This window comes from Acinetobacter sp. A1 (genome assembly GCF_012371315.1).
GTDB lineage: Bacteria > Pseudomonadota > Gammaproteobacteria > Pseudomonadales > Moraxellaceae > Acinetobacter.
On record NZ_JAAZQY010000018.1, the window covers coordinates 12,650 to 54,306 of the forward strand.

The following is a 41,657-nucleotide window of genomic DNA, read 5'->3' on the forward strand; positions in this document are numbered from 1 at the left end:
AGAAGACATATCATGATCCATACCTTTCATAGAAGACATATCGTGATTCATGCCTTTCATAGAAGACATATCATGATTCATATCTTTCATAGAAGACATATCATGATCCATACCTTTCATAGAAGACATATCGTGATTCATGCCTTTCATAGAAGACATATCATGATCCATACCTTTCATAGAAGACATATCGTGATTCATATCTTTCATAGATGACATATCATGATTCATTCCCATATCTTCCATAGTCAATAAAGAACGAGGACGAGGCTTAGGCATCTCAATTTGTTTGACTGCTGGGCTGCTTTCTTCATGTAATGTTCCCACTGAAAAACCGGTACGATCAATAGATTCAGCTTCAATTTGGTAATGTGCTTGTTTTGGTTCCACAATGACATCATAGGTTTCAGCAGTACCAATACGGAACTCATCTACAGGAACGGGCTTTACAGGTTGACCATCAGCACTGACTACAGTCATTTTTAGGTTTGGAATGCGTACATCAAAGAATGACATAGCGGAAGCATTAATAAAACGAAGGCGAACTTTTTCTCCAGCTTTAAAATTACCGGTCCAGTTTTGCTGAGGTGTTTTGCCATTCATTAAAAATGTATAACCAGTCACATCGGACATATCTGTTTTCAACATCCGCATCTGATTCCACATAGAGCGGTCTTGCCAAGTTGCCTTTAATCCATCACGTTTAACTTGTTTTAATACATCGAATACTGTTTCGCGACGGTTCTGATAGTAATCTGCTTCTTTTTTAAGATTTTTCATAATTTGATCACTTGTTGAATTATGAAAATCAGAAAGCAAAACAACGTAATCTTTATCGGTTTTTTCAGCAGCTGTTAGTGGAGTTTTATCTTTAGGATAAATAACAAAAGCACCATATAAACCGTCTTGTTCTTGTCCTTTACTATGTGAATGATACCAATAAGTACCATTTTGGCGGACTTTAAACTTATATTCATAAGTTGTATTAGGGGCAATGCCATGAAATTTGTTAAATCCAGGTACACCATCCATAATTCCAGGTAATAATAAGCCATGCCAATGGATTGAAGAGTCCTGATTTTTTAACTTATTGTGAACACGGATAACGGCCTCATCACCTTCTTCAAATTCAAGAAGTGGTGCAACGAATTTACCATTTACAGTAATTCTCTCAACTGGTTTTCCTGTGATATTTACAGTTTGTTCAGCGATTGTTAAATCATATTCTTTAACTGCCGCCATTACCCAAGTTGATGAAAATAAACCAACTCCAATTAAGAGTACATGACTTAACTTATTTGACATTCTATCTCACCTTTAGAAAGGTCAAGATTGAAGTAATAAAGCAAATATTTAGTATAAACTTTAATACTTCTTTCTCGCTATTTATAAAATTATTTATTGCTACTAGGCATATTCATCTTTGAATGATCCATTTTAGAATGGTCCATATTCATCATAGCATGATCCATTTTTGACATGTCAGATGAGTTAGGAGACTGATGTTGACTATGATCTTGCTGAGTCTTGTCATCTTTTTCCATTTTACAAGGTTTTGTACAAGGTTCCTGTGCTTTTACCGTTTTAGTGGCACTTGAGGTTGATACATCTTTTGCCCAAGATTGAGTACCAGCAATTAAAGTTCCAGCACACATTAAAATTGTTAGACTACGACGCACTACAGTTTTCATAAGTTTCTCTAAAAGTTAATTTCTTGCTACTACAATAAAGTGAAGCACTGAACATCTAAGTGACTTGAAAATGACATTTTTGTAATCTATCTCGATCAGATGTTTTATAACGTTATTATAGTTTTAATGAATGACTTAGGATTCGGAAATGAGAATACTATTAGTTGAAGATGAACAAAAAACTGGTGATTATCTCAAGCAAGGTTTATCCGAAGCTGGCTATATTACGGACTGGGTTACAGATGGGTTAACGGGTAAACATCAAGCTCTTTCTGAAGAGTATGACTTAATTATTTTAGACGTGATGTTACCTGGACTAAATGGTTGGAATATTATCAATGATATTCGTAGCAGCGGTAAAACAATGCCCATTCTTTTTCTTACCGCCCGAGATCAAATCGAAGATCGAGTAAAAGGATTAGAGCTAGGCGCTGATGATTATTTAGTTAAGCCTTTTGCTTTTGCAGAGCTTCTAGCTCGAATAAAAACGCTCCTTAGACGAGGGCAACAAAGAGAAGATAATAATATTATTAAGATTGCTGATTTAGAACTTGATTTGAGAAAACGTCGGGTAACACGAGCAGGTCAACGCATTGCTCTGACGGCTAAAGAATTTGCGCTTATGGAGCTTTTTATGCGTAGAAGAGGTGAAATTCTACCAAGAGCACTTATTGCATCTCAAATTTGGGATATGAACTTTGATAGTGATACAAATGTAGTTGAAGTCGCTATTAAACGATTAAGAAATAAAGTAGATAGTAATTTTACCCCTAAGTTAATTCAGAATATTCGAGGAATGGGGTATGTATTAGAGGTAGAAGATGAATAATAAATTATTCAAATCTATCAGTTTTCGTATTGGTATTATTTTCTCATTATCGACTATATGCATTCTCATTATGATGGGGTTTTTCATCCATAAATTAGTGATGCATCATTTTGAAACGCAAGATCGTACCCAATTAGAAGGTAAAATCCAGCTTATTCAGAATCTTCTCCAACAGCATCCTAAAAATTCTCCAGAACTTGATCTATATTTGAAAGATGCTTTAGTTGGACACCATGATCTTATGGTCCAAATAGAACGACCGGCAGGTCAGATTTTATTTAGTTCAACACCTTCAATCATTAATACTCAACAGTTAATCAAGTCAGCAAATAACCCTTGGATTAAATGGAAAATTAAGAATAAGACCTATCGTGGCATGATCTACAACACGGATATAAACAAAAATACTGAAATACAATCTGTACGCATTATTGTGGGGATCGATACATCTGAACATCTACATTTTTTAAATGATTTTAAGCGTCAACTTTTTTACATTGGTTTAGCCGGTACGATTTGTTTAATGTTTTTAGGCTGGTTTGCAACCTGGAGAGGTTTAAGACCCGTGCAAAAAATGGCTAAGGTCGCAGAAGGCATTTCTGCCCAACATCTTTCAGAACGTTTAGAAGTTGAGCACACACCAACAGAACTAAAATCATTAGCAATTGCCTTCAATGATATGCTCGACAGACTAGAATCAGCTTTAGAAAGGCTTTCCGATTTTTCATCTGATTTAGCGCATGAAATTAGAACACCGATTAATAACTTAATGACTCAAACTCAAGTATGTCTTGCCCGTAAACGAGATACCAGTACCTATCAAGAAGTACTATTTTCTAATTTAGAAGAATTAGAACGTTTGGCTCGAATGGTATCCGATATGCTTTTCTTGGCAAAAGCAGAACATGGCCTAAAATTACAGAACTTACAGAATATTGACCTGGTTAAAGAAGTTACAGCCTTATTTGATTTCTATGATGCGCTAGCTGCCGAAAAAAATATGACGCTTCAACAAACAGGATCTGGAAATGTCAAAGGTGATCCTGCTATGTTACGTCGAGCACTCAGCAATCTATTATCTAATGCAGTTAAATATGGAAATAAGAATTCTACAATACGCATAAAACTTCAACAGAATTTAGATAACACAATATTTTCAATTGAAAATGAAGGCCCTGAAATCTCTCCTGAACAACTATCCAGGTTATTTGATCGATTTTATCGAACAGATGCATCTAGACAAAGAACAGAAGAAGGAACCGGCTTAGGGCTCGCGATAACAAAATCTATTCTTGATATGCTTGGGGCGACCATCCAGGCTGAATCCCTCAATGGTCGAATCATTTTTACCATTGTTTTTCAAAGTGAATCCATGCAAGGGAAATCATTTTAACTCATTTTTTGAACATCTTCCATTTACCCGAGTTGACCTTACATAAAGCTCAAACTGAGAGCCAGAGCTACGCCAGCACCTATCATGGCAATTGTGTAGCCAAATATGATAGCTCGGCCAAACTGTGCCCCCCCTGTCATCCATGCAATTGTCGCTTTGCTTAACATGTTGCTCAGTGTGGCCAGCCCTAGCGCGACAGCAGCCACATTTGTTGTTAAGCCTTCAGTACTATGCAGGCGGGCAAGTGAGACTAAAATAGCATCTACGTCTGCTAGCCCAGAAATAGTCGATAATACGAAGATGCCGCTGGTGCCCAACCATTGTTTTGCTGCCGGGACCAAGACTGCCATGACAGCCAGGAAAGCAGCGAAGCTGAATGCTGTCCCAAGATCAAAAGGAGCCATTGCTTCTATTGTTCGATCGTTGTTTTCAGCGCTGGTAATTTGGCGTTGTCTCCACAATGCCATACCCAGCAGAAGGATTCCCGCAATCATCATTGCACCACCAAAAGTGCTTAGCAATGCTGGCTCAATGACGCCTATCAGCACAACCATACGAAAAAACATGATGCCACAGGCAGCCAATGTTCCAGAAATAGCAGCACTGACCATGACGGGGTGCTGGCGTGTATAGCGTGCCAGTGCGACAGTTGCAGCTGTAGAAGATGCCAAACCACCCAATAGACCTGTCCAGAATATGCCTCTTTCTGAACCGGTAAGCCGCATGGCAAAATGACCTGCCAGAGAGAGTCCGGCAATCAGGATCACTGCCCACCATAACTGGTAAGGATTTAATGCAGCAAAAGGTCCCAGACCCGTATTGGGTAAGTAGGGTAATATAACGACAGAAAGTACCAGCAACTGCAGGGATGCGGTTAATTCACGATGCTCTATCAAGCGTAGCCAACCGTGTAAGGTTGGCTTGAGATCCAAAAATACAGCGACGATTACAGCCGCGGTTAATGCTAAAGTAACATTACCATGGGATGCATATGCACCTAAAACTAATGTCAACAGCATCGCGATCGTCGTGGTAGCGCTTAGATTACCGGAAAGTTTTGCGGTACGCGCGTAGGACACTGTTAATAATAAGGAAAGCCCTAATACGGCCGCGACCAGCGGCCAAGGCCCGAAGTTTGGTTGTAAATGACCGAGCACTCCTCCGAGCAATCCTGTCAATGTGAAGGTACGTAGGCCTGCTACTCGGCTGCCCTCGGGCAATTCACGATCGTGCCATCCTCGTTCTAAACCAATGAGCAGGCCGATGGCAAGTGCTGCAATCAGGCCTGATACATCTGGTGGAAGAAAAGAACTCTCTATCATAACTTTTTATTTCGCAGGCGAAGGGCATTCGTGATGACTGAAGCTGAACTCAAACTCATAGCCAAGGCGGCAATCATCGGTGACAACAACCAACCGGTAAATGGATATAGTACGCCAGCCGCGATAGGGACACCCAAAGCATTGTAAAGGAAAGCAAACATGAGGTTCTGTTTCATGTTGCCGACAGTAGCTTCCGAAAGTGAACGGGCAACCGCGATACCGCGTAAATCTCCCTTGACCAGCGTAACTTGGGCACTATTCATTGCAACATCAGTCCCGGTTCCCATAGCGATACCGACATCAGCTTTAGCCAAGGCTGGTGCATCATTGATGCCATCACCGGCCATAGCCACGATGCGACCTTCCTTCTGCAATTTGCTGACCAGTTCTAGTTTATCTGCGGGTTTGACTTCGCCATGTACCTCATCAATGCCTAGACGTGCTGCGACTGAACGGGCAGTGGTGAGACCATCTCCTGTTGCCATCACGATACGTAGACCCGCTTCCTTCAGGGTGGCAAGTGCTTCAGGGGTACTTTTTTTGATGGGATCGGATACTGCAAGCAGACCGGCCAATTCACCATTGATGGCTAGATGCATCACACTTGCACCTTCCGAACGCAGCTCTTCGGCTTGCGGAATCAGAGATTGTACCGAGATACCTAATTGCTCCATCAGTGCTGTGTTGCCCAAAGCTAACTGACGATCGCCCACTTGACCTCGAACACCAATCCCTGAGCCTGATTCAAAATTATCTGGTGTTTCAAGAGACAGGCCACGTTCGTGTGCTGCGTTTACAATCGCTTCGGCTAGCGGGTGTTCACTGCCTTGATCAAGACTGGCGGCTAAACGTAATACTTCAGATTCGTCAAAACCTGATGCGGCAACTACACGATCGAATACAGGGCGTCCTTCAGTTAACGTACCTGTTTTATCGATGATTAGTGTGTCAATCTTGCGTAGATTCTCAATGGCTGCTGCATCACGGAACAGCACACCATGAGTAGCACCTTTACCCGTCGCAACCATGATAGACATTGGAGTTGCCAAGCCTAGTGCACAAGGACAGGCAATAATGAGTACTGCCACAGCATTGATTAATGCATAAACCCAGCTTGATTCTTCTGGGCCGAATAGTCCCCATACAAAGAAGGTAAGCAAGGCAATGATCACTACAGCCATGACGAACCAACCTGCTACCTGATCAGCCATACGTTGCATTGGTGCTCTCGATCGTTGAGCTTGCGCCACCATCTGTACGATCTGGGATAACATGGTACTTGAACCAATTTTCTCTGAACGCATGATCAATGAACCATTGGTATTCAGGGTAGCTCCAATGACTTTATCGCCGATACGTTTAGTGATAGGTAAAGGTTCACCTGTCAGCATCGATTCATCCACTGAACTACTTCCTTCAGTGATTACACCATCCACAGGCACTTTTTCACCTGGGCGAATTCTGAGTAAATCTCCTACATGGACATGCGTTAGAGGAACATCTTCTTCAGTTCCATCAGGCAGGATTCGGCGAGCTGTTTTAGGAGCGAGCCCAAGGAGTGACTTAATTGCAGCAGAAGTTTGCGAACGTGCTTTTAACTCCAATATTTGTCCCAGTAGGGTCAATGAAATGATGACCGCTGAAGCTTCAAAGTAAACAGCGACACGACCCATGGAAATAAATGAGTCTGGGAAGATTTGCGGTGCAATGGTTGCGACCACACTATAAATAAATGCAGCTCCAGTGCCCAAACCAATCAGCGTCCACATGTTCGGGCTGCGATTCACAACCGATTGCCAACCCCGGGAAAAAAATGGCCAACCTGCCCAAAGTACAATTGGGAGTGACAACACCAGTTCAATCCAGCTCTGAACAGCCATATTGAACAGGTTCATTTGATGACCAAACATCGCCAAAAAAGTCACGATGATGGTCAATGGCAGTGTCCACCAGAAGCGTCGGCGGAAATCACGTAACTCCGGATTCTCATCTTCCTCTAATTCAGGAATGAGTGGCTCCAGTGTCATTCCGCATTTAGGACAGTTTCCAGGATGATCTTGCCTGATTTCTGGATGCATTGGGCATGTATAGATGGTCGTACCTGTTGTGCTTGCCGCATTAACGTGTTGAACAGTCTGATGATGCTGTGTATGTGCATCGGCAGTCGTCGTTGCGGGTTTAGCGATATATTGCACCGGGCTGCTATGAAACTTTGATTGACATTTATCACTGCAAAAAAAGTAAGTTTTCCCCTTAAATTCCTCATGGTATTTCGATTCTTCAGTGACGGTCATACCACAGACTGGGTCTTTCAGTACGTCTGTTGTAGCCTGTGCCATATGGTCCTGGTTATGATTTTTTTGATCTGACATAAATAATTCTCCTATGGTAAAGTGGTTTTATGGCCGAATTTTGGAATAAATCTTGGAGTCTGTTGAGCATAGCTGTCATAGACAGTACCAAACTGTTTACTCATCTCAGCCTCTTCCGTGATTGCTAGGCGCCCATACATAATCAGTAAGATCGGAAACATAATCAGTGTCAGTAAAGTTGGCCATTGCAATAAAAAACCCAGCAAGATCATTACAAAAGCTACGTATTGCGGGTGGCGTATGCGCGCATAGGGTCCGCTTACTGCCAATTGGTGATGACGTTGTGCGTGGTACAACACCTGCCATGCTTTTGATAGTAAATAGAAACCATAGCCCAAAAAAATATAACTCGCGATGTGCAGAATGCCAAAATGTGGATCACCCTTTTCACCCAGTAGCGTTGACCATAAGTGACCTGAGTTATGCGACAGCAAATCAAGTTCAGGAAAGCGAGTTTGTAGCCAGCCTGACAACAGGTAAATGGTTAAAGGGAAACCATACATCTCGACAAACAATGCAATGATGAAAGCAGAGAAAGCGCTAAAAGTACGCCAGTCTCGTGCTGTGGCGGGTTTAAAAAAACTGAAGGCAAACATAATGAAAATTGCCGAATTTATGATGACGAGCCACCACAGACCATAGGCCGATTCCGCATGATTCATGAGGGGTCTCCTGGTTCGCGTGATTTTTTATTATCTGATGTGTCTGGATTTTTCTGTTGATGATGGTGATGTCCATGACCACCATGCATAAAAATATGCATGAGTGGGCATGCTAAAAGGAGTAAAAAGGGTAAAACACCAACGACATGGGCCAAATGCTCGGTTAAGAGAAAATAGGCTGCCACACCACCAATCACGAATAGGCCGATGGCATAACGTGTAGACCAAAAGTTAGGTACTGAATTATGTTCTTGAGGTTGATGGTTCATGGTGCTTCCCTCTCTAATTCATGGGTAATTATTTAGTTGTGGAGGGAGGCATACAGTCCATCATCATCTGCATCATGGATTGCATCATGTCCATACGTTTTTCCATCATTTGCTGACGGTCAGCCATATTTGCATTCATGCTTTGGCCGCTCATCTGTTTCATCATGCTCATACCTCCTTGCATGAGTTTCATGTGCTCAGCCATAAGTTTTTGACGTTCTTGAGGGTTTTTTGCAGCCATCATCTTTGCATGCATGGCTTGCATTGCTTTCATGTGCTGGTCCATTGCAGCCATTTTATCTGTAGCAGTGGTGCTGGTAACTGTTTGCTTAATTGTTACTGCAGATGGTGCTGTTTTTTCAGGGTGGTGATCTTTGTGTTCATCGGATTGCTGTGCAAATGTATTCAATGACGCGGCTGCGATACATAAGCCCAAAAAAATGTTTTTGAATTTCATCATAATTTTTTCCTTTAAATAATTTGGAAGTAAAAGCTATGTTTTAGTACTGAACAGAGTCTAGGAATTTGACTACTAAACTGATGAAATATTTGGTTATTCTCTGTCTCTCTTAAAAATTTTAGCACTATTAATTAATTATTTTTTGAAAATGACAAAAATGTAATTTTGAGATCTTCTCGAAATATATAGTCTATGCTGAGATGACAAAAATTTTATTTAATATTAATCTTTTAAAACTATTAAAGTTGTTATGATTTTATGTGCTTAAAAAAATAAAAATGAAATGATTAGATGACTCCAAGGCTAGTTAGAGACACATTCTTAATGTAATTTACACTGTTATTCCTTTAAAGAAAAAATACAGTTGATCAAAATAGTTTTTTATAGAAAAAAGGGTGGATAATTTAATTATTAAACTTATTGGTATATTTATTAGATAGAAGGGGCTTTGTTGCACAAAGATTTCATAACTATATGATTTTAGAAGTTTTGATTATTTTTTGATCCAAAATTAAATTTATTTAAATCAGATGCTTACATATTTATGCAACAAAGCCGATAGAAGGTAAAGAAGATTATTTTTAATATTAGGGTTTATAATCCAAATTTCAGAGTAAGGAATCTACTACTTATATAATAGAGATTCCATCTCCAAAACAGTACTACTGTATGAATGAGTTGTATTCAATGCAGGGAAGAATGTAGATCCTTAATACTAACGGAAAATTATTTTACTGAATTTTCATGTAAAGACTCATTTAATTGATCAATCACTGTCGTCCATTCACCATCAGAGTGTAGTTTTTCTTCTAAAAAATGACGTTGAGCATCAGTCCAAAAAATTGCTTGTGTTAAAAAAACATCTCCAGCTAGCTGATGGCTCTCTATGAATTTTGCAATTGCTTCTTCAGTAGAAGCTAAACCAAGCTGTTCAAATAATTTGGTCATTCTTGGACGTGTTTGAGTCATGTGCTTAGCCCACAAATTTATATTAGATCAAATTAAACATAACATGTTTATATTTAAAATAAAATATAAAAAATTAAATAGCTACTATTTTCTTAGACAAAATGATTACTACATTTCATAAATCAACCACCTACATAATTTGTTTGTTAAATGATCATTATTTTTCAATAAGATTATTTTAATAGTTAAAGATTTTAAATTTTAAAAATGACAAAAATGTAATTTTGAAGTCATCGCTCTGTTTCTGTCTCTCACTAATAATTGAAATATAAGAGGAGATGATGTGGTCTCATTAAATATAGATTTTATAAAGTCATCTCTAATGAACTAACGAATCAAGAGGAAACGTAAATGAAATTATTTCAAAATAAAATGACTGCTCTACGTAATGTTGTAGTAGCTGCAACGATGATTGTGGCTACTACAACTACGTTCGCTCATGTGAGTTTAGTGAGTGCGATTCCTGCGGAAAATGCATCTATCCTTAGTCAACCAAAGAGCTTGACCCTTAACTTTGGTGCAGAGGTTATGTTGATGAATATTAAGTTACTGGATGCTCAGCGAAGAGATGTTCCTTTAAAATATGAAGTTACTCATGACTTAAAGAAATCCTTTGATGTCGCTCTTCCGAAACTGAAAAAAGGTAAATATACCGTTGTCTGGACAACAATGGGGAAAGATGGCCACAACATGAATGGTGAATATAGTTTCACTATCAAATCAACTAAATAAGAATTGATTACCTTTCAACATGTCAGTGAGGTGCTGGCATGTTGTTCTAGAATGGACAAAAATAATGATTTCTGAATATTGGATGTGGGCCACTTGGTTAACTAAGGTTATTTTATATTTAAGTTTAGCTTTTGTCGTTGGTGGAGCCTTTTGCTATTTTTTACTGAGACAATATCTTGAACTAAAAGAATCGATTCTTAAATATATTACAATTGGCGCTGGATTAGGCCTAATTTCCAGTACCTTGGGATTTTTTATTCTGATTGGTAGTTTTGCCAATACTGGTATTACAGGGATGGTGGACCCCACGTATATTAATATATTGGTTAATACTCCGACGGGGTATATATACGTTCTTCGTTCTATTAGTTTTGCTCTTTTACTTCTTCTCATGGTGGTTAAAGTTAACAGGAACAAAGGTCAGTTTTCTATAATTGAAAGTTCAATATTTTGTATTTTACTTATCCCGATTATTTTTAGTTTTTCCCAGCTCGGACATGTCGCTAATTTAACCTTACTTGCTCAAATTTTATTATCAATCCATATTCTAGTTATGTCGTTATGGATGGGGTCTTTATATCCGTTATGGAAAACCAGCCGGGAAATAAGTGGTTTACCTTTAAAAGATCGCATGCATGTATTTGGACGTATTGCTGCTTTCATTGTTGGGATATTAATCGCCTGTGGCGCTAGTGTAGCTCTTCTTTTAATTAAAGATTTTAATACCTTACTCAATACTCCATATGGTCATGCTTTGATTATTAAAATATTGTTTGTTATAAGCATTTTGCTTTTAGCAGCCTTTAATAAATGGTATTTTACTCCGCGTCTGCAACATCCTCAATTTGCTAAACACCTTAGTCATGCCATTTTATTTGAGATGTTATTAGGCCTATCAATTCTATTAACAACCGGCTATATAACAACAGTAGTGGGTATTGAATAAGAGAATTTCAAAATAAGGTTATTGAGGAAATTTAACATTAGTACTTTTATCTTTTGTAGCTGAGCAATAAAGTTTCTACTAGACTGCCAGCTTACGACAATCAGAACAGTAAACTCGCATCATAAGGCATTTATACATTAAAGGTAGTCACCGGTTTTTAGCTTCAATCCATAAGAGTCTCATCTATTCAGTTCACTACTATTGATTGAAATAACTATCTTATAAATTTCAAAGTGATCGTAGATGACAAAAATGTCATTTTTAAGTCACGTTAATGTTGGTTAAGTACTTTTACTATAGTCATTAGAACGCTATGCTTTAGAATACTCTGATGAAAACTATGGATGTAAACAGACCAAGTTACAGCAAGTAACTGATTCAGAGAAAGGCTGGTTGTATGGTGAAAGTTTAGAGTTACTGTTCTAATGGTTTAAACAAATATTTTGTTAAAAAGGAGCAACATATGAAATTTCACATCGCTAATATGACTTGTGGTGGTTGTGCACGAGGCATTACTACTGCAATTAAAGAGCTCGACTCGAATGCATCACTCGATATTGATTTACAAAACCGTATCGTTGAAATCAACACAACGGTTAGTCAGGATAAAGTCATTGCCACTCTCGGTGATCGTGGATTTACAGCTGAGCCTGCTTAATCTCTGTTAGAGTAAAGTGGTAATCCCTTATCACTTTACTTACTCTTGTTTTTCTCATCGTACAGATAAAATCTGTACTTGCTTGCAATAAAAGTGCTGCCTGAATTCCCAATTATCTTGGTTCGAGCTGATCTTCGCATATAGAACTCAGCATATCTAAATGATAGAGATCGTATATGAGTACCGAAATGACTGATACGCCACACTACAGTGAAACATTAGAGATTGAGGGGATGACATGTGCTTCTTGTGTAGGCCGTGTGGAAAAAGCCTTAAAATCTATTGAGGGTGTTGAGTCGGCTCATGTAAATCTGGCTACCGAAAAAGCAGTCATTTATGCGCATCAACCACTTGATCGCGCTACTCTAATTAAAGCCGTAGAAAAAGCAGGCTACGAAGTGGAAGCGCTGCAACCAATAGAGCTTACGATTGAGGGTATGTCATGTGCTTCTTGTGTAGGTCGAGTAGAAAAAGCCTTAAAATCTGTTGAGGGTGTGGAATCAGCACATGTAAATCTGGCTACTGAAAAAGCGACTATTCAGGCAAGCTCATCTGTCACTCGTGACTCGTTAATTCAGGCTGTGACCAAAGCAGGGTTTGAAGCAAAGTCAGTTCATCAAACTACGGAAAGCTTTCAAGATAAAAAGAATATTGAATTAGAAAAACTTAAAAAAGATTTAATTTTGTCAGTCTTATTGACTCTACCCGTTTTTATTTTAGAAATGGGATCACACCTGATTCCCGCCTTTCATACGTTTATGATGGATAACATTGGCCAACAAAATAGCTGGTTAATGCAATTTTTCTTGACCACAGTAGCATTAATTTTTCCAGGCCGACGCTTCTTTAAAAAGGGCATCCCAAGTTTATTCCGCTTAGCACCAGACATGAATTCCTTGGTGGCTGTAGGAACATTGGCTGCTTATCTTTATTCAGTGGTTGCTACTTTCTTTCCAAGTGTCCTGCCACAAGGTACGGTCAATGTTTATTATGAAGCTGCAGCGGTTATTATCACTTTAATTCTATTAGGTAGATTTTTTGAAGCCAAGGCAAAAGGCCGAACGTCTTTAGCAATTCAACATCTAGTTGGAATGCAGCCTAAAGTTGCCAGAATACAGCTCAATAATCAGGTGATAGAAGTTCCGATTGCCGAAGTTCAAACAGGAACGATTGTAGAGATTAGACCAGGCGAGCGTATCCCTGTCGATGGTGAAGTTATTCACGGCCAAAGTTTTATTGATGAATCCATGATTACTGGCGAGCCTATGCCCGTTGAAAAAACGATAGGCTCTACTGTGGTAGGAGGAACAATTAACCAAAGTGGCAGCTTAAATATCAAAGCCACCTCTGTTGGTAGTTCATCAGTGCTTTCTCAAATCATCCGAATGGTTGAACAGGCACAGGGTTCCAAGCTGCCGATTCAGGCATTGGTTGATAAAATTACCATGTGGTTTGTACCTGTAGTAATGGGTCTCTCTCTTTTAACTTTTATTACTTGGTTTATCTTCGGCCCTGAGCCAGCCCTAACGTTTAGCTTAGTTAATGCAGTTGCGGTACTCATTATTGCATGTCCTTGTGCAATGGGACTTGCAACGCCTACATCAATCATGGTGGGAACTGGGCGTGGTGCTGAAATGGGTGTTTTATTCCGTAAAGGGGAAGCTTTGCAGCTGCTCAAAGAAACTAAAGTGGTTGCTGTTGATAAAACAGGGACCCTGACTGAAGGGAAACCAATTTTAACCGATCTGCATGTCTTAGAAGGGTTTGAATACAATGCCGTACTTTCACTTATGGCAGCCGTTGAATCAAAGTCTGAGCATCCTATTGCTCGAGCAATTGTACAAGCCGCTATAGATAAGGAATTAATCCTGTCTCCTGTTGCTGATTTCAAGTCAGTCACGGGCTATGGAATAGAAGCAACGGTGTCTGAACATTTGGTTCATATTGGTGCAGATCGATATATGGAAAAACTAGGTTTGAATCCTAATGTTTTTTCTCAATTTTCGGATCGTTTGGGAGAAGAAGGAAAAACCCCTCTCTATGTTGCGATTGACCAGAAACTTGCTGCCATTATTGCTGTAGCAGATCCAATTAAAGAATCAACATTTGCTGCAATTGAAGCGTTACATCAGTTAGGTTTAAAGGTTGCCATGATTACAGGTGATAACCGTCATACAGCTCAAGCGATTGCAAAAAAACTAGGTATTGATGAGGTTATTGCAGAAGTCTTACCAGAAGGTAAAATAGAGGCCGTTAAAAAATTAAAAAATCAATATGGTAAACTCGCATATGTTGGAGATGGCATTAATGATGCCCCTGCACTTGCAGAAGCAGATATTGGTTTAGCAATAGGTACAGGTACAGACGTAGCTATTGAAGCTGCTGATGTGGTTTTGATGTCTGGCAACCTGAAAGGAGTGCCAAATGCTATCGCTTTAAGCAAAGCGACTATAACCAATATTCGTGAAAATTTATTTTGGGCATTTGTTTACAATGCAGCTCTGATTCCTATTGCAGCAGGTGTACTTTATCCGCAATTTGGACTGCTACTTTCTCCTGTATTTGCTGCTGGTGCAATGGCTCTCTCGTCAATATTTGTACTAGGAAATGCTTTACGATTAAAACGTTTTAAAGCCCCCCTTGCAATTATTTAACCATTTTTTATATACATTGGCTTTGTTGCACAAAGATTTGAAATGCAAAGCGCCCCTAATTGAGCCAAATTTAAGGCGTAACTTGGGTAAGTGGTCGACCTAATTCCGTAAATCTGTTAAGGACTGCCACACGTGCATGGATCTCATTGACTTGGCTATCAAAACTACTTGCACTGAGTTTATCTCCTAATAATTTGATGCAATGCATCTTAGTTTCAACCAAACTTCGCCGATGATAGCCTGACCATTTTTTCCATAGTGTCCTGCCTAAACGTTTAATTGCTCGAAGTAATTCATTTCGCTCTAGCGAGCTACTCTTTGTATCTTTCCATGGTTTCGCATTTTTTCTAGGTGGAATCACCGCATGCGCTTGCCGATCTGCAATGACCTGACGGCATTGCTTGGTGTCATAAGCTCCATCGGTATAAACAGAGTCAATCCGCTCATCTTGTGGAATCTGATTAAGTAAATCACCAAGCACCTGTGAATCACTGACATTATTGGTTGTAAGCTGAACTGCTCGTATTTGTAGGGTTTTAGCATCTATACCAATATGAAGTTTACGCCATTGGCGACGATATTCAGGTCCATGTTTCTTGCGTTTCCATTCGCCCTCACCTAGAAACTTCATGCCTGTAGAGTCCATGAGTAGATGCAGCCCATCGCTACTTTTTTGGTAGCTGATTACAATATCAATATGCTTTTGTCTTCTACAAAGCGTGGTGTAATCTGGAGCGGTCCAATTTAATCCGCAAAGTTTAATCAGACTTTGCACAAAGCCAGTGACCATACGTAAAGATAGACGGAATAAGGATTTAATCATTAAGCAGCATTGGATAGCTGCGTCGGAGTAGGTTTGATTTCGCCCTTGTTTGCCTTTTGATGGAGCATACCATTGCGTAGCAGGATCAAACCAAATGGCAATATTTCCGCGACTCATGAGTGCTCGGTTATATGCGGGCCAATTGGTTGTGCGGTAGATTTTGTGTGCAGGCTTCTTCATTTGAAAATTATATCGCTGAAAAAGCCTTTACAGATAGGTTTGTGCAACAAAGCCATCCACGATTCATATTCAATCCCATGACTTTAAAGCGCAAAGCGTGTTGCAGATGCAGCTCTTATTCCGAGGAATTTTACACTGGTATCGCCCGCCGATAGAAACACCAGATCCGGCAGTCAGGACGTAAATAACCATTCCTCCAGTTTAAATAAAAAAACCTGCAGATTCGATGCAGGTTTTTTTTAGAGATAATCAATCGCGTCTTATTTGGCTTTACGCTCTTTTTCAATCAGGTAATTCACCACCTGAATTACTTTGGCATCATTGCCCTGCACAATATATTTACCATTCACGGTCACCGCTGGTACACCGCTTAACTGATATTGAGCAGTCAATTTTTTTGCCTGAGCAATTTTTGACGAAATCGGGAATGATTTATAAGTCGTGTTAAATTTCTCTTCAGAAATACCATAACGGGTATAGAACTTGGCCAATTGTGCCTGTTCTAAAATTGGACGCTGCTTGTCATGAATATCATGGAATAACTGTAAATGTGCTTTTTGACGCACACCCAGGGCTTCTGAAACATAATAAGCACGTGCAGCCTGTTCCCAAAGCGGGTTCATTGCAGCAGGTGTACGTACAAAACGGATATCTTTGGGTAATTTTTTCAACCAGTCCTGCATATGCGGTTCCAACGTGAAACAGTGACCACAGCCATACCAGAAGAATTCACGTACCTCAATTTTGCCCGGTTTTTCGACTTTGACTGGTTTTGCGACCACCTGATAGTCCTGACCTGCCACAAAATTGGCCATAGCATTGCCTGAAAAAGCCAAAACAGATGCGGCAACAGCTCCTAAAAGGAATTTTTTCATTGGGATTATCGTCCTCTAAATCATTATGCTTAGTGTATGGGTTCACTATAAATCAATTATGCCGGTTCCGTTTTCATGCTGCGAACTTTTGTGCTATCAGAACCGCTACATTAAAGTATGCGACTGATTTTAAGTCAGTTAATATGGCCATTCGACCGCTATGTGTTTTTAGATAATCACAAAAGTTAAACTTTGAGTAATAAAAACGGTTATAATTTCTACGATTAAAACGTAGTGGTCAAACCTACAGTAAATATTAGCTTCTTACTATTCTCTTCAGTAACAGCCGCGTGGCTCTGAGAATGATCTTCTGACATACAATAGTTTCCTTATTCTATTTACGATTAGCTGAGAGACTTGAGTAAGCCTCAATATTTCTGCTAAAAATTGCTTACTATAATTGGTCAAGAAGCTTTCTTTTCATTTATCCACCGGGACAATATTGGTAATAAAACCAACATAAGAAGGGTTGATGAGATAATTCCTCCAATAACCACATTTGCTAGTGGGCACTTTACTTTTTTCTCCAATTCCAATGCCTCCCTAACTAATTAGAGAGTTTTAAGCATTATTACATGAATCTTTCCAGTACTATTGTTGCAAATATACTAAGTTGCATATTTATTCCTGCCTATGTATAGGAGCATATGTAACCCTAAAGTTTAAAATAGTCTTTTCGGACTATTTAAAAATTTGAAAATGGTAAAGAATAAATTAAAAACAATAAATATATTTATCATTCGATTTAAAAAAATTAATTAATCTTAGTTACACCATACTAAAAATAACTAATTTTTAGTTTTCCTAGTTATATGTGCTTCATTATAATTTTGAATTAATTCTCTTCACACCCTTTGCTTTTTTCATTGTTAATTATTTCTAAATTTTTCTCTAAGAAACGAAGTCCCCCATCAGCAAAACTACTGGTTGAAAAAACTATAGTAAAAATAACTAAAACAATCTTCATATATATATTATTGAATCTAATCATATCTTGGACCAAAAAATAATTTCTTCATATACTAATTCCTAGATGTATACACCTAAATGACAACCAAATTACAAATTTGTAATTTTGTTAAGGTTTGTCCTAAAAAAAATAAATTAATACTATTTTAACAAAGATAAGTCGTTGCTGAAAAATTTGAATTGTAAGGGATTTAATTAGGCACTGTTGCAAATAGAGATTTGAGTCGATGATGTTCCCTTTAAAAAGTACTTAGAGACCGAAAACCCTGTTGATTAGACACACTTCACCCTGAGGCTGACCATAATAAAATGACGATGCTTGTCCTTTACGTAGTGCACGCATGACTTCAATACCTTTAATTGTGGCATAAGCCGTCTTCATAGATTTGAATCCTAATGTGGCCCTGATGATCCGCTTTAGCTTGCCATGATCACATTCAATCACGTTATTTTTATACTTAATCTGCCTGTGCTCAAGGTCTGGTGGACATTTACCTTCCCGTTTTAACCGTGATAAAGCACGTCCATATGTGGGTGCTTTATCCGTGTTGATCACTTGTGGAATTTGCCACTTCTTCACATTATTTAAAATTTTTCCAAGAGAACAATATGCTGATTTGGTATTACGTCTAGAAGAAAGATAAAAATCAATGGTATCGCCACGTTGATCGACTGCACGATACAGATAAGACCATCGTCCATTCACTTTTACATAGGTTTCATCAATATGCCACGAGCTCAGATCTGTAGGATTACGCCAATACCAGCGTAAACGTTTTTCTATTTCAGGAGCATAACGTTGAACCCAACGGTAAATAGTCGTGTGATCAACATTCACACCCCGTTCGGCCAGCATTTCCTGCAGTTCACGATAGCTAATGCCATATTTACAATACCAGCGCACAGCCCAAAGAATGATTTCGCCCTGAAAATGCCGACCATGGAAAGGATTCATATGCTGCACCTTTAGCTAAAACAGTCTTCAGCTTACCATTCGTGGTTATTTGCAACAGTGCCCTTACTTCAAAGCCAAAATTTTTCGGGCACCATTAAGTACGAATAAAGAAACCAGTATGCCAATGATTAAGTCTGGATAAGCTGATCCCGTCCACGCCACGAGTACACCGGCAAATATAACGCCCATATTTACGACAACGTCATTCGCCGAGAAAATCCAACTGGCTTTCATATGTGCGCCATCTTCTCGATGACCAGAAATAAGATATAAGCATGTCACGTTAGCTATAAGTGCGAGCAGGCCAATAACAATCATGAGCGTTGATTCTGGCTCGCTTCCAAACATGAATCGTCTAATGACATCAACAATCACGATAACAGCAAGTAATAACTGAATCCAACCTGCGAAATGGGCTGCTTTTATTTGATATTTCGCAGCTTTTCCGACGGCATATAGCGCAATACCATAAACGGCTGCATCGGCAAACATATCTAGAGAATCAGCAATCAATCCTGTAGACGCAGCAATAATACCGCTGATGAATTCTATAAAGAAAAGTAGAGCATTAATACCTAATAACAGTTTAAGTACTTTAGCTTGTCTCACAGGATCAGGTTCATTAGGTATATCGCCTGAAGAAAGCTGTATTTCATCAAGTTTCGCCCCAAAACCCAGTCCTTCGAGTTTAGCCGTAATTTGCTGAATCCCTTCATTATGGAAGACTTTCAGTTTTCGATTGGGAAGATCAAAAGTAAGACCTTTAACTGCTTCAATATCTGCAAGAGCCATACGGACCATTTGCTCTTCAGCAGAGCAATCCATTTTAGGAATGGTGTAGGTACTTGTTTGCTTAGCCTGCTGATTGCTTATATAAGTTTCAGTTTTCACAAGCTTTGCACCAAAACCCAAAGCTTCAAGTTTGGTGGTTATATTTTCATCTTTTTGATTATGTAGAACCTTTAAAGAACGGTTAGGTAAATCAAAGATGAGTTTTTGAACACCATCAATTGAAGATAGCGCCATACGAACCATCTGTTCTTCCGCAGAACAATCCATTTTGGGAACTAAGTATTCACTCATGTAGTGCGAATCTTTTAAAACGTCTTCAGTGCTTAAATTTTCTTTGGGATCAGAACCACAACAGGATTGTGCGGTATCTTCACAACTGTTTGAAGTGTTACAGCAAGGAGATGAAGATTTTTTTTCTTCCTCTTCACCACAACAGCTAAGCGTATTATCACAATTCTTTGAATTGTTTGCTTCTGCAATTGATGGATGATTTTCTTGTTGAGATTTCTTATCTTCGCATGGTGTTTCTTTACTACATCCACAACCACTCATAATTATACCCATTAAAAAAATTATAAACTTTGAATATTAGAATCCCTATAGTTACTATAGAGTCAAGAATCTTTGGAAATACTAACTCAATGCATTTAAAAATTGGTGAACTCTCTAAAAAAACCTCATGTTCAGTATTAACAATTAGGTTTTATGAAAAGGAAGGTTTAATTCCGGAACCGGAAAGAACGGAAGGAAATTACCGCCTTTACGATGTAGGCTATGTTGAGCGAATTAAATTTATTTTGAATTGCCGAACTTTAAATATGAGTTTGAATGAAATTCGTCAATTACTTACCTATAAAGACAAACCTGAGAAAAATTGTTCAGATGTGAATGAATTAATTGACTTACATGTCAGTGCTATCAGAGAAAATATAATCAAGCAACAAAAGCTTATTGAACAACTATCTGATTTAAGAGGTACTTGTGATGGTTTATGTACAATTGACCAATGTGGAGTTTTAAAAAATCTAGCTTGATTATCTAGACCTATGCTTTTTTCAAAAAATCGGCACTGTTGCAAATAACCACGAATGGTAAGCTGAAGACTGTTTTAGCTAAAGGTGCAGCATATGAATCCTTTCCATGGTCGGCATTTTCAGGGCGAAATCATTCTTTGGGCTGTGCGCTGGTATTGTAAATATGGCATTAGCTATCGTGAACTGCAGGAAATGCTGGCCGAACGGGGTGTGAATGTTGATCACACGACTATTTACCGTTGGGTTCAACGTTATACGAATCTAAAAATGGGAGCCTATAGCTCCCATTTTTATTGTTAAACGTTGAATCCTATATGTTTTCCTGTTGGAAGCTCTACATCAATACGGAGCTTCCCACCCATTGCCTCAACATACTTTTTCATGGTTGAAATCTTAAGATCATTGCCACGATTTTCTATTGCTGAAAGCGATGGCTGTTTTATTCCCAAAGTTTCAGCAAGCTCTTTTTGAGAAATTTCGAGTTCTTCACGAATAAGATGAAGCTGATTTTCTAGCAGTAATTCATCAGCCATTTTTTGAATACGGGCTTGGCTCTCTGGAGAGCGGCTAGCTAACAATTCTTGCAGAGTCTTAGCCATTAGATTTATCTCCTAGGGTAGTGAGATGAAGTTGGTATTGTTCATCTGCAATATCCAGCATGTCTTTATAAAAACGCTTTTTACCGCCTTTATCAGCAATACATAGAACAATAGCCTGTCGTAAGGGATCAAATGCGAAGAAAGCTCTTAAGGGTCTACCGCGATGTTGAACACGCAGTTCTTTCATATTGGTAAATTTAGACTCATACACAGTATCTACTAAAGGACGGCCTAAACTCGGTCCCTGCTGCTGTAGAACAACCAGGGCAGCTAGGACCTTCTCTTATGTAGGTTCATCTTGCTGTTCAAGCCACTGATTAAATAGATCTGTCGTAATGACTGTCCACATACCACAACCAAAATATAGATTATAGTCTATATTTTAGGGGCATTATGTTTGTTTTGCAAATGAGAAAGGATAGGCAATAAAAAAGCCCGACATCCTGTCGGGCTTTTCCATATTTGGCGCTTAGATCTGACTCCTGTCTGATCTCACGTTCCTTGTTGTTCATCTTATTCTTTTTATCTGGAGCATCCTGCTCTCTATGTCTTCATGATAGGAAATTTCCAGTATTGCGGATAGCAGCAAAGGGCCGAGATTGGTATGAGCCAGGGCTTACAAAATAGCCTAAATTTTATCCACAAAAAATGTGGATAATTTTGGACATTGAGGCATTGATAAAATTTGAAAAACCTCAAAACTGACTATTTTTTAGTCAAATTTATTGGCAAGAAGTATCAAAACCGCTCATAAAAAAGCCGACTTGTTTCAAAATCGGCTTTTTGGTCATTTTTGGATTTTTCTATTTTTATTAAGTGGTTGATATTTAGATTAATATACAAGTGTACTTCGTATAACGCCCATTATGTTAAATATATATCAATTTGATCTTTAGAATTAATTCTATTACTTGTCATTTATAATCAATGCATTATTATAAGATATAAATAATTTAAGGAAAATCAAGTGAGTAGAATTAATAGTTACAGCGCATTTTATGTAAGTGAACCTTTTGACCCATCTTCATTAGGAGCATATGCTACACATGACTTTTGTCATTATCAGATGCTAAAAGCATGGAAAGGAAAAGATGGTAGTTTTCCATTTTATAACGCTCATGAAACGACTTATAACGTTCGAGATAATAGTAATTGGGAGCAAACCTTAAAACCTAGGTTAAGAGAAAGATTAAGAAGTTCAAAAAATATTATTCTTTTTTTAAGTTCAAAGACTAAAAACTCAAGAGCATTAAGAGAAGAAATTGATTATGGCGTGAATGTACTTAAACTACCAATTATTGTTGTTTATCCAGAATTTACGACATACAGTGAACTTTTATCAGTAAATGGACAATTTAAAAATGAAGTGACTCAATTGTGGGATAATTTACCAATTTTCAGGGACTCTAAAAAAAATATTCCTGTTTTACATGTTCCCTTAAATAAGTCCTTACTTCATAACGCACTATTAAACAAAGGATTTACAGTACAGTCACCTCTAGAATCTAAAGACTATAAATTATAATGAAAGTTAAAATATTTAATAAAAAGTTGAGAGATTCCTTTTTTTTAAAAATATCTCTATTCAGTGCCTTTGCAACATTATTACTTGCTTTTGTTCCCATACCATCAAAGATACAAGGCTTATTAGGTGGAGTATTCTTAGTATTTTTAGTGATTATTTATATCTATGATTGGAGAAAAGCAAATAAATTAAATTCAGTTGAAATTGATATTGAAGGTACTACAGTTTGTATTAAGGAAGGCGATATTTTTGAAGAAGATGGATTGAAGGTAATTGCTTTTAATGAATATTTTGACACTTTAGTTGATAATAAAATTATTAATGAAGTTTCTCTAAATGGAATTTTTTTACAAAAAAAATTAGATATAGAAATAAGTGCTCTTGATCAAGAGATTGATAACTATCCTTTTGAGGATAATGAAATATTAGAGGAAAACGTAGATCGTTTAGTTGGAAAGAAAAAGAAGTTTAAAATAGGAACTATATTTGTTCATAATGACTATATTTTGACTGCTTTTTCTAAATTTGACTCCTCTAATAGAGCTAATTTAACCATGCCTGAGTATCTAGGATTTCTAATAACATTCTGGGACAAAGTAAATATAGTTTATGGGCAGCGCAGTGTTTCTGTCCCTATATTTGGTTCAGGTATTACAAGGATTAAAGAGCATAGGGGAATTAGTGATGAGGACTTACTAAAAATTATGATTTGGACATTCAGAATTAGCGAAATGAGATTTAAACATCCTGCTAAATTAACTATTGTTATTCACTCTGAAAAAATGAATAAAATTAATTTATTGGATATTCAGGAAACAAAGAATGGAATTTGATTAAGATTTCCTTAAATTAACATAATACACCTTATATGAAACACTTTATATTTATCATTAAATTTCAGTATATTAGATTAAGCCGCTCTAGGAAGTAAGGCACCAGAGCGGCTTTTTATTGATTATTCATGTTCCACGCTTAAAATTCGAACAGTGTTTCATGATTTTTATAAGTTAAACTAAATTTAGTTGCTAATCCCAATAAGCTATTCACTAACTTGTAAATATCGGTATACCGCCTGACGACTAATCCCAAAAGCTTTCCCTAATGCCATTTTCGATGGATACTTCCCCTCCTTCCATGCTTGTCGTAAAGCTTCAGCTTGGTCAGGCTTTAGTTTATGCACCCGACCTTTGTACTTCCCCTGAGCAGAGGCGAGTTTTATTCCTTCCTTTTGCCGCTCTAAAATGATCTCACGTTCGAACTGTGCAAAAGCACCCATCATTTGAAGCATCAAATTATCCATCGGGGTGGATTCGGCTGTAAAAGTAATATTTTCTTTTACAAACTGGATGGCGATCCCTCGTTTGACCAGTTTATCTACTTCAGTGACCAAATCTTTTAGGCTTCGCGCAAAACGATCCATTGAATGTACAATCACCCTGTCCCCTTCCCGGACATAGTTCAACATTTCCTGAAATTTAGGTCGGTCAGTATTTTTACCTGAAGCACGGTCAACAAAAATCCGGTCGACCTCAATTCCTTCAAGTTGACGTCCAGTGTTTTGCTCGACAGAACTTACCCGGACATACCCTACTTTTTGGCCTTTCACTTTTTCACGCCCCAATTGGATAAAAATGAACAATTTCGTAAATTATAATTCTTTAACACTAAAGTTACATGTTACTTATGATTAAAAATCATTTAAATGATACATAATTTCATGAACTTTCAGATTGTAACTTTAGGGTATACTTTAAAGTTACACAAAACATCTATATGAAGACTAAAGTCCAAATTAGTGTTTATGTTGGTTCAATGTATTACATTTCGTATTTTCTATTTGTAACGTAATTTCAGTAATATTATGATTATGTTTTAGAACTTCTAAGGCCTTTTGATAGAGTTGATCTGTATTGCTATTCGGAGCAACCAAATGAGCAGTTAAATGAATATTTCTTGAGGATATAGCCCAGACTTTCAACTGATGAATCCCTTCAACGCCCTCTAGCTTCAATAAATCATTTCTTAACGACTCAATATCAATCTCATCAGGAACTCCTTCAAGCAGAATATGAATACTTTGTTTTAATAAAATCCAAGTTCGAGGTAAGACCCAGAAGCCAATTAACACAGCGATTACGGTATCAACCCACATCCACTGGGTAAAATAAATAACTATTCCTCCGATAATCACGCCTATCGATCCTAGAGCATCACTAAGAACTTCTAAATATGCACCTTTTATATTTAGACTTCCTTCAGCACTAGCAGAAAGGATTTTCATTGAAATCAAATTTATGACCAAACCAATGACCGCGACAATCATCATTCCAACACTTTGAATTTCAGCAGGGTTCGTAAAACGTTGATAAGCTTCATATACAATATATATTGCTACCACAAAAAGCATCACCGCATTAAACAGAGCCGCTAAAATTTCAAATCGCTGATAGCCAAAAGTTCTTTTATCATCTGCGGCTTTTTTACCAATTTTGATAGCGGCAAGAGCAATAGCTAAAGCGGCTACATCAGTAAACATATGAGCTGCATCAGATAACAAAGCCAAACTTTGGGTAATAAAAGCAGCGACAACTTCTACTATTAAAAAAGTAGTCGTTAAACCTAAGGCAACCATTAACTTCTTACTATTTTCTTCAGTAACAACCGCATGGCCATGATCATGATGTTCTGACATAAAATATTTTCCTTATTCTATTTATGATGAGCAGAGATATTGGATAACAGCCAATATCTCTGCTGTAAATCGACTAATCTATTGGATTAAGAAACTTTCTTTTCATTTATCCAACGATAAAGCACGGGTAACAGCACCAAAGTTAGTAATGTTGAAGAGATAATCCCGCCAATCACTACGGTTGCCAGTGGCCGTTGAACCTCAGCCCCTGTTCCGGTTGCCAGCGCCATTGGTACAAAACCCAGTGAAGCCACACAAGCTGTCATCAACACTGGTCTTAAGCGCAAAATAGCCCCTTGCCACACGGCTTTATGCACTGGATATTTGTCCCTTAATTCCTTAATAAAGGTCAGCATTACCAGTCCATTGAGGACTGCAACACCAGATAAGGCAATAAAGCCAATTCCAGCTGACATCGATAATGGAATATCCCTTAGCCAAAGGAACAGCACACCACCGGTCAAGGCAAAGGGTACCCCGGTAAAGACCAATAGACTTTCTTTGACATTGTGAAAGACCGCCATCAGTAAAATAAAGATAGTGATTAAAGCCAGTGGAATCACGATTTGCATCCGTGCTTTGGCTGAAGCCAAATTTTCAAACTGACCTCCATATTCTATCCAATAACCACTTGGCAAAGTGTATGCTTTGAGCTGTGTCTGTACATCAGAAACAAAAGACCCTAAATCACGCCCTTCAACATTCGTTGTAACCACAACTCGGCGTTTACCATTTTCTCGACTGACTTGGTTGATTCCTTCAATGGTCGAGACTTGCGCGACATCCGACAATAAAATACTGCCACCATTTGGAAGCTGAATAGGTAACTGGGAAACAGATGCGACACTACGGTCTTGCTCTCCAAGACGGATAACAAAATCAAAACGACGATCGCCTTCTAAAATCTCTCCCACGCTTTGTCCACCAATACTTGCAGCCACCACATCCTGAATAGATTTCACACTCAAGCCATACTGGGCAGCTAAAGCTTTATCAATCTCTACATTGAGTAAAGGCAGACCCGAAGTTTGTTCAACTTTCACCGCACTGCTACCTGCGACTTGCTGAATGATTTTCGCGATTTTTGCAGCCTCAGTATTCAAAACCTGCATGTCATCACCAAAAACCTTCACCCCCACATCACTGCGTATACCTGAAATCAGTTCATTAAAACGTAGCTCAATAGGCTGAGAAAACTCACTGTTATTGCCGGGAATTGTCGCAAGATAAGCTTCCATTCGGGTTCGAAGTGCATCTAGGCTTTCTTTTGAATCTGGCCATTCCTCACGTGGTTTCAGCATGATATAACCATCGGAAATATTCGGTGGCATCACATCTGTCGCCACTTCAGCAGTCCCGGTACGGGCAAATATAGCTTTAATTTCGGGAAAGTTTTTCAGTAAAAGCTTTTCGGTATTTTCCTGAATACGTAAAGACTCTTCCAAGCCTGTGCTTGGAGAACGTAATTGCTGTACCGCAAAATCACCTTCACTCAGCTGGGGTGCAAACTCACTGCCAATCTTCGTGCTGAGCAGACCCGTAATGACCAGGAGACAAATGGCAAAAGTTAAAACCACCGCTTTGTAATGATAGGCTCCATCCAATATCTGTTGATATCGGGTTTTGAGCCAGATCATCCAACGGCTTTCCGTTTCTTTGATCTCCCCTTTAACCCATAAAGCAACTGCAGCGGGCACAAAGGTGATCGATAAAATAATAGCTGCCACCAGTGCGAGAACAACGGTTAAAGCCATCGGATGAAATAGTTTTGCTTCTACACCACTTAAAGCAAAAATCGGCAAATACACCACCAAAATAATAAGCTGACCAAAAATAAGAGGACGACGTGCTTGGCGGGCAGCCAGAAAAACTTCCTTAAAGCGTTCACTTTGTGTGAGAGGTCGTTTTAACAGTTGCTGTGTATGGGCTAAACGCCGGATACAGTTTTCGACAATCACCACAGCACCATCGACAATGATGCCGAAATCGAGTGCACCTAAACTCATCAGATTGGCACTGATATTTTTCTGTGCCATCCCGGTTAAGGTAAACAGCATAGAGAGTGGAATGACACAGGCAGTAATCAAGGCAGCACGGATATTCCCTAAAAACAGGAACAGAATGATGATGACCAGGATTGCTCCCTCTACCAAGTTTTTCTGAACGGTTTTAATCGCCTTCTCAACCAAGGTAGTACGGTCGTACACCGTTTCAATCACTACCCCTTTAGGCAAACTATTCTGAATATCTTGAAGCTTGGCATCCACAGCTTTAGAAACAGTCCGGCTATTTCCACCCATCGCCATCATGGCAATCCCTAAAACGGTTTCTTTGCCGTTATAGGTTGCCCCACCGGTTCTTAAATCATGCCCAATAGAGACTTGCGCAATATCACCAACCCGAATTGGGCTGCCATTTGGGCTACCCAGCATGGTGTTCTCAATATCAGAAAGCCCATTGAATGTACCCGGTACACGTACCGTCAATTGCTGACCATTGTCTTCAATATAACCTGCACCTCGGTTCTCATTATTTTGCGCTAAAGCCTGTTGCAGTTGTTCTAATGAGATATTCAGTTGCTGCATCCGGTTTAAATCGGGAGAGACCACATAGGTTTTTTCAAAACCACCAATACTGTTGACCTCTGCAACTCCCTTAACACGTTGCAGTTGAGGACGCACAATCCAGTCCTGAATCTCACGCAAATCCATCGGCGTGTATGCAGTTCCATCCGGCTTTTTCGCATTCGGATCTGCCTTCAGTACCCATTGATAAATCTCACCGAGACCCGTAGAAACGGGGGACATCGTCGGTGCGATTTGTGCAGGCAACTCAGATTGCGCCTCCTGTATCCGTTGGTTAATCTGCTGACGGGCCCAATAAATATCAGTCCCATCTTTAAAGACAATGGTGACTTGAGAGAGTCCATAACGGGATATGGAACGGGTAAGCTCCAGATCCGGAATGCCAGCCATGGCATTTTCAATGGGATAGGTAATCCGCTGTTCGACTTCAAGCGCAGTAAAACCCTTGGCTTGAGTATTAATCTGGACTTGGGTATTGGTAATATCGGGTACAGCATCAATCGGGAGTTTCTGATAGCTATACACCCCGACCGCAATCCAGGTACAGACAAAGAGCAACACCCAAATCGCATTTTGTATGGAAAACTGAATGATTCGTTCGAATAAACCTTCTGGTTTTGGCAGATCAGAATTAATGTTCATGGCCTGCCTCGTCTTTTTCTAATTCAGATTTCAACAAGAAACTGCCTTGAGCGATATACTTCTGCCCTTCAGTCAGCCCAGAAATCACTTCAAGCCATTGTCCATCACTTGAAGCCTGCCCCAATTGCACTTTCTGTGCTTTTAAGTGGACTTGACCTTTTTGTTCTGAATCTACGATGAAAATACTGTCTTCACCTTCAATACTTTGCAGCGCAGACTTTTGAATCCGAAGGGCTGATTTTGCTGTAGCTTCCGGAATCAACACTCTCACTAACACATTAGAACGCAACTCAGTAGCTTGCGCATCGAGTTTTGCGCGCACCACCAGACGCCCTGTTTGTACATCTGCCTGAGAGGTTAAGCTTTGTACAGTAGCTTTATAGATTTGATCTGAATCATTCACTTTAAAGTCAATTTTTTGCCCGGCTTGCAGTTGACCTGAGAATTGATTCGGCAAATTAAACTCAAGCCATAAATCTTTCAGCTGTTCAATGACAAAGAGCTGATTAGCCAGTTGCACATTTTCACCGACCACAATATCTTTTTGACTGATCACCCCAGAGATCGGTGCTTTAATCAGAAAACGCCCATTGTTATTGCCACTTGCACCTAATGCATTTAAACGTGCTTGTGAGGACTGGACAGTAATCTGCGCTTGACGGTAGGCATTTTCGGCACGCTGGTAATCCTGTTTGGCAGAAATCCCCTGTGACCAGAGTTGCTGTTCGCGCTGGTAATCTTTACGGGCCAAATCCAGATTCACCTGTGCCATACGCAGATTTGCCTGTTGGTCGATCAGTTCAGGCACGATTAGTACAGCCAGCGTTTGTCCTTTTTGCACGCTCTGTCCTAAAGCCACATTGACCTGCTCGACATGACCACTAAAATTAGGCGATATATGCGCTTGTTGATCGGTATTCACCACCAATTTACCTGGCAGGGTTGTCAGCTTTTCAACCAATCCTGTGGATGCAACAGCAACTTTTAAACCTTGTTCAACCATTTGTTGGCTGGTCAGTTGTATTTCGCCTTCTTCAGCATGTCCTTCTTCAGAACTATCTTCATCAGAATGTTCGGCATTTCCCTCATCATGACCATGCCCCTCAGATTCAGTTTTTTTTGAACTTAACCAAATAACCAGACTGACCAAGACCGTAATCAGAATCAAAATTGCAATCATGAGAGACTGGGATATTTTTCCGTTTTGCTTGGCGTTCATTTTATCGTGCTCCCCCATTGATTAAATTTTGCGATGCTTCGACTGCCTTTTTATTCAGTTGTGTATAGGCATCCGAACGGCTAATTTCTTCATAACTTGTGCCAATACTGAGTGCCTCAGCTGCGAGGGCAGTTTGCCAAGCTTGACGTAGAATTTGTAATTGACCCAATCGAAGATTCTGCAGTTGGGTGGTTGCTTGCTGAACGTCGGTAATGGACAGTTTCCCTGCCTGAAACCCTTGTAAAGTACGGCTCTGAACTTTGGTCGCCAAAGTAACTTGTGCTGTTGTGGCATCGAACTGGCTACGTAAACCTTTGAGCTGATGCACGCTGTTGGCAATATTGAGTATTTGTTGCTTCAGCTCACGCTGCTGCTGTTGGTTCAGCAATATTTGCTGTTGCTGGACCATCGGGATCGCATATTGCTGGCGGTTGAAAATATTCAGTGGAATAGCCACGCCGATTGCCAAAGTCGTATCGTTGCTTTCATTAGGGGTTTTGCTACGTTTCATGCCTACATTTAAAGTCGGATTGGGACGTGCCTGAATTCTTAAATTTTCAATTTGATGATCCGATTGCTGAATGTTCAAGGCATAGAATTTTTCTAGCCACCCTTCAGCAATATACCGTTGCACAGTTTGGAGACTTTGCTCTGGCCAAGGGATAGCGGTTTTATTCAATTGAAGATGTGAAGATGTTTCTCCCCCCCACAAATTAGACAGCTGACGACCGGCAGCTTGTTTATTCAGCATCGCTTGCTGATAAAGTCGTTGGATTTCTAGCGCTTCAATTTGGGTACGCTCAAAATCAACCAGGGCAATACTGCCTGCCTGATAGCGTTTCTGGGCACTGTCCAGATTGGCTTTACTTGTTTTTAACTGTACTGAATAAGCAGACTGCTCAACCTCAGCAAGTGCAAATTGCGACCATGCAAATTTAACAATCAGTTGGCTTTGTGCCTTCCATAATTGCTGTTGCAATTGGATTTGTTGATTCGAGGTATTGGCAATCACCCGGTTCAGCTTACGCTGACCAAATAGATCTAGAGGTTGACTAACGCCAACATTGAATTCCTGTTCTTGACCTGAGCCAAAGCCAGACTGTTCTAAACTTATACTTGGATTCTGCCATAACCGACTTTGCTGAATATTCAATTCAGATATTTGCTGAACTTGTTGCCACAGCTTGTCTTGAGTCTGGTAACTTTGTACTTTTGCTAAAGCGGATTCAAAGCTGGTAACGTTTTCAGCATAGCTATATTGCATAGCCGCTGCACATATACAAGCAACCAAGCTATGACGCAAGAGTATAATTGATTGTGAAGACATGATTTTTCCCACTTATTTAAATAATAAAAGTGGTGGGAATGTTTTAGGCTACCCCACCATGAGCGGGGAAAATTCGGGAGGTGGGCTTTGTTGAAACAGGTCAGGAGCCTGATAGCTGTTTTTCCAATGAAATTGTGGATTCACTTTAACTTCAGAGCTTGGATGAAACACATCTACTTTTTCATTTTGTACAATCAAATGCGTCATCGATGGTAGATGATCTTGATGATCTTCACCGATTTCTAAATCGCTACTGAATGTTTTTATGTTTTCTGACTGTCCATTATGATCGTGTTGACGACTATCGCTGGCACACAAGGTATTTTGGTGATGACCAAAATGATAACTCTGCTGTGATTGAGGCTGTTGTTCATGGACACAAAAGGCCGCCGCCACATTCCAAAAGCTTTGGAACATGAACAATCCAACCAAGACTGTAATCCATGTAGTAGAACGCATCATCATAACAATCGAAAAATTTGTACCAAGTATAAGGCTTAGAGCCACTCCAAGGTCAAGCTTAATAAATTAAATTAAACATTCAATGAACACTGAATAGCCGGCACTTTTGCAAATTTACCTTGTCTCTATAAGCTCACATCAATTTCAGGTAAGAATAACAATAGATAGTGAACCGTACCGGGTTTGTCGGAGACTTTTTATTTAAGTTAGGCCACCTGACCTAACGGGTTAATCTTATCATTGTACATTGCTTCAAACTCAAAAGGCGATACATTGTCAACGGCATTCTAAAATTGACCCCTTTTACCTTACAAATGGCAAAGTAAAATTGCCCCCTGAAATCAGAGAAAGAGCGGTTCAATTATTGATTGAATCTGAAAAAGATTATCCTTCTACTTGGGCAGCAATCACAGCTATTGATCCTAAAATCGGTTGTACTCCTGAAACATTGCGTGTTTGGTATCAAAAATATTTAGATCAACAAAATCCTGTCAAAGTACAACAGATATCTGATCAAAAAAAATGAAGGGTAATCCCCCCTAAAATACTAGCTCTTTAAAAGAGGCAGTATTATGCTTTTACAACATGGTGTTTAACTTGAGAAACTGAATTTAAAACAATCTACTGTAACTCTTCCAGACAGATATGAAATTAATCCACCCCTAACCCTTTAAACACCGCATCCACCGGATCTGCATAAAAGCTGGTCTGGAACTTGGTAAACAGTTCCACAGGAATCGTTGGGATATCTGCCGCACTACTCATTGGTAAAGCAACCTTCTTGGCACCCGCATCAAAAGCAACTTGCAGACATTCGGCAATACTTTCCACCGGTGTCACTGAACCACCCAAGCTCATATCACCCAGTACCACCATCTGACTTTGTACCGATCGTCCTAAGAGGCCAGAAGCGAAAGCCACTAAACTTGGCAGAGCAAGATGGCTGAGCGGGCCGGTATTCTGTAATTCCACCACATGTAAGTGGAAATCATGTTCCAGCACCTTACTGCCCCCCGAGATCCGGGATGCATTGGCCTTGAAGTAATCAAAAGCAATCTTGACCTGTTCTTTGGCACTACTTGAATTCCATAAGCCAGATGTCGCCAATTTTCCTGAACCTTTAGTGACTTGAAGTTCTAAGCGGTATAAGCCTGGCATGCCCTTATTACTGAGGCCAATGGTATACAGGAAGCCTGGTTTAGCAGGACCTTCGGGAATAAGTCCACCTCCACCCTGCTCTTTTACCGAAACAAAATGCTCTTCTAGGGTGTCATTGTCGATATAGCTAAAATGCACATCATAGAATTCCATCCCCCCAATTTTTTTCAGCTGTTCTTTGACCCGACGGCGCACCTGCAGCGCATATTCCAGGCATTGCCGTACATCTTCTTTGTTAAATTGACCATGTGGGTAGAGCAGCTTCATCAATCCAGAAACCGTCTTGCGAACGGCAATCACATCACGCTGATTCAGGTTATTCCCTAGCTTAAAGTACTTCTCAATGGCATCCGCAAAACTACGCTTACGCATTTCCCGGAAGAACTCAGCCAGATAATCAACGATCAAGCCATAACGGTTGGTAAAGAATTCCGGGCGCATTTTCGGAATTTCCCAACCCGGGATATAGGCATGAAAGCGATCAAAGAATGCTGAATCGATCATGGCTTCAGGAAAAGGAGCCAATAAGTGGCTAGTCTTCACCAAGGATTCAACACTTTGGTTAATATTACCCACAATATTGTAAACAAGACATTTTTATCTTTTATATTCAATGGCTTATTTTCCTGCTAATTGGTAATACCATGAAAAATACCATGCTCAGAAAAGGCTTAACAATATTTTGAAAAATTGCCTACTGAGCGCTGCCGCACAGCTCCATAGGCCGCTTTCCTGGCTTTGCTTCCAGATGTATGCTATTCTGCTCCTGCAGCTAATGGATCACCGCAAACAGGTTACTCGCCTGGGGATTCCCTTTCGACCCGAGCATCCGTATGAGACTCATGCTCGATTATTATTATTATAGAAGCCCCCATGAATAAATCGCTCATCATTTTCGGCATCGTCAACATAACCTCGGACAGTTTCTCCGATGGAGGCCGGTATCTGGCGCCAGACGCAGCCATTGCGCAGGCGCGTAAGCTGATGGCCGAGGGGGCAGATGTGATCGACCTCGGTCCGGCATCCAGCAATCCCGACGCCGCGCCTGTTTCGTCCGACACAGAAATCGCGCGTATCGCGCCGGTGCTGGACGCGCTCAAGGCAGATGGCATTCCCGTCTCGCTCGACAGTTATCAACCCGCGACGCAAGCCTATGCCTTGTCGCGTGGTGTGGCCTATCTCAATGATATTCGCGGTTTTCCAGACGCTGCGTTCTATCCGCAATTGGCGAAATCATCTGCCAAACTCGTCGTTATGCATTCGGTGCAAGACGGGCAGGCAGATCGGCGCGAGGCACCCGCTGGCGACATCATGGATCACATTGCGGCGTTCTTTGACGCGCGCATCGCGGCGCTGACGGGTGCCGGTATCAAACGCAACCGCCTTGTCCTTGATCCCGGCATGGGGTTTTTTCTGGGGGCTGCTCCCGAAACCTCGCTCTCGGTGCTGGCGCGGTTCGATGAATTGCGGCTGCGCTTCGATTTGCCGGTGCTTCTGTCTGTTTCGCGCAAATCCTTTCTGCGCGCGCTCACAGGCCGTGGTCCGGGGGATGTCGGGGCCGCGACACTCGCTGCAGAGCTTGCCGCCGCCGCAGGTGGAGCTGACTTCATCCGCACACACGAGCCGCGCCCCTTGCGCGACGGGCTGGCGGTATTGGCGGCGCTGAAAGAAACCGCAAGAATTCGTTAACTGCACATTCGGGATATTTCTCTATATTCGCGGTTCAGCAGGCATGTCCCCTTTGAGGGCGACCCGACGACAGGATAATCGACCTTATGGTGCGCAAATATTTCGGCACAGACGGTATTCGTGGCAAAGCCAACGAAGGCGCGATGACGGCGGAAACCGCCTTGCGCGTCGGCATGGCGGCTGGCCGTGTCTTTCGTCGCGGTGACCACCGCCATCGTGTCGTGATCGGCAAGGATACGCGCCTGTCGGGCTATATGCTTGAACCCGCGCTCACAGCCGGTTTCACCTCGATGGGCATGGACGTATTCCTTTTTGGCCCGCTGCCGACAACGTATAGGAAGAATAAACGCCCTTTTCACCCAAGTCCAACAGCTTTGGACCGCAGTTGACTCTTTCGACACCCCTGCGATGCAACCCAATCCGGCTGACGGGGAGCCAGCAACGCTGAAAATTTACCCTCCTCTTTCCCACTAGCGGCTCCTTTTCCGACAACCAGCACGGCGGATCCCTGCCGCGGCGCTGTGAACGCAGCATTTTGATTGGTATCGTTGGCCTTCAGGCTCGTCAGTCAAACAGACCCAGGAGCAGCTCAGCCGGTGGCGCCCGGCTTTCGGGTAACGCCCTGGTCCCGCTGGTTTCGGCTTTGTGCTTCAGGTGATCAAGGATCTGCTTGATCACTATAGGGTCTTCAATGCAGGCGATGACTTTCATGGCGCCGCCGCAGCCGCTGCAGGTCTCGATGTCGATATTGAAAACACGCTTGAGCCGTTGCGCCCATGTCATCGACGCTCGCCGTTGTGCTGGTGTTGCCGGTTCATCAGCCACCCTGACCTTGTTGCCCCTGCCCCGTTTTGCCGGCGTGACCAACGCCCGGTGCCGACTGTTGGGTGCGAACACCCCGTGGAAGCGGGTTAGGTTGACTCTGGGCTTCGGTACCAGGGCGGCCAGCCTTGCAATGAAATCCAATGGTTCGAAAATGACGTGCGTGGTGCCGTCCCGGTACGGCGTCTTGAGCTGGTAGCGCACGTTGCCGCCTCGTGTTAACGACAGCCGCTTCTCGGATACCGCCGGGCGGCTGATGTACCGGCACAGCCGTTCGAGCTTCTTGCGTTCATCGGCCCTGGCCGCCACGCCGGCGTGCAGGCTGGACCCGGCTACCTTGCCAATCCCGTCACCGAACGGATCACCACTGGTCGGCAGAGTTTGCAAAGTGAACACCTTTCGCCCCGCCTGTGAACCGACAGCGATACGGTAAGTGATCGAGTGCCCCAGCAGGGGTGTCATCGGGTCGTCATCCACCGCATCCGAGGCCAGATAGCTGTTTTCGACATCCCGTTCCAGCAGGCCTTGCCGTTCCAGATAGCGACCCACCCGGTGGGCGATGGTGTGCGTCAGCTGGGTGAGCTCTGGGCTGGTCGGCGCCTTGACCCAGCGGAAACGCGCTGAGCCGTGGGATTGCTCGACATACACACCGTCGAGAAACAGCATGTGGAAGTGAACATTCAGATTGAGCGCCGATCCAAAACGCTGGATCAGGGTGACCGCGCCCGTCTTGGCCACTTGGTGGGTATGGCCCGCTTTCTTGACCAGGTGCGTGGCAATGACGCGGTAAACGATGCCCAGCACCCACCCCATGATCTCGGGCCGGCTGGCAAACAGGAAACGCAGCTGAAACGGGAAGCTCAACACCCACTGACGCATGGGTTGTTCAGGCAGTACTTCATCAACCAGCAAGGCGGCACTTTCGGCCATCCGCCGCGCCCCACAGCTCGGGCAGAAACCGCGACGCTTACAGCTGAAAGCGACCAGGTGCTCGGCGTGGCAAGACTCGCAGCGAACCCGTAGAAAGCCATGCTCCAGCCGCCCGCATTGGAGAAATTCTTCAAATTCCCGTTGCACATAGCCCGGCAATTCCTTTCCCTGCTCTGCCATAAGCGCAGCGAATGCCGGGTAATACTCGTCAACGATCTGATAGAGAAGGGTTTGCTCGGGTCGGTGGCTCTGGTAACGACCAGTATCCCGATCCCGGCTGGCCGTCCTGGCCGCCACATGAGGCATGTTCCGCGTCCTTGCAATACTGTGTTTACATACAGTCTATCGCTTAGCGGAAAGTTCTTTTACCCTCAGCCGAAATGCCTGCCGTTGCTAGACATTGCCAGCCAGTGCCCGTCACTCCCACTCGATTGTAAACAAGCACACAAAACCCTTTAGTGACAACAATTTGCAAGAACTATCAGGCTCAGTGCCATGAAAAATACCATGACCAGATCATGAGGTTGAACACGGCTTGCGCCGGCAGCGTTCACGCTCCTGGTCGGCGATCTCGCCCGGCTGCAATGCTAGCTCAGCATCGGTCATGCGCTCCAGCACGTCGCGTAGGCGGATGGTGCAAGGAATGGGCGGCAGCTCGAACTCATAGCCGCCGGCGATCATTTCGGCCGCAATCTCCTCGGTGATGAAAAACGGCTCGTCGTCTTGGTTCGGCTTCTTCATGCCCTTTCCTCCTGGCGCTCATCCTGGCCGACAGCGGCCAGGGCATCGGCTTCCGTCAATGCGTCCTCCACGAACGCGCCGTGCTGCTTCGCTTCGGCCTGGCTGACCTCGGCCCATATCCGTTTCACCTGGGCCGCACTGTACCCGGCCAGCTCGGCGGTCTTGTTGATGCTGTAGCCGGACTTGCGCAGCGCGACAACTTGGGCGCGGCGCTTCGGATCAGCACGGCGGCCCTTGTACCGCCCGGCCTGGCGGGCCAACTCAATGCCTTGGCGCTGGCGTTCGCGCCTGTCCTCGTAGTCGTCGCGGGCCATCTGCAAGGCCAGGCGAAAAAGCATGATCTGCACGGCTTCCAGCACGATCTTGGCGACGCCCTGGGCCTCGGCCGCCAGGTCGGATAGATCGACCACGCCAGGGACGGCCAGGCGTGCGCCTTTGGCCTGTATCGAGGCCACCAGGCGCTCGGCCTCGGGCAAAGGTAGGCGGCTGATGCGGTCGATCTTCTCGGCAATGACCACCTCGCCGGGCTGTAGGTCGCCGATCATGCGCAGCAGCTCAGGCCGGTCGGCGCGTGCGCCGGATGCCTTCTCACGGTAGATGCCGGCGACGTAGTAGCCGGCGGCCTTCGCGGCCGTAGTGATCGCCTCTTGGCGTTCCAAGTCCTGCGCGTCGGTGCTGACGCGCAGATAGACCCGCGCCACCATCGGCGCGGCTACTGGCTTCGTCCTGCGCATACTTGCGGGCTCCTTTGGGCATACTCAAATGCACCCATCTTAAACTGGCAGCTAATGTACAAAAGTTGATAGAAGCACACAAGTTCAATTTTGCACTTCTGCCCCACTATTGCAAAACTGCTTGTTAGTAGCCGTTTTTTCTTACTGTTTATAGATTCAATAATTTTTGAAACGAAAAATTGGGACTAAACATTTCGGTTTCGTTTTCTGTCGATTCGTCCTGCGTATCTTTTGCATAAACAAACATTTGTTGTTCGTAGTTTTCGATGGCATTTTCAATACTTGTAAATTCTCCGTTTGTAAGGTTTTCAGACAATATCAAAGCATCCAATAATCCCGTATTTACACCCTGTCCTGCAAAAGGCGACATCAAATGAGCAGCATCGCCAATCATTGTTATGGGTAATGGACGGTTACTTTTCCAATCATTGTTCAAAGGAAATTTCCTTGTGGGCAAGCATTGAAATGTTGATACCGAACGTATTAATTGTTTGTAAACTTCACTCCATTTGGAAAATCTTTTCAATAAAAAATCGGCAACGCTGTTTCTGTCCTGAAAATCTAAGGGAATTTTATTTTTCCATTCATCGGGCGTTTTAAAACTAATTCCTAAATACAATGCACCATTATTATTGGGATTGGCAAACAATAAAATGCCCTGATGTCCCGCCATTAATCGGTTGCCGTTGCATAGCTGAAAAAATCCGGGACAGTTTATTTCCGGTTGAAGAATATCAGCTTGGATGTTGAAAGTACCGGTTTCTTCAACTTGCGTGTCGGTAACAAAGCTCCTTATTTTCGACATTCCACCATTGGCAAGAATAACCAAATCTGCTGTTTCACTCGGTTTATTCTCAAAAGTTAGTGTCCACTTCTTCTTACCAGGTTCAAGCATAACAAGTTTTCTATCCCAAATAACCGTGTCGTTTTCTAAACTATTCAACAAGATAGCCCTTAAGTCATTTCTGTTTATTTCAGGATTGTCAAATCGATTTTCGGGCTTTACATTTTTTGTGGATAAAATATTGCCTTTTTCATCAGCAATATTTACACCCATTGGTAAGGCTAAGTCATAATAAGTTTGTAACAATCCCGCTTTTTTCATTGCTTCCTGACCTGAACCTTTGTGTAGGTCAAGGGTTCCACCAAAAATTCTTGCCTCTCGGTCGTTGTCTCTTTCGTAAACTGAAACGTCTATGCCGTTTTGCTGTAATAATTTTGCCATAGTCAGTCCAACGGGTCCACCACCAATTATTGCAACGTTCTTATCACTAAGTAAATTCATTTGTTTGTCCGTATCTATTCGCATTGTCATTCAAAAATGGCACATAACAAGTGGCTATACGCCAAATGGCGTATATATCCACTATATCTTATTTTGCTAAACCTTTCATTATCAGTGACAAATCCGTTTTCAACCGTTTACCGTTCGTTCTACTCTCTCAAAAGGATTTATATTCATAGTGCTTTTTGTTAAGTTTTGCTCAAATATACAAATCCTTTCTATATATCTAACAAATCCATCGGACTTTTTAATTGTTCCATTCCCTTGGTGGTAATATGTGTATAAACCTCAGTTGTTTTACTGCTTGAATGACCTAACAACGATTGAATATAACGTAAACTCGTACCATTCTCAAGCAAATGCGTTGCAAAGCTATGTCGTAAGGTATGTACAGTAACTTCCTTTTGAATCTTTGCTTTTAAAACAGCTGCTTTAAAAATGTTTTGAATACTTCGGCTTGAGTATGCGCCACCTTTTTGACCTTCAAATAAATAATCTTTTGGTTTATATTCCATAAAGTATGTTCTTAAAATAATTAATGTTTTCTCAGATAAAATGGTATAACGATCTCTTTTTCCTTTTGACTGTTCTATACGAATTTGCATGCGCTTGGAGTCAATGTCTTTTATTTTCAGGTTTATACATTCAGAAATGCGCAAACCTGCCGAATAAATAGTCATCAGAATAGCCTTGTGTTTCACGTTTTCAATAGCGCGTAGTACCCGAATGGTTTCTTCTTCACTCATCACAACAGGAAGTGTTTTTTCTTTTTTTGGTCTTTCGATGAAATATGTTTTCCGTTGTCCACCCAAAACACGTTCGTAATAAAACTTAATCGCATTGATTGCCTGGTTTTGATAAGATATTGAAACTTTTCGCTCCATAACCAAATGTCGGAGAAATGATTGTATATGTCCTTCATTCAATCGATCGACGTATAGGAAGAATAAACGCCCTTTTCACCCAAGTCCAACAGCTTTGGACCGCAGTTGACTCTTTCGACACCCCTGCGATGCAACCCAATCCGGCTGACGGGGAGCCAGCAACGCTGAAAATTTACCCTCCTCTTTCCCACTAGCGGCTCCTTTTCCGACAACCAGCACGGCGGATCCCTGCCGCGGCGCTGTGAACGCAGCATTTTGATTGGTATCGTTGGCCTTCAGGCTCGTCAGTCAAACAGACCCAGGAGCAGCTCAGCCGGTGGCGCCCGGCTTTCGGGTAACGCCCTGGTCCCGCTGGTTTCGGCTTTGTGCTTCAGGTGATCAAGGATCTGCTTGATCACTATAGGGTCTTCAATGCAGGCGATGACTTTCATGGCGCCGCCGCAGCCGCTGCAGGTCTCGATGTCGATATTGAAAACACGCTTGAGCCGTTGCGCCCATGTCATCGACGCTCGCCGTTGTGCTGGTGTTGCCGGTTCATCAGCCACCCTGACCTTGTTGCCCCTGCCCCGTTTTGCCGGCGTGACCAACGCCCGGTGCCGACTGTTGGGTGCGAACACCCCGTGGAAGCGGGTTAGGTTGACTCTGGGCTTCGGTACCAGGGCGGCCAGCCTTGCAATGAAATCCAATGGTTCGAAAATGACGTGCGTGGTGCCGTCCCGGTACGGCGTCTTGAGCTGGTAGCGCACGTTGCCGCCTCGTGTTAACGACAGCCGCTTCTCGGATACCGCCGGGCGGCTGATGTACCGGCACAGCCGTTCGAGCTTCTTGCGTTCATCGGCCCTGGCCGCCACGCCGGCGTGCAGGCTGGACCCGGCTACCTTGCCAATCCCGTCACCGAACGGATCACCACTGGTCGGCAGAGTTTGCAAAGTGAACACCTTTCGCCCCGCCTGTGAACCGACAGCGATACGGTAAGTGATCGAGTGCCCCAGCAGGGGTGTCATCGGGTCGTCATCCACCGCATCCGAGGCCAGATAGCTGTTTTCGACATCCCGTTCCAGCAGGCCTTGCCGTTCCAGATAGCGACCCACCCGGTGGGCGATGGTGTGCGTCAGCTGGGTGAGCTCTGGGCTGGTCGGCGCCTTGACCCAGCGGAAACGCGCTGAGCCGTGGGATTGCTCGACATACACACCGTCGAGAAACAGCATGTGGAAGTGAACATTCAGATTGAGCGCCGATCCAAAACAGAGATGGTTCCACTTGTTTGAACAACTAAAAGCGTATTTATAAGTGATATTCCGCTCTAGTTAAGCCACCTTGTTTTGTTGGGGTAGCTGATCATAGTAAAACTCATTTGGTGTCATTTTGTCTAGACTCGAATGAGGTCGTTTCAAATTATAAAACTCAAAATATGCACTTAATTGCTTTTTCGCATCTGTGACACTGCTATAAGCTTTGAGATACACCTCTTCATATTTAACGCTCCGCCATAATCGTTCAACCATCACATTATCTACCCATCGACCTTTACCATCCATACTGATTTGAATGCCATTTGATTTCAATACATCAATAAATGCATCACTGGTGAACTGACTGCCTTGGTCTGTATTCAATATTTCAGGTGATCCATATTTTTCAATCGCTTCATTTAAAGCCGAAATACAAAAATCCACCTCCATACTAATCGATACCCTATGTGCAAGTACCTTGCGGCTATGCCAATCAATCACAGCACATAAATAAACAAAGCCTTTTGCCATAGGGATATACGTTAT

The 41,657-nt window shown here is 41.8% G+C and carries 35 protein-coding genes and 8 pseudogenes; 14 read left to right on the forward strand and 29 right to left on the reverse strand.

The genetic code is table 11. The features are described from left to right. Positions 1-1,305: multicopper oxidase domain-containing protein (locus tag HHA41_RS08070; protein WP_168461309.1), on the reverse strand; the 1,305-nt coding region annotated here is incomplete at its 3' end. 89 nt (positions 1,306-1,394) lie between these two features. Beyond that, positions 1,395-1,691 (reverse strand): hypothetical protein, encoded by a 297-nt coding sequence (locus tag HHA41_RS08075; protein ID WP_005021637.1) that lies wholly within the window; start codon positions 1,689-1,691, stop codon positions 1,395-1,397. Positions 1,692-1,839: 148 nt separating this feature from the next. Here HHA41_RS08075 and HHA41_RS08080 point away from each other — a divergent pair, with 148 nt between their 5' ends. Continuing rightward, positions 1,840-2,520 (forward strand): heavy metal response regulator transcription factor, encoded by a 681-nt coding sequence (locus HHA41_RS08080; RefSeq protein WP_168461310.1) that lies wholly within the window; start codon positions 1,840-1,842, stop codon positions 2,518-2,520. Next, positions 2,513-3,913 (forward strand): heavy metal sensor histidine kinase, encoded by a 1,401-nt coding sequence (locus HHA41_RS08085; RefSeq protein WP_168461311.1) that lies wholly within the window; start codon positions 2,513-2,515, stop codon positions 3,911-3,913. The genes HHA41_RS08080 and HHA41_RS08085 overlap by 8 nt, the downstream gene beginning before the upstream one ends. Before the next feature lie 38 nt (positions 3,914-3,951). Here HHA41_RS08085 and HHA41_RS08090 read toward each other — a convergent pair whose 3' ends face one another. The 6 genes from HHA41_RS08090 to HHA41_RS08115 all read right to left on the reverse strand — a co-directional run bounded on the left by HHA41_RS08090 (position 3,952) and on the right by HHA41_RS08115 (position 9,967). Next, positions 3,952-5,235, reverse strand: a complete 1,284-nt coding sequence (locus tag HHA41_RS08090; protein WP_168461312.1) for an MgtC/SapB family protein — start codon at positions 5,233-5,235, stop codon at positions 3,952-3,954. Beyond that, a complete protein-coding gene (locus HHA41_RS08095; protein ID WP_058870634.1) occupies positions 5,232-7,607 on the reverse strand; it encodes a heavy metal translocating P-type ATPase in 2,376 nt (791 codons plus the stop codon). Before HHA41_RS08095 ends, HHA41_RS08090 begins: the two co-directional genes overlap by 4 nt. 11 nt (positions 7,608-7,618) lie before the next feature. Further along, positions 7,619-8,269 (reverse strand): isoprenylcysteine carboxylmethyltransferase family protein, encoded by a 651-nt coding sequence (locus tag HHA41_RS08100; RefSeq protein ID WP_016658846.1) that lies wholly within the window; start codon positions 8,267-8,269, stop codon positions 7,619-7,621. After that, entirely contained in the window at positions 8,266-8,538 is a 273-nt protein-coding gene (locus HHA41_RS08105) for a DUF2933 domain-containing protein (protein ID WP_004755892.1), read from the reverse strand. Before HHA41_RS08105 ends, HHA41_RS08100 begins: the two co-directional genes overlap by 4 nt. Before the next feature lie 28 nt (positions 8,539-8,566). Then, complete coding sequence (locus HHA41_RS08110; RefSeq protein ID WP_004681444.1) at positions 8,567-8,998, reverse strand: hypothetical protein; 432 nt, start codon at positions 8,996-8,998, stop codon at positions 8,567-8,569. Between the two features lie 726 nt (positions 8,999-9,724). Then, positions 9,725-9,967: a DUF2789 family protein gene (locus tag HHA41_RS08115; protein WP_004281876.1), complete on the reverse strand. Its 243-nt coding sequence runs from the start codon at positions 9,965-9,967 to the stop codon at positions 9,725-9,727. A gap of 351 nt (positions 9,968-10,318) precedes the next feature. On the opposite strand from HHA41_RS08115, the gene HHA41_RS08120 reads away from it, so the two are divergent. The 4 genes from HHA41_RS08120 (at position 10,319) to HHA41_RS08135 (ending at position 14,957) form a co-directional block, all read left to right on the forward strand. Continuing rightward, positions 10,319-10,699, forward strand: a complete 381-nt coding sequence (locus tag HHA41_RS08120; RefSeq protein WP_168461313.1) for a copper resistance protein CopC — start codon at positions 10,319-10,321, stop codon at positions 10,697-10,699. A gap of 64 nt (positions 10,700-10,763) precedes the next feature. Then, positions 10,764-11,645 carry a CopD family protein gene (locus HHA41_RS08125; protein ID WP_168461314.1) on the forward strand — a complete coding sequence of 294 codons (882 nt, stop codon included), beginning with the start codon at positions 10,764-10,766 and terminating at the stop codon, positions 11,643-11,645. 463 nt (positions 11,646-12,108) lie between these two features. Continuing rightward, on the forward strand, positions 12,109-12,303 hold the full coding sequence (locus tag HHA41_RS08130) for a heavy-metal-associated domain-containing protein (RefSeq protein ID WP_004679365.1): 195 nt from the start codon (positions 12,109-12,111) through the stop codon (positions 12,301-12,303). Positions 12,304-12,479: 176 nt separating this feature from the next. Further along, entirely contained in the window at positions 12,480-14,957 is a 2,478-nt protein-coding gene (locus HHA41_RS08135) for a heavy metal translocating P-type ATPase (RefSeq protein WP_168461315.1), read from the forward strand. A gap of 70 nt (positions 14,958-15,027) precedes the next feature. On the opposite strand, the gene HHA41_RS08140 is transcribed toward HHA41_RS08135, so the two are convergent. After that, entirely contained in the window at positions 15,028-15,960 is a 933-nt protein-coding gene (locus HHA41_RS08140) for an IS5-like element ISAba12 family transposase (protein WP_168461316.1), read from the reverse strand. 70 nt (positions 15,961-16,030) lie between these two features. On the opposite strand from HHA41_RS08140, the pseudogene HHA41_RS13235 reads away from it, so the two are divergent. Next, a pseudogene (locus HHA41_RS13235) lies at positions 16,031-16,144 on the forward strand (TetR family transcriptional regulator); the annotation flags it as partial. Between the two features lie 76 nt (positions 16,145-16,220). On the opposite strand, the gene HHA41_RS08150 reads toward HHA41_RS13235, so the two are convergent. From HHA41_RS08150 to HHA41_RS08160, 4 genes and pseudogenes are all read right to left on the reverse strand, one after another. Then, positions 16,221-16,835: a thiol:disulfide interchange protein DsbA/DsbL gene (locus tag HHA41_RS08150; RefSeq protein ID WP_160255356.1), complete on the reverse strand. Its 615-nt coding sequence runs from the start codon at positions 16,833-16,835 to the stop codon at positions 16,221-16,223. 186 nt (positions 16,836-17,021) lie between these two features. Next, positions 17,022-17,152 (reverse strand): annotated as a pseudogene (locus HHA41_RS13240) (cation transporter); the annotation flags it as partial. Positions 17,153-18,054: 902 nt separating this feature from the next. After that, complete coding sequence (locus tag HHA41_RS08155; RefSeq protein WP_104988045.1) at positions 18,055-18,759, reverse strand: IS6-like element IS1006 family transposase; 705 nt, start codon at positions 18,757-18,759, stop codon at positions 18,055-18,057. A gap of 63 nt (positions 18,760-18,822) precedes the next feature. Beyond that, a complete protein-coding gene (locus HHA41_RS08160; protein ID WP_005093338.1) occupies positions 18,823-20,103 on the reverse strand; it encodes a cation transporter in 1,281 nt (426 codons plus the stop codon). 89 nt (positions 20,104-20,192) lie between these two features. Here HHA41_RS08160 and cadR point away from each other — a divergent pair, with 89 nt between their 5' ends. Both cadR and HHA41_RS08170 read left to right on the forward strand, forming a co-directional pair. After that, positions 20,193-20,585: a Cd(II)/Pb(II)-responsive transcriptional regulator gene (cadR, locus tag HHA41_RS08165; RefSeq protein WP_000550240.1), complete on the forward strand. Its 393-nt coding sequence runs from the start codon at positions 20,193-20,195 to the stop codon at positions 20,583-20,585. 93 nt (positions 20,586-20,678) lie between these two features. Further along, a pseudogene (locus tag HHA41_RS08170) lies at positions 20,679-20,840 on the forward strand (IS6 family transposase); the annotation flags it as partial. Between the two features lie 41 nt (positions 20,841-20,881). Here the strand turns inward: HHA41_RS08170 and HHA41_RS08175 are convergent. After that, entirely contained in the window at positions 20,882-21,184 is a 303-nt protein-coding gene (locus tag HHA41_RS08175; RefSeq protein WP_001140620.1) for a helix-turn-helix domain-containing protein, read from the reverse strand. After that, positions 21,177-21,533 (reverse strand): annotated as a pseudogene (locus HHA41_RS08180) (type II toxin-antitoxin system RelE/ParE family toxin). Before HHA41_RS08180 ends, HHA41_RS08175 begins: the two are co-directional and overlap by 8 nt. 618 nt (positions 21,534-22,151) lie before the next feature. Here HHA41_RS08180 and HHA41_RS08185 point away from each other — a divergent pair. After that, a complete protein-coding gene (locus HHA41_RS08185; protein ID WP_168461318.1) occupies positions 22,152-22,709 on the forward strand; it encodes a TIR domain-containing protein in 558 nt (185 codons plus the stop codon). Further along, positions 22,709-23,542 carry a macro domain-containing protein gene (locus HHA41_RS08190; RefSeq protein WP_019383561.1) on the forward strand — a complete coding sequence of 278 codons (834 nt, stop codon included), beginning with the start codon at positions 22,709-22,711 and terminating at the stop codon, positions 23,540-23,542. The genes HHA41_RS08185 and HHA41_RS08190 overlap by 1 nt, the downstream gene beginning before the upstream one ends. Before the next feature lie 206 nt (positions 23,543-23,748). On the opposite strand, the gene HHA41_RS08195 is transcribed toward HHA41_RS08190, so the two are convergent. The 6 genes from HHA41_RS08195 to HHA41_RS08220 all read right to left on the reverse strand — a co-directional run bounded on the left by HHA41_RS08195 (position 23,749) and on the right by HHA41_RS08220 (position 31,639). After that, positions 23,749-24,315: a recombinase family protein gene (locus HHA41_RS08195; RefSeq protein WP_000678311.1), complete on the reverse strand. Its 567-nt coding sequence runs from the start codon at positions 24,313-24,315 to the stop codon at positions 23,749-23,751. Between the two features lie 186 nt (positions 24,316-24,501). Then, entirely contained in the window at positions 24,502-25,401 is a 900-nt protein-coding gene (locus HHA41_RS08200; RefSeq protein ID WP_150378254.1) for a cation diffusion facilitator family transporter, read from the reverse strand. Between the two features lie 86 nt (positions 25,402-25,487). Next, a complete protein-coding gene (locus HHA41_RS08205; RefSeq protein ID WP_096902762.1) occupies positions 25,488-28,628 on the reverse strand; it encodes a CusA/CzcA family heavy metal efflux RND transporter in 3,141 nt (1,046 codons plus the stop codon). Next, positions 28,618-29,847 carry an efflux RND transporter periplasmic adaptor subunit gene (locus tag HHA41_RS08210; RefSeq protein ID WP_016658777.1) on the reverse strand — a complete coding sequence of 410 codons (1,230 nt, stop codon included), beginning with the start codon at positions 29,845-29,847 and terminating at the stop codon, positions 28,618-28,620. Before HHA41_RS08210 ends, HHA41_RS08205 begins: the two co-directional genes overlap by 11 nt. A 1-nt stretch (position 29,848) precedes the next feature. Beyond that, the gene (locus HHA41_RS08215) at positions 29,849-31,174 is read right to left on the reverse strand and encodes a TolC family protein (protein ID WP_150378253.1); all 1,326 of its coding nucleotides are present in this window, start codon (positions 31,172-31,174) and stop codon (positions 29,849-29,851) included. Between the two features lie 48 nt (positions 31,175-31,222). Next, positions 31,223-31,639, reverse strand: coding sequence for a cation efflux protein, CzcI-like (locus HHA41_RS08220; RefSeq protein WP_227591103.1), 417 nt, complete (start codon positions 31,637-31,639; stop codon positions 31,223-31,225). A 289-nt stretch (positions 31,640-31,928) separates the two neighbouring features. On the opposite strand from HHA41_RS08220, the pseudogene HHA41_RS08225 reads away from it, so the two are divergent. Further along, positions 31,929-32,159 (forward strand): annotated as a pseudogene (locus HHA41_RS08225) (hypothetical protein); the annotation flags it as partial. A gap of 128 nt (positions 32,160-32,287) precedes the next feature. Here HHA41_RS08225 and HHA41_RS08230 read toward each other — a convergent pair. Then, a pseudogene (locus tag HHA41_RS08230) lies at positions 32,288-33,385 on the reverse strand (BREX system Lon protease-like protein BrxL); the annotation flags it as partial. 282 nt (positions 33,386-33,667) lie between these two features. On the opposite strand from HHA41_RS08230, the gene sul2 reads away from it, so the two are divergent. Together sul2 and HHA41_RS08245 are read left to right on the forward strand one after the other, a co-directional pair. Then, positions 33,668-34,483, forward strand: coding sequence for a sulfonamide-resistant dihydropteroate synthase Sul2 (gene sul2 / locus HHA41_RS08240; protein ID WP_001043260.1), 816 nt, complete (start codon positions 33,668-33,670; stop codon positions 34,481-34,483). 86 nt (positions 34,484-34,569) lie between these two features. Next, positions 34,570-34,872, forward strand: a complete 303-nt coding sequence (locus HHA41_RS08245; RefSeq protein WP_000251875.1) for a phosphoglucosamine mutase — start codon at positions 34,570-34,572, stop codon at positions 34,870-34,872. 175 nt (positions 34,873-35,047) lie between these two features. On the opposite strand, the gene HHA41_RS08255 is transcribed toward HHA41_RS08245, so the two are convergent. The 7 genes and pseudogenes from HHA41_RS08255 to HHA41_RS08290 form a co-directional block, all read right to left on the reverse strand. Beyond that, a complete protein-coding gene (locus tag HHA41_RS08255; RefSeq protein WP_001120888.1) occupies positions 35,048-36,541 on the reverse strand; it encodes an IS91-like element ISVsa3 family transposase in 1,494 nt (497 codons plus the stop codon). A 210-nt stretch (positions 36,542-36,751) separates the two neighbouring features. Continuing rightward, a complete protein-coding gene (locus HHA41_RS08260; protein WP_000743213.1) occupies positions 36,752-36,976 on the reverse strand; it encodes a hypothetical protein in 225 nt (74 codons plus the stop codon). Next, complete coding sequence (locus HHA41_RS08265) at positions 36,973-37,710, reverse strand: recombinase family protein (protein ID WP_001366550.1); 738 nt, start codon at positions 37,708-37,710, stop codon at positions 36,973-36,975. The genes HHA41_RS08260 and HHA41_RS08265 overlap by 4 nt, the downstream gene beginning before the upstream one ends. Before the next feature lie 148 nt (positions 37,711-37,858). Then, positions 37,859-39,025 carry a tetracycline-inactivating monooxygenase Tet(X3) gene (locus tag HHA41_RS08270; RefSeq protein WP_024160783.1) on the reverse strand — a complete coding sequence of 389 codons (1,167 nt, stop codon included), beginning with the start codon at positions 39,023-39,025 and terminating at the stop codon, positions 37,859-37,861. Positions 39,026-39,213: 188 nt separating this feature from the next. Continuing rightward, entirely contained in the window at positions 39,214-39,879 is a 666-nt protein-coding gene (locus tag HHA41_RS08275) for a tyrosine-type recombinase/integrase (RefSeq protein ID WP_015060916.1), read from the reverse strand. A gap of 284 nt (positions 39,880-40,163) precedes the next feature. Continuing rightward, positions 40,164-41,123: pseudogene (locus tag HHA41_RS08285) on the reverse strand (IS91-like element ISVsa3 family transposase); the annotation flags it as partial. A 63-nt stretch (positions 41,124-41,186) separates the two neighbouring features. Further along, a pseudogene (locus tag HHA41_RS08290) lies at positions 41,187-41,657 on the reverse strand (IS3-like element ISAba14 family transposase); the annotation flags it as partial.

Bases quoted from the DNA above. Each gene is read 5' to 3' on its own strand.
- HHA41_RS08075 (WP_005021637.1), bottom strand. From the start codon at position 1,691: ATGAAAACTGTAGTGCGTCGTAGTCTAACAATTTTAATGTGTGCTGGA.
- HHA41_RS08080 (WP_168461310.1), top strand. From the start codon at position 1,840: ATGAGAATACTATTAGTTGAAGATGAACAAAAAACTGGTGATTATCTC.
- HHA41_RS08085 (WP_168461311.1), top strand. From the start codon at position 2,513: ATGAATAATAAATTATTCAAATCTATCAGTTTTCGTATTGGTATTATT.
- HHA41_RS08090 (WP_168461312.1), bottom strand. From the start codon at position 5,235: ATGATAGAGAGTTCTTTTCTTCCACCAGATGTATCAGGCCTGATTGCA.
- HHA41_RS08095 (WP_058870634.1), bottom strand. From the start codon at position 7,607: ATGTCAGATCAAAAAAATCATAACCAGGACCATATGGCACAGGCTACA.
- HHA41_RS08100 (WP_016658846.1), bottom strand. From the start codon at position 8,269: ATGAATCATGCGGAATCGGCCTATGGTCTGTGGTGGCTCGTCATCATA.
- HHA41_RS08105 (WP_004755892.1), bottom strand. From the start codon at position 8,538: ATGAACCATCAACCTCAAGAACATAATTCAGTACCTAACTTTTGGTCT.
- HHA41_RS08110 (WP_004681444.1), bottom strand. From the start codon at position 8,998: ATGATGAAATTCAAAAACATTTTTTTGGGCTTATGTATCGCAGCCGCG.
- HHA41_RS08115 (WP_004281876.1), bottom strand. From the start codon at position 9,967: ATGACTCAAACACGTCCAAGAATGACCAAATTATTTGAACAGCTTGGT.
- HHA41_RS08120 (WP_168461313.1), top strand. From the start codon at position 10,319: ATGAAATTATTTCAAAATAAAATGACTGCTCTACGTAATGTTGTAGTA.
- HHA41_RS08125 (WP_168461314.1), top strand. From the start codon at position 10,764: ATGATTTCTGAATATTGGATGTGGGCCACTTGGTTAACTAAGGTTATT.
- HHA41_RS08130 (WP_004679365.1), top strand. From the start codon at position 12,109: ATGAAATTTCACATCGCTAATATGACTTGTGGTGGTTGTGCACGAGGC.
- HHA41_RS08135 (WP_168461315.1), top strand. From the start codon at position 12,480: ATGAGTACCGAAATGACTGATACGCCACACTACAGTGAAACATTAGAG.
- HHA41_RS08140 (WP_168461316.1), bottom strand. From the start codon at position 15,960: ATGAAGAAGCCTGCACACAAAATCTACCGCACAACCAATTGGCCCGCA.
- HHA41_RS08150 (WP_160255356.1), bottom strand. From the start codon at position 16,835: ATGAAAAAATTCCTTTTAGGAGCTGTTGCCGCATCTGTTTTGGCTTTT.
- HHA41_RS08155 (WP_104988045.1), bottom strand. From the start codon at position 18,759: ATGAATCCTTTCCATGGTCGGCATTTTCAGGGCGAAATCATTCTTTGG.
- HHA41_RS08160 (WP_005093338.1), bottom strand. From the start codon at position 20,103: ATGAGTGGTTGTGGATGTAGTAAAGAAACACCATGCGAAGATAAGAAA.
- cadR (WP_000550240.1), top strand. From the start codon at position 20,193: ATGCATTTAAAAATTGGTGAACTCTCTAAAAAAACCTCATGTTCAGTA.
- HHA41_RS08175 (WP_001140620.1), bottom strand. From the start codon at position 21,184: ATGGCTAAGACTCTGCAAGAATTGTTAGCTAGCCGCTCTCCAGAGAGC.
- HHA41_RS08190 (WP_019383561.1), top strand. From the start codon at position 22,709: ATGAAAGTTAAAATATTTAATAAAAAGTTGAGAGATTCCTTTTTTTTA.
- HHA41_RS08200 (WP_150378254.1), bottom strand. From the start codon at position 25,401: ATGTCAGAACATCATGATCATGGCCATGCGGTTGTTACTGAAGAAAAT.
- HHA41_RS08205 (WP_096902762.1), bottom strand. From the start codon at position 28,628: ATGAACATTAATTCTGATCTGCCAAAACCAGAAGGTTTATTCGAACGA.
- HHA41_RS08210 (WP_016658777.1), bottom strand. From the start codon at position 29,847: ATGAACGCCAAGCAAAACGGAAAAATATCCCAGTCTCTCATGATTGCA.
- HHA41_RS08215 (WP_150378253.1), bottom strand. From the start codon at position 31,174: ATGTCTTCACAATCAATTATACTCTTGCGTCATAGCTTGGTTGCTTGT.
- HHA41_RS08220 (WP_227591103.1), bottom strand. From the start codon at position 31,639: ATGATGATGCGTTCTACTACATGGATTACAGTCTTGGTTGGATTGTTC.
- sul2 (WP_001043260.1), top strand. From the start codon at position 33,668: ATGAATAAATCGCTCATCATTTTCGGCATCGTCAACATAACCTCGGAC.
- HHA41_RS08245 (WP_000251875.1), top strand. From the start codon at position 34,570: ATGGTGCGCAAATATTTCGGCACAGACGGTATTCGTGGCAAAGCCAAC.
- HHA41_RS08255 (WP_001120888.1), bottom strand. From the start codon at position 36,541: ATGCCTCATGTGGCGGCCAGGACGGCCAGCCGGGATCGGGATACTGGT.
- HHA41_RS08260 (WP_000743213.1), bottom strand. From the start codon at position 36,976: ATGAAGAAGCCGAACCAAGACGACGAGCCGTTTTTCATCACCGAGGAG.
- HHA41_RS08265 (WP_001366550.1), bottom strand. From the start codon at position 37,710: ATGCGCAGGACGAAGCCAGTAGCCGCGCCGATGGTGGCGCGGGTCTAT.
- HHA41_RS08270 (WP_024160783.1), bottom strand. From the start codon at position 39,025: ATGACAATGCGAATAGATACGGACAAACAAATGAATTTACTTAGTGAT.
- HHA41_RS08275 (WP_015060916.1), bottom strand. From the start codon at position 39,879: ATGGAGCGAAAAGTTTCAATATCTTATCAAAACCAGGCAATCAATGCG.